The 55946-nt window shown below is 59.8% G+C and carries 53 protein-coding genes, 1 tRNA gene and 3 pseudogenes (2 of these 57 cut by a window edge); 31 read left to right on the top strand and 26 right to left on the bottom strand.

Annotated features, from left to right (window positions below):
- The 3 genes from AC0V6U_RS13730 to wecC all read left to right on the top strand — a co-directional run.
- On the top strand, window positions 1-421 hold the 3' end of the coding sequence (locus tag AC0V6U_RS13730) for a hypothetical protein (RefSeq protein ID WP_486169497.1). It extends 653 nt beyond the left edge of the window; the window shows 421 of its 1074 coding nt (coding positions 654-1074); its start codon lies beyond the left edge, outside the window; its stop codon occupies window positions 419-421.
- A gap of 316 nt (window positions 422-737) precedes the next feature.
- Window positions 738-1874, top strand: a complete 1137-nt coding sequence (gene wecB / locus AC0V6U_RS13725; RefSeq protein WP_472643694.1) for a non-hydrolyzing UDP-N-acetylglucosamine 2-epimerase — start codon at window positions 738-740, stop codon at window positions 1872-1874.
- A gap of 96 nt (window positions 1875-1970) precedes the next feature.
- Window positions 1971-3236 (top strand): UDP-N-acetyl-D-mannosamine dehydrogenase, encoded by a 1266-nt coding sequence (gene wecC, locus AC0V6U_RS13720; RefSeq protein WP_472645773.1) that lies wholly within the window; start codon window positions 1971-1973, stop codon window positions 3234-3236.
- Between the two features lie 24 nt (window positions 3237-3260).
- Here wecC and fabI read toward each other — a convergent pair.
- From fabI to AC0V6U_RS13705, 3 genes and pseudogenes are all read right to left on the bottom strand, one after another.
- Window positions 3261-4074, bottom strand: a pseudogene (gene fabI / locus AC0V6U_RS13715) (enoyl-ACP reductase FabI).
- Between the two features lie 37 nt (window positions 4075-4111).
- Window positions 4112-5152, bottom strand: coding sequence for a YihY/virulence factor BrkB family protein (locus tag AC0V6U_RS13710; protein WP_472643693.1), 1041 nt, complete (start codon window positions 5150-5152; stop codon window positions 4112-4114).
- A 20-nt stretch (window positions 5153-5172) separates the two neighbouring features.
- Window positions 5173-6150, bottom strand: coding sequence for a DnaJ C-terminal domain-containing protein (locus tag AC0V6U_RS13705; protein ID WP_472643692.1), 978 nt, complete (start codon window positions 6148-6150; stop codon window positions 5173-5175).
- Window positions 6151-6401: 251 nt separating this feature from the next.
- On the opposite strand from AC0V6U_RS13705, the gene AC0V6U_RS13700 reads away from it, so the two are divergent.
- The 3 genes from AC0V6U_RS13700 (at window position 6402) to AC0V6U_RS13690 (ending at window position 8382) form a co-directional block, all read left to right on the top strand.
- Window positions 6402-6611, top strand: coding sequence for a hypothetical protein (locus AC0V6U_RS13700; protein WP_472643691.1), 210 nt, complete (start codon window positions 6402-6404; stop codon window positions 6609-6611).
- A 275-nt stretch (window positions 6612-6886) separates the two neighbouring features.
- Entirely contained in the window at window positions 6887-7549 is a 663-nt protein-coding gene (pdxH, locus tag AC0V6U_RS13695) for a pyridoxamine 5'-phosphate oxidase (protein WP_472643690.1), read from the top strand.
- An 11-nt stretch (window positions 7550-7560) separates the two neighbouring features.
- On the top strand, window positions 7561-8382 hold the full coding sequence (locus AC0V6U_RS13690; protein WP_472643689.1) for a PhzF family phenazine biosynthesis protein: 822 nt from the start codon (window positions 7561-7563) through the stop codon (window positions 8380-8382).
- Between the two features lie 81 nt (window positions 8383-8463).
- Here AC0V6U_RS13690 and AC0V6U_RS13685 read toward each other — a convergent pair whose 3' ends face one another.
- Entirely contained in the window at window positions 8464-9561 is a 1098-nt protein-coding gene (locus AC0V6U_RS13685) for a serine hydrolase domain-containing protein (protein ID WP_472643688.1), read from the bottom strand.
- 92 nt (window positions 9562-9653) lie between these two features.
- Between AC0V6U_RS13685 and AC0V6U_RS13680 the strand changes: the two genes are divergently transcribed.
- Window positions 9654-10004: a hypothetical protein gene (locus AC0V6U_RS13680; protein ID WP_472643687.1), complete on the top strand. Its 351-nt coding sequence runs from the start codon at window positions 9654-9656 to the stop codon at window positions 10002-10004.
- A gap of 16 nt (window positions 10005-10020) precedes the next feature.
- Here the strand turns inward: AC0V6U_RS13680 and mnmA are convergent, their stop codons facing one another.
- The gene (gene mnmA / locus AC0V6U_RS13675) at window positions 10021-11187 is read right to left on the bottom strand and encodes a tRNA 2-thiouridine(34) synthase MnmA (protein WP_472643686.1); all 1167 of its coding nucleotides are present in this window, start codon (window positions 11185-11187) and stop codon (window positions 10021-10023) included.
- A 194-nt stretch (window positions 11188-11381) separates the two neighbouring features.
- Between mnmA and AC0V6U_RS13670 the strand changes: the two genes are divergently transcribed.
- The 7 genes from AC0V6U_RS13670 (at window position 11382) to AC0V6U_RS13640 (ending at window position 19366) form a co-directional block, all read left to right on the top strand.
- Complete coding sequence (locus tag AC0V6U_RS13670; RefSeq protein WP_472643685.1) at window positions 11382-11513, top strand: hypothetical protein; 132 nt, start codon at window positions 11382-11384, stop codon at window positions 11511-11513.
- 263 nt (window positions 11514-11776) lie between these two features.
- A complete protein-coding gene (gene sciP, locus AC0V6U_RS13665; protein WP_218316081.1) occupies window positions 11777-12076 on the top strand; it encodes a CtrA inhibitor SciP in 300 nt (99 codons plus the stop codon).
- A 166-nt stretch (window positions 12077-12242) separates the two neighbouring features.
- The gene (locus AC0V6U_RS13660; RefSeq protein ID WP_472643684.1) at window positions 12243-12509 is read left to right on the top strand and encodes a GlsB/YeaQ/YmgE family stress response membrane protein; all 267 of its coding nucleotides are present in this window, start codon (window positions 12243-12245) and stop codon (window positions 12507-12509) included.
- Between the two features lie 216 nt (window positions 12510-12725).
- Window positions 12726-13916, top strand: a complete 1191-nt coding sequence (locus AC0V6U_RS13655) for an efflux RND transporter periplasmic adaptor subunit (protein ID WP_472643683.1) — start codon at window positions 12726-12728, stop codon at window positions 13914-13916.
- 5 nt (window positions 13917-13921) lie between these two features.
- Window positions 13922-17455, top strand: a complete 3534-nt coding sequence (locus AC0V6U_RS13650) for an efflux RND transporter permease subunit (RefSeq protein WP_472643682.1) — start codon at window positions 13922-13924, stop codon at window positions 17453-17455.
- Window positions 17456-17587: 132 nt separating this feature from the next.
- Window positions 17588-18811 (top strand): DUF445 domain-containing protein, encoded by a 1224-nt coding sequence (locus AC0V6U_RS13645; RefSeq protein ID WP_472645772.1) that lies wholly within the window; start codon window positions 17588-17590, stop codon window positions 18809-18811.
- A gap of 78 nt (window positions 18812-18889) precedes the next feature.
- Window positions 18890-19366: a flagellar biosynthesis repressor FlbT gene (locus AC0V6U_RS13640; protein ID WP_472643681.1), complete on the top strand. Its 477-nt coding sequence runs from the start codon at window positions 18890-18892 to the stop codon at window positions 19364-19366.
- Here AC0V6U_RS13640 and AC0V6U_RS13635 read toward each other — a convergent pair.
- The 5 genes from AC0V6U_RS13635 to sucC form a co-directional block, all read right to left on the bottom strand.
- Entirely contained in the window at window positions 19363-20235 is an 873-nt protein-coding gene (locus AC0V6U_RS13635) for an energy transducer TonB (protein ID WP_486169496.1), read from the bottom strand. The genes AC0V6U_RS13640 and AC0V6U_RS13635 overlap by 4 nt on opposite strands.
- Before the next feature lie 86 nt (window positions 20236-20321).
- Window positions 20322-21257, bottom strand: a complete 936-nt coding sequence (locus AC0V6U_RS13630; RefSeq protein ID WP_472643679.1) for an electron transfer flavoprotein subunit alpha/FixB family protein — start codon at window positions 21255-21257, stop codon at window positions 20322-20324.
- 32 nt (window positions 21258-21289) lie between these two features.
- On the bottom strand, window positions 21290-22036 hold the full coding sequence (locus tag AC0V6U_RS13625) for an electron transfer flavoprotein subunit beta/FixA family protein (RefSeq protein ID WP_472643678.1): 747 nt from the start codon (window positions 22034-22036) through the stop codon (window positions 21290-21292).
- 355 nt (window positions 22037-22391) lie between these two features.
- Entirely contained in the window at window positions 22392-22658 is a 267-nt protein-coding gene (locus AC0V6U_RS13620; RefSeq protein ID WP_472643677.1) for a DUF6713 family protein, read from the bottom strand.
- Window positions 22659-22797: 139 nt separating this feature from the next.
- A complete protein-coding gene (gene sucC, locus AC0V6U_RS13615) occupies window positions 22798-24012 on the bottom strand; it encodes an ADP-forming succinate--CoA ligase subunit beta (RefSeq protein WP_472643676.1) in 1215 nt (404 codons plus the stop codon).
- A gap of 110 nt (window positions 24013-24122) precedes the next feature.
- Here sucC and AC0V6U_RS13610 point away from each other — a divergent pair, with 110 nt between their 5' ends.
- Entirely contained in the window at window positions 24123-24902 is a 780-nt protein-coding gene (locus AC0V6U_RS13610; protein WP_472643675.1) for a 3'(2'),5'-bisphosphate nucleotidase CysQ, read from the top strand.
- Window positions 24903-25013: 111 nt separating this feature from the next.
- Here AC0V6U_RS13610 and AC0V6U_RS13605 read toward each other — a convergent pair whose 3' ends face one another.
- The gene (locus AC0V6U_RS13605) at window positions 25014-25712 is read right to left on the bottom strand and encodes a YiaD family glycine zipper/OmpA-like lipoprotein (RefSeq protein ID WP_472643674.1); all 699 of its coding nucleotides are present in this window, start codon (window positions 25710-25712) and stop codon (window positions 25014-25016) included.
- A 223-nt stretch (window positions 25713-25935) separates the two neighbouring features.
- Here AC0V6U_RS13605 and AC0V6U_RS13600 point away from each other — a divergent pair, with 223 nt between their 5' ends.
- Window positions 25936-27246 (top strand): hemolysin family protein, encoded by a 1311-nt coding sequence (locus tag AC0V6U_RS13600; RefSeq protein ID WP_472643673.1) that lies wholly within the window; start codon window positions 25936-25938, stop codon window positions 27244-27246.
- 122 nt (window positions 27247-27368) lie between these two features.
- On the opposite strand, the gene AC0V6U_RS13595 is transcribed toward AC0V6U_RS13600, so the two are convergent.
- The 10 genes from AC0V6U_RS13595 to AC0V6U_RS13550 all read right to left on the bottom strand — a co-directional run bounded on the left by AC0V6U_RS13595 (window position 27369) and on the right by AC0V6U_RS13550 (window position 35568).
- Complete coding sequence (locus AC0V6U_RS13595) at window positions 27369-27779, bottom strand: DUF3035 domain-containing protein (protein WP_472643672.1); 411 nt, start codon at window positions 27777-27779, stop codon at window positions 27369-27371.
- Window positions 27780-27794: 15 nt separating this feature from the next.
- Window positions 27795-28346, bottom strand: a complete 552-nt coding sequence (gene lspA / locus AC0V6U_RS13590; protein WP_472643671.1) for a signal peptidase II — start codon at window positions 28344-28346, stop codon at window positions 27795-27797.
- 111 nt (window positions 28347-28457) lie between these two features.
- Complete coding sequence (locus AC0V6U_RS13585; protein WP_472643670.1) at window positions 28458-29456, bottom strand: class I tRNA ligase family protein; 999 nt, start codon at window positions 29454-29456, stop codon at window positions 28458-28460.
- Between the two features lie 28 nt (window positions 29457-29484).
- Window positions 29485-31512: an isoleucine--tRNA ligase gene (locus AC0V6U_RS13580; RefSeq protein WP_472643669.1), complete on the bottom strand. Its 2028-nt coding sequence runs from the start codon at window positions 31510-31512 to the stop codon at window positions 29485-29487.
- Between the two features lie 12 nt (window positions 31513-31524).
- Window positions 31525-32463, bottom strand: coding sequence for a bifunctional riboflavin kinase/FAD synthetase (locus tag AC0V6U_RS13575; protein WP_472643668.1), 939 nt, complete (start codon window positions 32461-32463; stop codon window positions 31525-31527).
- Complete coding sequence (locus AC0V6U_RS13570) at window positions 32463-32987, bottom strand: dihydrofolate reductase (RefSeq protein ID WP_472643667.1); 525 nt, start codon at window positions 32985-32987, stop codon at window positions 32463-32465. Before AC0V6U_RS13570 ends, AC0V6U_RS13575 begins: the two co-directional genes overlap by 1 nt.
- Entirely contained in the window at window positions 32984-34069 is a 1086-nt protein-coding gene (locus AC0V6U_RS13565; protein WP_472643666.1) for a 5-(carboxyamino)imidazole ribonucleotide synthase, read from the bottom strand. Before AC0V6U_RS13565 ends, AC0V6U_RS13570 begins: the two co-directional genes overlap by 4 nt.
- A 9-nt stretch (window positions 34070-34078) precedes the next feature.
- Window positions 34079-34573 carry a 5-(carboxyamino)imidazole ribonucleotide mutase gene (gene purE, locus AC0V6U_RS13560; RefSeq protein WP_472643665.1) on the bottom strand — a complete coding sequence of 165 codons (495 nt, stop codon included), beginning with the start codon at window positions 34571-34573 and terminating at the stop codon, window positions 34079-34081.
- A gap of 7 nt (window positions 34574-34580) precedes the next feature.
- Window positions 34581-35267 (bottom strand): 2,3-diphosphoglycerate-dependent phosphoglycerate mutase, encoded by a 687-nt coding sequence (gpmA, locus tag AC0V6U_RS13555; protein ID WP_472645771.1) that lies wholly within the window; start codon window positions 35265-35267, stop codon window positions 34581-34583.
- A 142-nt stretch (window positions 35268-35409) separates the two neighbouring features.
- Window positions 35410-35568 carry a hypothetical protein gene (locus tag AC0V6U_RS13550; RefSeq protein ID WP_472643664.1) on the bottom strand — a complete coding sequence of 53 codons (159 nt, stop codon included), beginning with the start codon at window positions 35566-35568 and terminating at the stop codon, window positions 35410-35412.
- 90 nt (window positions 35569-35658) lie between these two features.
- Here AC0V6U_RS13550 and AC0V6U_RS13545 point away from each other — a divergent pair.
- Window positions 35659-35733: transfer RNA gene (locus tag AC0V6U_RS13545), tRNA-Thr, on the top strand.
- A 234-nt stretch (window positions 35734-35967) separates the two neighbouring features.
- Here AC0V6U_RS13545 and AC0V6U_RS13540 read toward each other — a convergent pair.
- Window positions 35968-36720: an SDR family NAD(P)-dependent oxidoreductase gene (locus tag AC0V6U_RS13540; RefSeq protein ID WP_472643663.1), complete on the bottom strand. Its 753-nt coding sequence runs from the start codon at window positions 36718-36720 to the stop codon at window positions 35968-35970.
- Window positions 36721-36862: 142 nt separating this feature from the next.
- On the opposite strand from AC0V6U_RS13540, the gene AC0V6U_RS13535 reads away from it, so the two are divergent.
- From AC0V6U_RS13535 to AC0V6U_RS13520, 4 genes are all read left to right on the top strand, one after another.
- The gene (locus AC0V6U_RS13535) at window positions 36863-38032 is read left to right on the top strand and encodes an acyl-CoA dehydrogenase family protein (RefSeq protein WP_472643662.1); all 1170 of its coding nucleotides are present in this window, start codon (window positions 36863-36865) and stop codon (window positions 38030-38032) included.
- Window positions 38033-38075: 43 nt separating this feature from the next.
- Window positions 38076-38630 carry a PH domain-containing protein gene (locus AC0V6U_RS13530; RefSeq protein ID WP_472643661.1) on the top strand — a complete coding sequence of 185 codons (555 nt, stop codon included), beginning with the start codon at window positions 38076-38078 and terminating at the stop codon, window positions 38628-38630.
- A complete protein-coding gene (locus tag AC0V6U_RS13525) occupies window positions 38627-38824 on the top strand; it encodes a hypothetical protein (protein ID WP_472643660.1) in 198 nt (65 codons plus the stop codon). Before AC0V6U_RS13530 ends, AC0V6U_RS13525 begins: the two co-directional genes overlap by 4 nt.
- 136 nt (window positions 38825-38960) lie before the next feature.
- On the top strand, window positions 38961-40223 hold the full coding sequence (locus AC0V6U_RS13520) for a PH domain-containing protein (protein WP_472643659.1): 1263 nt from the start codon (window positions 38961-38963) through the stop codon (window positions 40221-40223).
- Between the two features lie 129 nt (window positions 40224-40352).
- Here AC0V6U_RS13520 and AC0V6U_RS13515 read toward each other — a convergent pair whose 3' ends face one another.
- Complete coding sequence (locus AC0V6U_RS13515; protein WP_472643658.1) at window positions 40353-40658, bottom strand: GNAT family N-acetyltransferase; 306 nt, start codon at window positions 40656-40658, stop codon at window positions 40353-40355.
- A 52-nt stretch (window positions 40659-40710) separates the two neighbouring features.
- Here AC0V6U_RS13515 and AC0V6U_RS13510 point away from each other — a divergent pair, with 52 nt between their 5' ends.
- Window positions 40711-41730: a threonine aldolase family protein gene (locus tag AC0V6U_RS13510; protein WP_472643657.1), complete on the top strand. Its 1020-nt coding sequence runs from the start codon at window positions 40711-40713 to the stop codon at window positions 41728-41730.
- Window positions 41727-42659, top strand: coding sequence for a DMT family transporter (locus AC0V6U_RS13505; protein ID WP_472643656.1), 933 nt, complete (start codon window positions 41727-41729; stop codon window positions 42657-42659). The genes AC0V6U_RS13510 and AC0V6U_RS13505 overlap by 4 nt, the downstream gene beginning before the upstream one ends.
- Here AC0V6U_RS13505 and AC0V6U_RS13500 read toward each other — a convergent pair.
- The gene (locus tag AC0V6U_RS13500; protein WP_472643655.1) at window positions 42643-43437 is read right to left on the bottom strand and encodes a Rossmann-fold NAD(P)-binding domain-containing protein; all 795 of its coding nucleotides are present in this window, start codon (window positions 43435-43437) and stop codon (window positions 42643-42645) included. The two genes, AC0V6U_RS13505 and AC0V6U_RS13500, sit on opposite strands and share 17 nt — an antisense overlap.
- Window positions 43438-43529: 92 nt before the next feature.
- Between AC0V6U_RS13500 and pepN the strand changes: the two genes are divergently transcribed.
- From pepN to AC0V6U_RS13460, 8 genes and pseudogenes are all read left to right on the top strand, one after another.
- Window positions 43530-46178 carry an aminopeptidase N gene (gene pepN, locus AC0V6U_RS13495; RefSeq protein ID WP_472643654.1) on the top strand — a complete coding sequence of 883 codons (2649 nt, stop codon included), beginning with the start codon at window positions 43530-43532 and terminating at the stop codon, window positions 46176-46178.
- Window positions 46179-46180: 2 nt separating this feature from the next.
- Window positions 46181-46921, top strand: coding sequence for a peptidoglycan editing factor PgeF (gene pgeF / locus AC0V6U_RS13490; protein WP_472643653.1), 741 nt, complete (start codon window positions 46181-46183; stop codon window positions 46919-46921).
- A 234-nt stretch (window positions 46922-47155) separates the two neighbouring features.
- Window positions 47156-47703, top strand: a pseudogene (gene petA / locus AC0V6U_RS13485) (ubiquinol-cytochrome c reductase iron-sulfur subunit).
- A 45-nt stretch (window positions 47704-47748) separates the two neighbouring features.
- Window positions 47749-49146 carry a cytochrome b gene (locus AC0V6U_RS13480; protein WP_472643652.1) on the top strand — a complete coding sequence of 466 codons (1398 nt, stop codon included), beginning with the start codon at window positions 47749-47751 and terminating at the stop codon, window positions 49144-49146.
- A gap of 22 nt (window positions 49147-49168) precedes the next feature.
- Window positions 49169-50020 carry a cytochrome c1 gene (locus AC0V6U_RS13475; RefSeq protein ID WP_472643651.1) on the top strand — a complete coding sequence of 284 codons (852 nt, stop codon included), beginning with the start codon at window positions 49169-49171 and terminating at the stop codon, window positions 50018-50020.
- Between the two features lie 119 nt (window positions 50021-50139).
- Window positions 50140-50676, top strand: coding sequence for an adenine phosphoribosyltransferase (locus tag AC0V6U_RS13470; protein ID WP_472643650.1), 537 nt, complete (start codon window positions 50140-50142; stop codon window positions 50674-50676).
- A gap of 85 nt (window positions 50677-50761) precedes the next feature.
- On the top strand, window positions 50762-52672 hold the full coding sequence (locus AC0V6U_RS13465) for a cation:proton antiporter (RefSeq protein WP_472643649.1): 1911 nt from the start codon (window positions 50762-50764) through the stop codon (window positions 52670-52672).
- A gap of 30 nt (window positions 52673-52702) precedes the next feature.
- Window positions 52703-53299, top strand: a complete 597-nt coding sequence (locus tag AC0V6U_RS13460; protein WP_472643648.1) for an OmpA family protein — start codon at window positions 52703-52705, stop codon at window positions 53297-53299.
- Here the strand turns inward: AC0V6U_RS13460 and AC0V6U_RS13455 are convergent, their stop codons facing one another.
- Window positions 53300-54037 (bottom strand): 3'(2'),5'-bisphosphate nucleotidase CysQ, encoded by a 738-nt coding sequence (locus AC0V6U_RS13455; RefSeq protein WP_472645770.1) that lies wholly within the window; start codon window positions 54035-54037, stop codon window positions 53300-53302.
- A gap of 32 nt (window positions 54038-54069) precedes the next feature.
- Window positions 54070-55946, bottom strand: a pseudogene (gene cysN, locus AC0V6U_RS13450) (sulfate adenylyltransferase subunit CysN) (it continues 47 nt past the right edge of the window).

Here is a 55946-nt window from a genome sequence, read left to right as displayed (position 1 = left end):
ATTGATCGAAAGTCTGTTTAAAGAGGGTGAGTTTCAAGAAGCCTACGATGTACATCAAGAGTTTTTCATTACCGACACCTCTTCCGACAATAACCTCGGTGATTGGCAAGCGGGGCATCCTCCATTCAGCTGGTCTTTGGCAGATCAGGCCGGTTTCAGGGCACAGATAAAGCGTAATGGTAGGGGTCTTGATATTTCCGCGGACTCCGGAAGAAACGGATTCTTGGCCCAGAAGGTCGTGCGTGTGGCAAACGAAGCGCCATTCCAAATAACCGTAGCGCACTCTCTTTCGCCTGCAGATCAAATTCCGAGCACGAAACTCCAATTGCGCTGTGGTAACGAAAAGGAGGCCTTCTTCGAAGCGCCTCTCAAAGCGGGAACAGCTGTCTTTCGTATTGCACAACGGCTAAGCAGACTGTGAATTCATGGAAGTCGGTTTGTACTTGAGGGTCTTTTCGGGAGAACGAGCCGTTGCGGGTGCCATCGAGTCTATCGAATTCTCAGAGACGTGACCGATGCGCTGGAGTTTCACTATGACAGCGCCCACCTAAAGCTCGGCGGGATGTTTAGGCGCATGGATCGTTTTGAGACTCGCAGCTCTTTCAGACGGATTTCTGCTCCAAGTCGCTGCAATACCGCGCTTTCAATTGGCTTGTCTGAAGTCGCTTAGCGCTCCAGAATAGAAGCGCAACACCGACCTCCACCTCCTCAGACACGGCAAAACAAAGAGCACTGATTTGGCCCAAGAAACTGCCCCTAAGGTTCTCGTCATTTTCGGCACGCGTCCCGAGGCCATTAAGCTGTTTCCGGTAGTGCAGGCTTTGTCAGCGACCGATGGTTTGGAGCCGATTGTATGCGTGACAGCGCAGCATCGCGCTATCCTCGATCAAGTGCTGGAGATCGGGCAGATTACGCCCGACTTTGATCTCGATATCATGCAACCTGACCAGACCCTTGATGCGCTAACATCGCGGCTCTTGCTGAAAATCGGCGCCGTGATGGATGAGGTCAAACCTGACCGCGTGCTTGTCCAGGGAGACACTGCCACCGCTATGGTGGGGGCGCTGGCCGCGTATTACCGGAAAATCCCCGTTGGCCATGTCGAGGCCGGTCTGCGCAGCTACAACATCTATCACCCTTGGCCCGAAGAAGTGAACCGCAAGATGATCGGTACCATCGCCGATTTGCATTTTGCGCCAACGCAGACCTCGGCTGAGGCATTAATGCGAGAGGCCGTCCCCGAGGAGCAGGTCCACATTACCGGCAACACTGTGATCGACGCCTTGCACTGGGTGACGCAGCGCATTGCTGATAATCCGGGCCTCGCCAGCGGTTTGGATGAGCTGAAGCAGCGATTTGCTGGCAAGCGTATCATTGGCGTGACAAGTCACCGGCGCGAGAACTTTGGCGGAGGTTTGGAAAATATCGCCGGGGCCATTGCTGACCTGGCTACGCGTGATGATACCGCGCTCATCTTTCCGGTCCATCCGAACCCCAATGTGCGCGCGGTGATGGATCAGGAGCTCAAGGGGCTGAGCAATGTCGCGATGATCGAACCGCTCGATTACCCCCACTTCGTGCATCTGCTTGAGCTGGCAGACATCATGCTGACCGATAGCGGCGGGGTCCAGGAAGAGGCCCCTGCGCTGGGCAAGCCGGTGCTGGTAATGCGGGAGACCACTGAACGTCCAGAAGGCGTTGCCGCGGGGACCGCAAAGCTGGTGGGAACTGATCGTAAGACCATTGTCGAGGCCGCCACGGCCTTGTTGGATGATCCGGGCGCTTATTCCGCGATGGCTCAGGCGCATAACCCCTTTGGTGACGGACACAGCAGCGCGCTGATCGCAAAACTGCTGGTTGATCAGCACGCGTAAGCCAACGGCGCGGCGCGCTCAGAGTATCGTTACCGCTAAATTTACCTGTTTGCTCCAATGACCTCAGACTGTTTTGGTTTTGAGGCAAACTCTTTCATGCGCGGCGATGATCAACCCACTGTCTGTGTTATTGGCCTAGGATATATCGGGCTGCCCACTGCGGCCGTGATCGCCCGCACGGGCATGCGCGTGCAAGGGGTCGATGTGTCCTCGGAAGTGGTCGACACGATCAACCGCGGCGAAATTCATATCGAAGAAGTCGATCTCGATGGACTGGTTCAAGGCGTGGTACAGCGCGGATTTCTGAAGGCATCGACCGAGGTCGCTAGTTCGGACGTATTCGTGATAGCGGTGCCAACGCCATTTGAGAAAGATGGATCGCACACGCCCGACATTTCTTATGTCCTTGCGGCTGCAGAAGAAGTGGCGAAGGTGCTCAAGAGCGGCGACACGATCATTCTTGAATCCACCTCACCAGTGAAGACAACTGAGAAAATCCGCGATTCGATCGCCGCGAAACGTCCTGATTTGGCGATGCCGGGCCTAAGCGACGGCACGCCGGACGTCGCGATTGCCTATTGTCCAGAACGTGTCTTGCCCGGGCGCATTCTGGAAGAATTGATCAACAATGATCGCTCAATCGGCGGAGTTACGCCGCGCTGTGCGCGCAAGGCGCTTGCCTTCTACAAACGCTTCGTGCGGGGGGCATGTGTCACGACCGATGCACGCTCCGCTGAAATGACGAAGCTTGTCGAAAACGCCTACCGCGATGTGAACATTGCCTTCGCCAATGAGCTGTCGATGATTTCTGACGCGATGCAATTGGATGTTTGGGAGGTTATCAAGCTCGCCAATCGCCATCCGCGCGTCAATATCCTGCAACCTGGGCCTGGTGTAGGCGGGCATTGCATTGCGGTTGATCCATGGTTCATCGTGAACGGCGCGCCCGATGAAAGCCCGCTCATCCGAACCGCGCGGCAGGTCAATGATGGCAAGATCCATCACGTGATCGCTCGGGCGCAGGCTCTGGTGAAATCCAATCCTGACGCAAAAATTGCCTGTCTAGGCTTGGCGTTCAAGGCCAATATCGATGATCTAAGAGAGAGTCCCGCTCGGCTGGTGACGTCGACTTTAGCGCGCGAGTACCGGGAGCGCATTCACATTGTCGAGCCCTACATTGCCGATCTGCCGCCTGAGCTTAAGGGCACAGGCGCGCGGCTTTGTGACATCGATACTGCGATTGAAGAATGCGATGTAATGATCGTGCTCGTCGACCACGACCTCTTCAAATCCGTGCCTCTGGCGGAACGCGCTAACAAACAGGTCTACGACACGCGCGGAATCTGGCCCGACCAGCCTTAGCGGGCATCGATTGTCGCCGGCCCCCTACGACACAGTAATATCAGGCGCGTCTTCTTGTTTCATGCCGACCACGTGATATCCGGCGTCCACATGTTGGACCTCGCCGGTTACGCCGCTGGACATATCGGAGAGGAAGTAGAGCGCTGATCCGCCGACCTCGTCGATGGTCACATTGCGGCGCATGGGCGAATTGTATTCATTCCATTTGAGGATGTAGCGGAAATCGCCGATCCCGCTTGCCGCCAATGTCTTGATCGGTCCTGCGCTAATCGCGTTCACTCGGATGCCGAGCTGGCCCCAGATCATTGGCGAGATATTGCACGCTGGTCTCGAGCGCCGCCTTGGCGACGCCCATTACATTGTAATGCGGGATGACTTTTTCCGCGCCATAATAGGTCAGCGTCAGGATGCTGCCGCCGCCTGAGCCGTCTTCCTGCAATGGCGGCATCATTTCCGCTGCGCGCTTGGTCACCGCGACCAGCGAATAGGCCGAGATGTTCATCGTCATCAGGAAATTATCGAGGCTGGTGTCGACATACTTGCCGCGCAGCTCCGATTTGTCGGAAAAACCAATCGCGTGGACCACAAAGTCCAGCGTGTCCCAGCGTGATTTGAGCGTATCAAATGCGCTGTCGAGCGACGCCATATCCGACACATCGCATTCAAACACAAAGTCGCTGCCGAGCTGATCTGCGAGTGGTTTCACCCGCTTGGCCAGCGCATCACCCTGATAGGAAAACGCCAGCTCAGCGCCTTGCTCGGCCAGCTGCTTGGCGATGCCCCAGGCGATCGACTTGTCATTCGCGAGGCCCATAATCAGCCCGCGTTTGCCCTGCATTAGACCCTGACCAGCCGTACCCATCGCATCCTCCTCGTCATTCATTACCTGCGTCTTGCGCGTCGCCGCCTTCGCTCGCTTGCCTGCTATCACTGTCAGGCTCTGCAAGCGCAGCGTTCAATTCCGCGCCGATCACCAGCCCTAGCCCCACCAGCCAGAAAAAGAAAAGCGCGATCATGATCCCTGCAAAACTGCCGTAGGTGAGATTGTAGGTAAAAAAGCTGCGCAGGATCGGTGGCAGCGCGCTTGAAACCCCGAGCCACCAAGCAGCCGTGAACAAAGCGCCGGGCCATTTGGGATAGGCCTTTGTCCGGTATGCCGCCGGGGTGAGCGTATAGAACAGCAGGTAAAGCGAGCCGAACAGGCCAAAGGCCGGGATGATGCGCGACAGACGCAAGGTGCCGACCGCTTCGGTCAATTGCGGGAAGCGCGCATCAATCAGCTGTTGCGCGGCGCCAATCGCAACCTGCGCAAACAGCGATCCCATCAGCAGCACGACCGCGCCCAGGATCAGCCCTGCGGAAAGCAAGCGGTATTTCCAAAACGCGTGGCTGGCGACCGTGCCATAGGCACGGCGCAGAATATCGCGAATGGTCTCAACCAGGCTGGAGACCGTCCACAAGGCGACGCCCGCGCCAAACCACAGCAGCCAGCCGCTGCGCGCGCCCATCGTATTGTTGGCCACCGGTGCGATAGTATCCGCGACGATCGGCGGCATTGCAGTGAGCACTGTCGCGATCAGCCCGGCGCTGTTCTCTTTGCCGCCAACCAGCTCAAACAAAGCCGCGCCCAGGATGAAGAATGGGAAGATCGCCAACATCGATAGATAGGCCAGATTGCCAGCGTGGATGAAGCCATCATTGTAGGTGCCAATCGCGGCCCGCTTCACCACTGTAAAAGCGCGCGAGCCCGGACCCAGCGTGCTCAGCATTTTGCCGCGCACAGAGAGCGGCGCTTCGCCAGTGCTCATTAGCCCCTGCGGGCTGGCCTGCGCGTTCAGCCGGGCGCGGCGCGCCTCTGGCGAGTGCGAGCGCACCTCGCGGAGATTGTCATTGGGGAGTCCGGTCGGCGCGCCCATGGGTTAGAAAGCCCTAATGATCACAGGCCAAATTTCTCGCGCGGTTTATCAGGATCGCTCCAATCGCTGAGCTTTTCCGACAAGGCTTCAAGATCTTCTGGCAATTGGATCTCCAGCGTCACCAATTGATCACCGCGTTTGCCGCCCTTTTTGGTCCAGCCTTTGCCGCCGAGACGCATCACAGTGCCGCCATTGGTGCCGGGTTTAATCGTGAGCATGACCGGGCCATCAACGGTCGGGCATTTAACCTTCGCGCCGCGGATCGCCTCGTCCAAGGTCAGCGGCAAATCCATGCGGATATGATCGCCGTCGCGGCGGAAGAACGGATGGCTGCCAACCTCGACAATTACCAGGCCGTCACCTTTGCCCCCCGGCCCATCATGGCCCTTGCCCCTCAGGCGCATTTGCGTGCCGTCCTCGACGCCAGCGGGCAGTTTCAGATCGATCGTCTTGCCATCGGCCAGAGTGATGCGTTGGTCGACGCCAGCTGCTGCATCAATGAAAGGAACCGCTAGGCGGTATTGAATGTCCGCGCCCTTTTTGGGCGGAGGTGAGGGGCGCGCGCCAAATCCGCCGCGTCTTTGCCCGCCGCCCATTCCGCCTCTCGCGCCGCCGCGCGGTTTACCGCCGCCAAACAGACCTTCGAACAAATCGCCAAGGTCCATATCGTCCGGGCTGAAGCCGCCAAGGTCATCCGCGCTGTAGCTGCGCTGACCGCCACCACCACCGAATCCGCCCCCTGGGCCTCCGCTGAACCCGCCAAACGGGTTGGTGGGATTGCCCTCCATATCAATTTCACCGCGATCAAACTGAGCGCGCTTGGCGCTGTCAGACAGCAGATCATAGGCTTTGGTGGCGTCGGAAAAGCGCTCTGAGGCTTTGGGATTGTCCTTGTTTTTGTCCGGGTGCAGCTCTTTGGCGAGCTTGCGATACGCGCTCTTGATCTCCTTTTCAGAAGCGGTGCGGGCAATGCCAAGGGTGCTATACGGGTCAGCCATAGCGTATTAGCTAAGTGTAACAGTCCATAGGTGCAAGCGTGGACATGCGCTTGTCCTGCGTGGCGGGTCGCCAAACCGATGATGCCCGCTGAAATCGGAGAAATAGCCCGCTTCAGCAATGAACCGTGTATTAGCTGCGATAAGTTGCTTAAAAAAATTCGTTGCTTCAATAATTCTTAACCACTATTCACGATGGGGTAACGTAAGCTGCGCGAATGCAGGCTCGATATTTTTAAATGAGGGATACTCAAATGATTAAGAAGAATGTTTTTGCAGCTTTGGCCGTTCTCGGCCTCGCAAGCGCGCCAGTCATGGCGCAGGTTGCTGCACCTGTTGAAGCTGAAAGCGAACTGGGCGGCGGCAGCGCTGGCATCATCGCTGCTGGCTTTATCGCTGGTATCTTGGCAATCGGCGTTTTCGCTTTTGCTGATGGCGATGACGACGCACCAGTTAGCCCATAATACGCTCTAGCGTTTTAAGCTGATTTGCGGCCCGGCCTCCATTGCGGAAGCCGGGCCGCTTTCGTTTGGGCGTTAGCAACGATCCCGCGCCGTGTGCTTTCCTACTTGCGAGCGGGGCGGTAATTCTCGTTGCATGATGGCTCAAACCTCCCACATGTCTGGCATGAGAAACGGCGCTGCGCTCCGGATTTGCGAAGCTGAGAAGTTTTGCCTCTGGACAGTGTTCCAAGTGTTCCAAGCGTCGCTGACGCGCGGTGAGGCGAGAGGGAGATGACATGAGTGATACGGGTCTGAACGCAGCGCAATTGGCGGATAGCGCGATCCCCTCTGGCGCGGATCCCTACGCTCTGTTCGATGAGTGGTTCGCGCTTGCCAAGGAGAACGAGCCCAACGACCCCAATGCGGTGGCGATTGCGACTGCGACCGCAGATGCTGCGCCATCGGTCCGGATGGTCTTACTCAAAGAGCATGGGCCGCAGGACGCGCCCGCTGAGATCGGCGGCGGGGGTTTCACCTTCTACACCAATGCCCAAAGCAGAAAGGGCGGCGAGATCCTGGCCAATGCTCAGGCGAGCATGCTGTTTCATTGGAAGAGCCTGCGCCGCCAAATTCGGATCGAAGGGCGCCTATACGAGGTGACGCCGGAGCGCGCCGATGCCTACTTCCACTCGCGCCCGTTCAAGAGCCAGGTTGGCTCGGCGGCAAGCGAGCAATCGCGCCCGCTCCCCAATCGGCAGGCCTATGTCGACCGCGTCGAGCAAGTGCGGGCGGAGCACGAGGCGGCTGGCAGAGTGCCGCGCCCGGCGCATTGGACCGGCTTTACGCTGGTGCCCAGCCGTATCGAGTTTTGGCTCGACCGCGACAACCGCCTTCACGACCGCCGCCTGTTTGAGCGCACGCCTGCGGGCGGCTGGTCCGATACACTCCTCTATCCATAAGGGAGCACGCAATGACGCAGACAATACCCTATTGGCATGTTGATGCCTTCGCCGCTGAAGCCTTCGGCGGGAATCAAGCAGCGGTTATGGTGCTTGATGAATGGCTGCCCGATGATGTGCTCGTCAAAATCGGCGGTGAGAACATGTTCGCTGAGACAGCCTTCGTGGTCCGCGATGAGACGGGTGCGGCCGATTGGGAGCTGCGCTGGTGCACGCCAACCTATGAGATCGCGCTATGCGGACACGCGACCTTGGCAGCTGGTCACGTGCTGCTGTCTCATCACGAATGGGGCAGCGAGAACGGCGGGCGCGATGCGGTCACCTTCCGCACGCGCAAATCAGGCATTCTTGAGGTGAAGCGGTTGGACGAGGGCTATGAAGTCGGTCTGCCAGCAACAGTAACCGCCCCGGGCGAAAGCGACGCGACCGCTCTGATGGGCGGCAATCCGATTGAGATATATCGACCCTCTGGCAAGGACATTCGCTATCACATCTTCCTCTATGAGACCGAGGCTGAGGTGCGTGCGTTGGCGCCGGATATCCGCGCCTTGGGTAAAATGGGAAATGACCAGTTCATCGCCACTGCGCCCGGCGAAAGGCATGACTGTGTTAGCCGCGTCTTTGTGCCTGGCGGCGGGGTGGACGAAGACAGCGTGACAGGTTCCGCGCACTCACTGCTGACCCCGTTCTGGGTCTCGCGTTTGGGGCGGAACAATCTGCGCGCCTTTCAAGCGAGTGAGCGGGGAGGCCAACTGACGTTGCGACTCGATGGAGAGCGTGTTTGGCTCGGCGGGCCATGCGTGACCGTGGTTGAGGGGGTCTTCTACGTTTGAGCTCCTGGCGCGTCCCCGCGTAGGCGGGGACCTCGTTCGGTATGAGGGAGTCTCCCGCTTTCGCGGGAGCTCGCGGCAGCTTCAGCGAACCGGATAAAGCGCCAGCACATCGGCGGCCTCTTCAAGCATTGGCGGGCGTTCCTCTGAAGTTGAATGGCCCAAGCGCACAAGGGTCACGCGCTGCTCTGGTGAGACGAGCACATATTGGCCCATATGTCCGATCAGCGAGAACAGGCTGGCCGGAGCGCGATCTGGGAACAGCGGATGGGGAAAGCCGCTGCTGGCATCGCCCATCGGCCGGTTGAGCCAGGTTTGCAGGCCGTAATGCGGGCTCGCGGGGCTAGGCGTGACCATCGCCTCGACATAGCGGCGCGGGACCAAGCGCTCGCCATTGGGCGCGCGGCCCTTGGCGCGCAGGAACTCGCCGAACTTGGCCCAATCGCGCGCGGTGGCATGCATCAAACTGCCGCCGATCATCGTGCCTGAGGCGTCAAACTCCAGCACCATGGAGTCCATGCCGAGCGGATCGAACAAGCGCTCGCTCAAATACTCGCTCACCGCTGTGCGCCGCCGATCGGGATCATCGCTCTCGGTCAGCGCGCGGGTCGCAATATCGGCGAGGATCACGGTGGTGTTGGAGGAATATTCGAAGGTCTCGCCCGGCTCCGCCTCAAGCGGTTGCTCCTTCGCCCAGCGCGCCATGTCATCGCGCCCGTCGAGGAACAGCATGCGCACCTCTGAGGATTCGTACGGCGGGTCGCCAGCCTCGGTATGGCGCAGTCCGCTGCGCATCTGCAGCAATTGCCGCAAGGTGATCTCTGCGCGGGGATCGCCGGGGCGCTGCCACATTGGAACCGGAGCAGCCTCATCGAGGCGCAGACGTCCATCGGCAACCAGCATGCCGACCATCACCGCTGTCACCGTCTTGGCCATGGACCAGCTGATATGCCGGGTATCCGCGTCATAGCCTTCGCTATAGCGCTCAGCGGCGAGCTCTCCGTCTGCCATCACCACGACAGCGCGCGTCTCACCGATCCCCTCAGCATTGAACAATTCATCGACCTCGCGGGCCAGCTCTTCACGCGGTGCGCCGGCCTTCTCAGTGACGGCGGCCAGCGCCTCTTCGCTGAGCGGTGCCGGGCCAGCGGGCGGGGCTTCGCCGCATGCGGAAAGCAGCATCAAAGGGGCTGACAGAAGCGCAAGAGCAGCGTTAGAGGAGATGTGACGCACAGACATTTGACACTCAATTCCCCAAGGATCACGGTTTAGCAATGGCAAATTCAACGCGGCCGCGCGCATCGCGATCATCGCGAGTGGGACTGTGGCTTTTCCTCCTCATCCTGATCGCTTTGGCGGTAACGGCATGGGTCTACCGCGAGCCGGTGCGCGGCTATGCGAATGCTGGTACGACCTATTCTGCGCGTGTCGCTTGCTCGTGCCGGTTTGTCGCCGGGCGCAGCTTGGAAGACTGCAAGAAAGACAAGCTTGCCGGGATGGAGCTGATCACCTTGGTCGATAACGTGAAGGCGAAAAGCGTAACTGCGCGCTTCCCATTGATCACCGATGCAACAGCGACCTACCGCGAGGGCTATGGCTGCGTGATGGAGAAGTGGGAGGGCTGAGCGCAGCCTCTACTGCCTAGGCCGCTGCGGTCGTCCCATCGATCCAGCCGCCGCCAACCACCCGCTCTCCGCAATAGATCACGGCTGCCTGTCCGGGCGCTACGCCAAATTCTGGCTCAGCAAAGCGGATCGAGCAGGTGGCGCCATCGCCCAGCTCACCGACCAGTTCAATCGGCACAGGCTTGGCTAGGCTGCGCACTTTCGCGGTCAGCGGAGCGTCTGGCAGCGGACCAATGCGGTTGGTCTCGATGACTTTCGCCTCGCTCACCGCGAGCATGACCTTCGGGCCGACGCGAACCTCGCGGTTGTTAGCGTCGAGGCCTACGACGTAGAGCGGCTCTGGCTGCCCGCCGATATCCAAGCCCTTGCGCTGACCGACGGTGAAATGGACGATGCCCTTGTGTGTGCCCAGTGTCTCGCCGGTTTGCGCGTGCACGATATCGCCCGGAACGCCGCCTTCTGGTCGCAAGGATTTCACGATCTTGGCGTAATTGCCGTCGGGCACAAAGCAGATGTCTTGGCTGTCAGGCTTCGCCGCATTGCGCAGCGCCGCCGCTTCAGCGAGCTCGCGAACCTGCGTCTTAGGCAGGCCGCCCAGCGGGAAGCGGATATAGTCCAGCTGTTCCTGCGTGGTCGCATAAAGGAAATAGGATTGATCGCGTGAGGGATCGACCGCGCGGTAAAGCTCTGGCCCGCTGCTCTCCATCACCCGCCGGACATAATGGCCGGTGGCCAGGCAGTCTGCGCCCAGCTCGCGCGCCATGCGGAACAGATCGGTGAACTTGGGCCCCATATTGCAGCGGATGCAGGGCACCGGTGTGCGGCCTGCGAGATATTCATCGGCGAATTGCTCAACGACATCTTCGCGAAACGCGCTCTCATGGTCGAACACATAATGCGCAATGCCCAGGCGGTCGCACACCGCACGGGCATCCTGAATGTCATCGCCTGCGCAACATGCGCCTTTGCGGCCTGTCGCAGCGCCGTAATCATAGAGCTGCAGCGTGATTCCGATCACTTCCGCGCCCGTATCCGCCGCCAAAGCCGCCACCACAGAGGAATCGACCCCGCCGCTCATCGCGACAACAATGCGCGATTCGCTCGCCGGTTTGGGCAAGTCGAACAGGGCGGCGCTATCGAGCCCAAAGGTTGGGCTGGCATCAAGAAGTGTATTGTCAGTCATTGCAGAGGGCGCCTTTACACCCGCTTTGCCGCCGGTTCCAGTGCTTTGCGAGACGCGCGTTAAGGCCCGTCTTTGAGTGGCCATATGCGGCGTGAGAACTTGCGAATACTTGAACGCGCGGCCGCCAATAGTCCTAAGAGCAGGTAAATGTGAGTTTTACCTCATGTTGACATGCTTGCCTTAGAGACGAGCGAATGTTCGAAAACGTTTCACCGATTCACAGCACTCAGATGCAGGCCGAACTGGCCGCAGCTGGCATCGCTGTGCCGACATCGCTGACCCAGATCGACGCCAGTGCCAATGGCATGGACGATGATCGGGCCTAGCAATGCTCTGCGCGCAATCGGATGGAGTGAACTGACCGCACGGATCAACGCAGCGCACGACCTTCGCGCCGTATTGCGTCGTGATGCGGTCCAAGGATCTGTTAGCGTCGCAAGCTTTGGAGATGCGGCAGCAAGTTATTTTGCTGCGGCTGGAGAAAGCGAACGGCCTGTTAACCCTATTGATTTAGAGGGTCGCAAAGCCTCAGCCACTATAAGGCTTCAACACGAAGAGAACGCGGTAAGAGGCGATCGAGAGACGATAAATGATTGAAAATCAGGACATCCGCCCCGCGCAGGTCATTGGCCCACTTGGTGAGCCACTGACGATTGACGACTTGCCGTCGCCCAAGACGAAACGTTGGGTTGTGCGCCGCAAGGCTGAAGTCGTGGCTGCGGTTAATGGCGGTCTCTTGACCATTGACGAAGTGCTTGAGCGCTATGGGCTGACCCTTGAGGAGTTCGCATCATGGCAGCGCGCGGTCGATCGCTCAGGCATGCAAGGCCTGCGTGTGACCCGCATTCAGCACTACCGTGATCTCTATGAGCGCCAGCTTAAGTACTGACGTTTTAGGTGAGTGAATCCGGGCCTTATTTCAGGGCCAGATTCGCACAATCTCGTAAAACCCCCTAGCATCCTGTGGTTCTAGCGCTCTAAAGGGCGCGGGACGCAGTGGATTCGCACCTCGACGCGGTCTGCTGCTGATAAAGAAAACCTCAGGAGGGATCATTATGGGTTGGATTATTGCTCTTATCGTCGGCGGCGTGGCCGGTTGGCTCGCTAGCTTGGTTATGAACCGCGATGCTTCAATGGGCATTTTTTGGAACATTGTCGTGGGCTGTATTGGCTCAATCGTCGGCAATGCGATCGTTGGCCCACTGCTCGGCATCAGCGGCAGCGTGCAAGAGTTCTCATTGATCGGTTTGGGCGTTGCTGTTGTCGGCGCCGTGGTGCTTCTCGGCATCGTTAACCTGATCAAACGTGGCAGCGTGCGCTAAAACCCTGCGATCAATACGCATTAGAGGGCGAGGCAGCGGTGGGCTGCCTCGCCCTTTTTCGTGCGCGCTTAGGAACTTATGCGCCATGCCGCTCGTCTATGCTCAAAGTCATCAGTCGAACCGCGCATTGCCCGATGGCTTACGGCGGCGTATGAGGGATTGCACAAGGTGACTTATGAGTATAACACACCTGTGCGATACACCTGAGGTTTAGCCATGAATTACGAAAGTTCCATCACTGCAGAGGCCGCCGATAGCGTGCCGACAGATTTGTCGGGCACCGCCGCGGATAAGCCGCGCGTCTCGCGCCCTGTGGTGCTGATCGGTATCGGCGTCATTGGCTTGCTGCTGGCGATTGCTGCCTATGTGGTGCTGACCTCAGACGACGGTGTCGCGGCGGGCGATGACAATGCTCAGGCGCCGGTCGTAACCGTGGTTGCGCCCGGCAAAACGACTGTCGAAGGCGTGATCACTGCGCCCGGCACTTTGGCCGCACGGCGCGAAATGCCGGTTGGCGTGGTTGGCGAAGGCGGACGGGTTGTCTCTGTGCCGGTGGATGCGGGCGATTGGGTGCGCCAGGGCCAAGTGCTGGCAGTGATCGACCGCTCGGTTCAGTCGCAGCAGGCTCAGGCGCAAGCGGCCCAGATCGGCGTTGCCAAGGCGGACGCGCAATTGGCGCAGGCTAATCTCGACCGCGCGCTACAATTGGTTGAGCGTGGATTCGTCTCCAAGGCCGACGTAGATCGCCTCACTGCGACGCGCGATTCTGCAAATGCACGGGTCCAAGTGGCTGAGGCGCAATTGCGCGAGCTGCGCGCACGCGCGGCTCGGCTTAATATAGTCGCTCCGGCGGCTGGTCTGCTGCTTGAGCGCAATGTTGAGCCGGGACAAACGGTCTCTGGCGGCACACCAAGCCTGTTCCGGATTGCGCGCGGCGGCGAGATGGAAATGCTGGCGCAGCTAAGCCAAGAACAAATTGCAGTCTTGGGTCAGGGCGTGGCGGCCACTGTGGTGCCGACCGGATCCAACAAGAGCTTTAGCGGCCAAGTGTGGCAGGTTTCCCCTGTTATTGATCCGCAAAACCGCCAAGGCATTGCGCGTGTGGCGCTTGCCTACGCTCCGGAATTGCGCCCAGGCGGCTTTGCCACGGCAGAAATCAAAAGCGGCACCGTTGTGGCGACGATCCTGCCAGAAAGCTCTGTCTTGGCCGATAGCGAAGGCAGCTACGTCTACATCGTCAGTGACGAGAAGAAGGCAGAGCGGCGCGCTATCAAGACCGGCATGGTCACGCCAGACGGTATCGTCGTGACCGAGGGCCTCGACGGCAGCGAGCAAATTGTGCTGCGCGCCGACGGCTTCCTGACCGAAGGCGAAGCGATCTCGCCAAAGATGCTCGAGGATAGCTAATCGCCATGGGTTTTCGGAACATCTCTGCTTGGTCAATCCGCAATCCAGTGATCCCGCTGGTTGCGTTCACCGCAATGTTCTTGGCGGGCCTGCTCAGCTTCAACAAAATGGATGTGGTGAACAACCCGGATATTGAGTTTCCGGGTGTGAACGTCACCATTTCTCAGCCCGGTGCGGCCCCGACTGAGATCGAAAACCAAATCACCCAGCAGGTCGAATCGGCGGTGCGTTCGCTCAATGGCGTGCGCAACATCTCCTCGACCGCGCGTGAGGGCAGCTCGACCACGTTTGTAGACTTTGAGCTTGGTATTGATCCCAATGTGGCCGTTGCTGAGGTCAAGAATGCGGTCGACAGCACGCGTGGCAACTTGCCAGACGGGATTTTGGAACCGCGGGTTAGCAAGGTCGATATTGCGGGCGGTTTCCTCGGCATTTACGCCGTTGAAGCGGACGATATGACGATTGAACAGCTCAGCTGGTTCATCGATGACACCGTTTCAAAACAATTGCTATCCGTCGAAGGCATGGCTGAGGCTGGCCGCTGGGGCGGGGTGAACCGCGAGATTGAGGTGATTCTTGATCCGGCGCGGCTGTCCGCGCTCGGCGTCACAGCCAGCCAGATCAACCAAGTCCTGCGCCTCGACAATGTTGATGCCGCTGGCGGCATGGCCGAGATCGGCGGCGCGCGGCAATCGGTACGCGTCCTGGGCAATACCGAAAGCGCGTTCGAATTGTCGCAGCGTCAGATCCGCCTCAACAATGGCACGTCGATCAAGCTGGCCGACGTGGCCCGCGTGCGCGATGGCTATTCTGAGCGGACTACGATCAGCAAAGTGCGCGATAAAGAGGTGGTGAACTTCTTCATGTCGCGCGCGAAAGGCGCATCGGACGTAACGGTTTACGAAGAAGCGCTGACCATCATCGATCAGATTGAGGCGGAGAACCCCGGGGTGAAATTCATCCCGCTGTTCAACACCGTCAAATACACAAAGGACCAATACACCAGCTCGATCTCTGCCATGGTGGAGGGCGCGGTTCTGGCCGTTGTGGTGGTGTTCTTCTTCCTGCGCGATTGGCGCGCGACGATGATCTCATCGATTGCAATCCCGCTGTCGGCGATCCCGACCTTCTGGTTCATGGATCTGATCGGCTTCAACCTCAACCAAATGTCTTTGCTGGCGCTCGGCCTGGTCGCGGGGGTCTTGGTTGATGATGCCATTGTTGAAATTGAAAACATCGTCAGACACATGCGAATGGGCAAATCCGCCTATGAAGCATCGATTGACGCGGCGGATGAAATTGGCCTGCCGGTTGTCGCGACCAGCTTTTGCATCATCGCGGTGTTCTTCCCCGTTGGCTTGATGCCTGGCATTACGGGTCAGTTCTTCAAAAACTTCGGCCTGACAGTCGTGATCGCGGTTTTGATGAGCTTGGCCGTGGCGCGGATGATCACGCCGATGCTGGCTGCATATTTCCTGCGCGCAGAAGGGCACGCCGCGCATGGCGAGGGCAAGTGGATGGATCGCTACATGCGTGTCCTCAACTGGTCGCTTGATAAGACGAAGATGCTGGAGCGCCGCGAAGGCGTGGACGCCCCGCGCTATCGCTGGCTCTATGTTCTGTCCTTGCTGCTCACGGTCTTTGCATTGCTTGCAGCGTCTGCGGCCGGATTGTTCATGAGCTTTGGCGTCGTCTCGGGCCTCGACATTCCTGCCAAGGTTGGTGCGCTCGTTTCCAGCGATCCAAACTCCTTCGCATTCGGCCTGGTCTCGAAGGTCTTCGAACTGCTGTTCCTGACTTTGGGTCTTGCCGTCGGCTTCCTTGCCGGTTGGGTGGTCTTTAAACTGATCCAATTGCTCAGCCGTTTCAGCAGCGGACAGTTTTCACACAGCGTGAAATACATGACCGCGCGTTTCTTCGACCACAGGGTTTGGATGCTGGGCGTAGGATATTTCGCGCTGCTGCTGACGATTTTGTTGATGCAGCAAACGCCGTTCCAGGCGTTTCCAGACATTGATGATGAGAATGTTCGGGTTGAGATCGAGATGGTCCCCGGCACCACGCTGGCAGATACCGAACGCGTAACCGATCAGGTTTCGGCCTTGATGTATGCGCAAGATGATGTGGAGCTGGCGCTGGAGCGCGTGCGCGAAGGCCAGGCGACCATGTTCGTCACCCTGAAGGAAGATCGCTCAAAAACCTCGGTCGAGTTTACCCGCGATCTGGCGCCAGAGCTGGCCCGCATTGCGGATGCGCGCGTCCGCTTCCAAAATGACAATGGACCGGGCGGCGGCGGCAGTGGGCGTGACTTTACGATCATGTTGGCGGGTTCTGACCCAGCCTTGCTCAATGCCACGGCGGCGAAGGTCGTTGAGGACATGCAAAAGCTCGACTCGGTGGTTGCGCCGCGTGTCAGCGCCGATATCCCGCGCCCGGAAATCATCATCCGTCCGCGCCAAGAACTGCTAGCGGATTTGGGTGTTTCAACCGTCGCGCTCAGCCAAACGATCCGCATCGCGACGATGGGCGAGATTGAGCAAAACTCGGCGAAATTCTCTCTCTCTGATCGCCAAGTGCCGATTTCGGTCAGGCTGCCGACTTCTTCCCGCGAAGATATGACGACGCTGGAAAATCTGCCTGTTCCAACAGCGGGCGGCGGATCTGTGCCACTTGGCACGATTGCTGATATCTCGTTCGGCTCAGGGCCAACCTCGATTCAGCGTTACAATCAGAACCGCCGCGTCTTCATCGGCGCGGACTTGGCCTCCGGCTTCCTGCGCGGTGATGTGAATGCGCAGATTGAGCAGTTGCCGACCCTGCAGGACCTGCCAACCGGCGTTATCCGCGATTCCATTGGCGCAGCGGATGTTGAAAACGAGCTCGCTGCAAACTTCAGCACGGCCATTCTCGCTGGCGTTCTGCTCGTCTTTGCGGTGCTGGTGCTGCTTTACAAGCGCTTGATGAGCCCGCTGGTGAATATGACCTCGCTTGCGCTGGCGCCATTGGGCGGGATTTTCCTCGTCTGGATCGTGGGTCAGCCGCTCTCTATGCCGGTGATGATCGGGATCCTGCTCTTGCTTGGGATTGTGTCTAAAAACTCGATCCTCTTGATAGACTTTGCGATTGAGGAAATGGCCGACGGCACGGATCAATTCAAAGCGATCATGGAAGCGGGGCATAAGCGTGCTCAGCCGATTGTGATGACCACAGTCGCGATGACCGCAGGCATGGTGCCAACGGCGCTGTCGCTGTCGGGTGACGGCGCATGGCGCCAACCCATGGGCGTTGTGGTGATTGGCGGTCTGATCCTGTCGACCGTGCTCACCCTGCTCATCGTTCCGGCTGGTTTCAGCCTGGCTGACAGTTTTGAGCGCCGCGCTGGGCCGTGGATGCGTCAACGCTTCCTCACCTATCGTCCCGGCGATGAAAACAGCAGCAACACCCCAGGGACATCTGACGCGCCTGAGGTGGGCGGCGAGCCTAAGCCTTCGGCGACTCCGGCAACGCGTTTGCCGCCCGGGGCCGAGCCTGCCGAGTGAGTGATCTCGCGCTAATGCCAGCCACAGTGTTGCAAATCCCAGCGGCATGCTAGGCGCGCGGCCATGTCTGATGCTCAGCCAATCCCACTAAAGTTCGGCGGCGAAGCGCTGACGGCGGACCGTGCGCGGCGTATGCGCTGGACGGCGACAGGGTTGCTGGGCGCGATGGCGCTGCTGTTCTTTACGACGCATCCCTATGTCGAGCTGCATCCGGCATGGGGCTATGTGAACGCCTTTGCTGAGGCGGCGATGGTTGGCGGCCTGGCCGATTGGTTTGCGGTCACCGCGCTGTTTCGTCATCCGCTGGGCCTGCCGATCCCGCACACGGCGATCATCCCTGAAAACAAAGACCGCATCGCCGACACTATGGCGCAGTTTCTGCAGGAAAACTTCCTGACCCCTGCGGTCGTGGCGCGGCGTATGGCGAGCATGAATGTCGCGCGCGCGGTCGGCGATTTCCTGGTGGCTCCGGCGCGCAGCGAGGATGGCCCTGACCCACGCTCCCGCATTACGGGAGGGGCCGCAGAATTGCTGGCTGAGGTGCTCGAATCGCTCGATCCTGACCGGCTGGGTAACCAAGTGCGCAGCGGGCTCGGCAATCAATTTGCGAAAATTGATATCTCGCCGCTGGTCGGCCGAATGCTCGAGAGCGCGATTGCCGATGGGCGTCATATGCCTTTGATGGATGGCTTCATCCGCTGGGCGGGCCTGACGCTGGAAGACAATGAAGAGACGGTTCGCGAAGTGATCCACGCGCGCGCCAATGCGGTGCTGCGCTGGACTGGCCTTGATGAGCGGATCTCCGGCTCTGTGCTGGACGGTCTCTACAAACTGCTGGCGGAGGTGCTGGTCGACCCCGAACACCCGCTTCGCAGCAAGATTGAGGAAGGGCTGGCGAAGCTCTCACAAGATTTGCAGCACGACCCCGACACACGCGAGCGCGTCGAGAGCATGAAGCGCGACCTTATCGAAAATCCCGCGGTGGCCGAATGGTGGATGGGCGTGTGGGAACGCATCCGTAGGTCACTAATCCGGCGCGCGCGCGAGGCTGACAGCGAGCTTGGCAATGAAATGCGCAAAGGCCTGTCCGAGCTTGGCAGCGCGCTTAAACAGGACGAACGCTTGCAGCTGCAGATCAACCGGTTTGCGCGGCGCACTCTCGTGGGCGTTGCGACCCGCTATGGCGGCGAGATTGTGACCTTGGTCTCGGATACAGTGAAGCGCTGGGATGCGACCACCATCACGGGCCGGATCGAAAGCGCGGTCGGGCGTGACCTCCAGTTCATCCGCATCAACGGCACTCTGGTGGGCGGGCTCGTCGGCATGACAATCCATTTCATCATCGGCTTTATGTAGCCAAAACTGCTGTGCCTGCGGGGAAGTACGCAGGCCCTTGGCAGCCCTCAGTTTGGCAATAGCCGTTAGCAACAGGGCATGCCCGTCAAACAGCCCGCTCCCGTTCCGAAGACGATCTCCCTTGCCGCTGGGGCGCAGGCGGTGATCAATGGCGCCTTGGTAACCGCGCTGGAGCCATGCCAGTTTGAGGTTGGCTCTGGCGCCTATGTGCTTACCGGCCGAGCCCTGTGGCGCAGCCAGCGTGACCGCTCCAGCAGCGCCGATGCGCTGTATTTTGCGATGATGGAAGCATGCTCTGCGCCCGAAGCCTTCGAGCCTGCTCGCTTCCGCTTGTTCGCCGCCCTCAGCGAGGTTGTGGCGCAAGACCGGACCCATGATGCGCAAAAGGAATGCGCTGCCTGTGCTGCGGCTCTGGTCGCCGGTGACCCAGAGGCCGCGCTAGCAAGTGCGCGCCGACTAGCTGAGGCGAATGCTGCGAAATCAAAGCGCACGCCGAGCTCTCGCGGAGCGCCCGCTCAGCGGAGGGCGCAGATTGTCTCAACCGGGACGGTCTAATTGCTAACTTTGTAAGTGATCGAGGTCAGATAGTACGATGCCATCGGCGCGCCATTGGCATCCAATGCCGACTCAAACTTAGCTTTAGTCATCTCTCTGCATGCGGGAGACTTAAGTGACTTGTTGATCGTTGTCTGATTAATCACGCAGTCGGTCATTTTGCCGGTTTCGTCGATTTTCAACCGCATTCGCATAATGCCCTGCTCGCCTTTGCGCAGCGCCGCACTTGGATACGTTTCTACGAGTCGCTGACCGATTGCCTGCTCATTTGTCCATTTCACAGCCTTCGTGGCGCTTTTGTGCTTTTCAACGTCAACGCCCCAGTCGCTGATCAGGCTCTGCGTACACTGATTGAGGACTTGGAACGCTTCGCCGAGTTCGCCCGTTTTGAACGTCACGCTGCGGTCGCGCTGCTTGAACTCGACAAATTCTGCGAGGCTCGCTCTTTCTGTGTTCAATTGATAAAGGATGCCAAGTTTCTCACCTTGGCTTGGTTTCTCGAGTGTCAGTCGGCTGTAAATGATAGCCTCGCCAATGCTCGCGATATTGCCCATGAATGGCTGTGTTTCCATTGGCTCTTGTGCCTCGAAAAACCTCACGTTGACTGGTTTGTTGGCGCGGAAACGATCAAAGCCTGGCCCAGATGCGGTGAAACTAAAGCTCGCGCTCGGCCCCCATTGCTCAAAGAAAAGGACATGGCGATTTTCTCCCTCGCCAAAGACGCGAGCAAGGCGGCATTTCTCTTCGTCAAAATCGACATTCCACTTGGAGCTAGGCTCAAGCACGACCGGCTCGGCCTTCGCATACGCTGGGCTCGCAGCACCCATCCCCAAAATGGCCGCCGCCAACATTCCCAATCCAAACCGCATCTTTGACCCCAAAAAGCAAAACCCTCGCCTCATAATAACGAGGCGAGGGTCTGCTTCAACCTTAAGTCTTTATGCAGAGCAGCGGCTTAGCCGAGCTTTTGCGTCAGTTCTGGCACTGCATTGAACAGATCAGCCACTAGGCCGATGTCTGCCACTTGGAAGATCGGTGCATCTTCATCCTTGTTGATCGCGATGATCACTTTGGAATCTTTCATGCCCGCAAGGTGCTGGATCGCGCCGGAAATACCGATTGCGATATAAACCTCTGGAGCGACGATCTTGCCGGTTTGACCGACTTGATAATCGTTCGGGACATAGCCTGCGTCCACTGCCGCGCGCGATGCGCCGATAGCTGCGCCAAGCTTGTCAGCCAGCGGGGTGATGACGCTTTCGAAGGTTTCGCTGTCTTTCAGCGCGCGTCCGCCGGACACGATCACGCCAGCGCTGGCGAGCTCTGGACGGTCGCCGCCATCAGCGATTTCGCTGCTGACGAAGCTGGAGATGCCAGCATCGCCTGGGCCGCTTGCGTCTTCAACCGAGGCTGATCCGCCAGTGGTCTCTGCTTTGTCAAAGGCCGTGCCGCGAACGGTGATCACCAGCTTGGGATCGGCGCTTTCGACGGTGGCGATGGCATTGCCGGCATAGATCGGACGGGTGAAAGTCTTGCCGCCTTCGACCGAGAGAATGTCGGAGATCTGCATCACATCAAGGTGCGCGGCAACGCGCGGCGCGATGTTTTTGCCGCTTGTAGTCGCCGGGGCGAGGAAGGCGTCATAGCCTTCCATTAGGCCAGCAACCAATGGTGCGACGTTTTCAGCAAGGCCATTTGCGTAAGCGGCATCGTCCGCCTTCAGCACTTTTGAAACGCCGGCAATTTGCGCGGCGCCATCGGCGACAGCGCCGCAATTGTGGCCAGCGACCAGCGCGGTCACTTCGCCCAGCTTGCCCGCTGCGGTAACGACAGCCAGTGTGGCGTCATTGACGGATGAATTGTCGTGTTCGACGAGAACCAGAGTGTTCATGCTCTTTATTCCTTATCCTGCTCAGGCGCGCCTCAGGCGATGCCCAGAGCCTTGATCTTCTCAACCAGCGCATCGACATCGGCGACCTTTTCGCCGGCCTGACGGACGGGCGGCTCAGCAACATTGGTGGTCGTGAGGCGCGGGGCCACATCGACACCGAAGTCGGCCGGGGTCTTGCTGTCGAGCGGCTTCTTCTTTGCCTTCATGATGTTTGGCAGCGAAGCGTAGCGCGGCTCATTCAAACGCAGGTCAGTGGTGACAATCGCGGGCAGCGTCAGCTTGACGGTTTCAAGGCCGCCATCAACTTCGCGCTTCACTTCGACGCTGTCGCCGTCAACCGCGACGGTGTTCGCAAACGTACCCTGCGGGCGGCCCATCAGAGCGGCGAGCATTTGGCCGGTTTGGTTCGAATCGTCAGAGATCGATTGCTTGCCGAGCAGCACGAGACCGGGCTGTTCTTCGTCCGCGATCGCTTTGAGGATCTTCGCAACGGCGAGCGGCTCAACTTCTTCATCGGTTTCGACCAGGATCGCGCGATCTGCGCCCATGGCGAGCGCGGTGCGCAGCGTTTCTTGAGCCTTTGCAGGGCCGATCGATACAGCGACGATTTCTTCGGCTTTGCCAGCCTCTTTGATGCGAATCGCCTCTTCGACAGCGATTTCATCAAATGGGTTCATGCTCATTTTGACGTTGGCCAGATCAACGCCTGTGCCGTCGGCCTTAACGCGCGGTTTCACGTTATAATCAATCACCCGTTTGACGGGGACGAGGATTTTCATCGCAGTTCCTTCCTTATGGCGCCTAGGCGCAAATCTACTGAAAACCGCCCTAGCTTGCGTTTACGTAAACGTCAAGCAGCGCCGGAGTCCCAAGTGCATGTTTCGCGGGCAGTCCTCGCGCGCTGATCGCTCAAGGTCAAGCCTGCCTTTTTGAGAGCTTTGCAGGTAAGGTTGCACGCAATGAAACAGGGAAAGCCGGAGAGTGGGCATGAATGACATGCTCACGTCCCCTCTGTTAGCAGTCGAGCACTGCGTGGTGTATGATGCTGAGGTGCGCTGATCCAAGCACGCTTGTTGAAGGGCTTGTCGAAGCGGTGCGAATGCAATCGGGAGATGAGCTAACTGCTGCTCCGTCTTAGGTCGATGACCTAGAGCGGCGATGCGCAGATTGCGCGACCAGATAGATCAATCCGAAACCTCCCGCTCCCCCGATCAACAGGTTCGAATCCCAAGAATCAAAAGTGTAGTCTGGATGCTCTGAAAAGAGCCAATGCAACCCAACATGCACCGCGCAAAAGGCAGCGAACGCCAACCTGGATATGCGCGCCAATGCGGGCGGCGCCTCCCAGAAAAGGTACGCCAAAGCTGCAAAGATTGGCACATGCAAGAGCGTAAATACCATTCGGCCTGACGTATCATCGAGCGATGAAAGTGCCTAGGCAAAATCCGCCATTCGGCATGAAATACGGCGTCCATTTCATGAACGAATAGGCAAGCGAAGGCCAAGAGGAAGGCTATCCTCTCGGCTTTCGCGATAGCCATTAAGCCGCCTGCTTAACCTCTGCGACGATCTTCTTCGCAGCGTCGCCCAGATCGTCCGCGGCCACAATCGGCAGTCCGGAGTTAGCGAGGATGTCCTTGCCCTGTTGGACGTTCGTGCCTTCTAGGCGGACCACCAGCGGGACTGAAAGATTCACATCTTTCGCCGCTTGCACGATGCCGTCAGCGATAATGTCGCATTTCATGATCCCGCCGAAGATATTGACGAGAATGCCCTCGACCGCTGGATCTTTCAGGATGATCTTGAACGCGGCAGTCACTTTCTCAGTGGTTGCGCCGCCGCCTACGTCGAGGAAGTTGGCTGGGAACGCGCCGTTTAGCTTGATGATATCCATCGTTGCCATGGCAAGGCCTGCGCCATTGACCATGCAGCCAATGTTTCCGTCGAGCTTGATGTAGGCGAGGTCATACTCTGACGCTTCAACCTCGGCTGGATCTTCCTCGGTCTCGTCGCGCATCGCCTCGATGTCTTTGTGGCGATAGAGCGCATTGCCATCAAAGCTCATCTTGGTGTCGAGCACCAGCAGATCGGCCTTGCCCTCGGCATTCGGCTTGGTCTCAACCAGCGGGTTGATCTCCAGCATTTCGCAATCGCTCGCCGTGAAGGCGGCATAGAGCTTGGCGGCGAGTTTTTGACACTGCTTGTTGAGATCGCCTGAGAGTTTCAGAGCGAATGCGACCGCGCGGCCGTGATGCGGCATGAAGCCTTGCGCTGGGTCGATGGTGATCGTCGTGATCAGCTCAGGCGTGTTGTGCGCCACGTCTTCGATATCCATGCCGCCTTCGGTGGAGGCGACCATGGCGACCTGACCGCTGGCCCGGTCAACCAGCATGGCGAGGTAATACTCGCTTTCGATATCAACGCCGTCGGTCACATACAGGCGGTTGACCTGCTTGCCCTCTGCCCCGGTCTGAATGGTGACGAGCGTGTTGCCGAGCATTTCCTTCGCGTGGCTCTCCACTTCATCGAGCGAGAATGCGAGGCGCACGCCGCCTTTTGCGTCTTCTGGCAGTTCCTTGAACTTGCCCTTGCCGCGTCCGCCAGCGTGAATTTGCGCCTTTACGACATAGAGCGGCCCGGGCAGCTGCTTGGCACCGGCGAGGGCTTCTTCCACGCTCATCGCGGCATGGCCTGCTGGCACGGCGATCCCGTGTTCTTTTAGCAATTCCTTGGCCTGATACTCGTGAATGTTCATCGCTGGCTGTCCTTAATTCGTAAATGCGGGGAGATAATGTTGGTGCGTGCCTAAGCATGGATTCACCGGCTTGAAAAGTGTGGTTTGTACGGCCACGACTAAACGCTCACATGATTGATCGAATTCGCCTTCAAGAAATCGTCCGAGAAGCGGGCCGGATAGCGCATTCGCGCTGGCCAGGTGATGGCCATGCGCTAAGCACTTGGGAGAAGACGCCGGGTGATCCGGTGAGCGAGGCCGACCTCGAGGTTGATGCCTTTTTGAAGCGAGAGCTGGGCGCGCTGCTGCCTTCGGCGGGCTGGCTGTCCGAAGAGACCGTGGACGATCCGGGGCGGCTGGATAATGACTTGATTTGGCTGGTGGACCCGATTGATGGCACGCGCGATTTCATTCGTGGGCGGCCGGGCTGGGCGGTGTCGGTGGCTTTGATCAGCGCGGGACGGCCCTTGATCGGTATGCTGGCCGCGCCTTCACGCGGGGAGGAATGGATCGCCGAGGCAGGCAAAGGCGCGACGCTGAATGACCAAGCGATCACGGCTTCACGGCGGACCGAGTTTTCCGGCGCGCGCATTCCAATTGATCAATTGCCTAGTCCTGATTCTGATCTGGTGATTGTTGAGAAGCCCAATTCGATTGCGCTGCGCATTGCGATGGTGGCGGCGGATATGGCGGATTTGGTCGCAACCTTGCGCTGGGGCTATGAGTGGGACGTGGGCGCTGCGACCTTGATTGCGCGGGAGGCTGGCGCGCAGGTTTCCGATGCGTTTGGCGCGCCGCTTGGCTATAATAAGCGGGATCCGCGCGCCTTTGGGGTGCTCGTGAGCTCGCCAGAGATTCATGGTGCGGCGGTGGAGCGGATTGCCGAGCGGGCCAGGGATTTGTCCAAGTAGGTCGCAAGCAAAAGGCTTAGCCAAGCGAGCGGATGCGAGCGCCGGTGCTTGAAGCTAAAAAAGAAGGGCCAGGTTTCCCCGGCCCTTCTCGTTGGTCATAGAGGCAAGCGCTTATTGCCCAGCGCGCGCTGCGTTCACATCGTCTTGGCTGATCGGTACGATCTTGATCTCGACCCGCCGGTTAAGCGGCTCGTTGACGTTGTCGCCGGTCTTCACGCGCAGATAATCATAGCTTTCGCCAAAGCCTTGGGTGGCCATCCGGCTGCGCGCGACGCCGCGCGATCCGAGGTAATCGGCAACCACTTGAGCGCGCTGTTCTGACAGGCGTTGGTTCAGTGCATCAGAGCCGGTGGTGTCGGTAAAGCCGTACACATCGACGAGGCTGTTGGGGTATTTGATCAGGCTGTCGGCCACGGTGTTGAGCGTGTCGTAGAACCCGGGATTGATGTCGGCTGATCCGCTGGCAAAGGTCACGCCGTCGGGCAGGCGCACCAGAATCGCGTCTTGATCGCCGATTTCCTCGACATCCACGCCGCTGCCTGCGGTCTGCTCGTCGAGTTCCTTGATTTGGTCGTCAAATTGCTTGCCGATCACAGCGCCGGCAGAGCCGCCGATGCCTGCGCCAATGATGCGGGCCGTATCGCCGCCGACCACGCCGCCGAGCAAATAGCCCAGAGTGCCGCCCAAAACCGCGCCGATACCGGTGCGTGAGACCTTCTGCTGTCCGGTGTTAGGGTCCGTGACGCAGGCGCTGGTGCCGAGCAGCGCGATGGCTGCCGTGCTCGATAGGAAAATTCTTGCTGTTTTCATTGTCGTTGTCCTCCTCGACGGCTCGAAGCTCGCACAGATGGGGCTTCGCGCGCAAGTGTCAGCGCCCAAAGCTGCGCTGATCTGGCGTGCATGTGCCTTGGCCTGCTTTTCGGCAAGCTGAATAGGGTTAATTCTTGTAAACCATAACTCGGAGTGGTGGTTTTTAAGCGCACGCACACGAGACCGGCTGGCAAGGCTGAACAATTGTGCTAGCGGATAGGGCGTGACCCCCTTTCCTTGGCCAGACCTGTTCATCATTTTCGGATTGATCGTGCTCAATGGCGTGTTCGCCATGTCAGAGCTTGCGATTGTTTCGGCGAAAACCGCACGCCTTAAGGCAAAAGCAGAGGATGGCTCCGCTGCGGCGAAGACCGCGCTGGAGCTGGCCGCTGATCCGGGCAAATTCCTCTCTACCGTTCAGATCGGCATCACCTTGGTGGCGATCATCACCGGCGCTTATTCGGGTGCCAGCCTGGAGGAGCCGCTGGGCGAGCGCCTGGTGCCGCTGGGCGTGCCAGCGGATATGGCAAGCGATGTTGGCTTCGGTATCGCGATTGCGGTGACCACCTATCTCAGCCTGGTGATTGGCGAGTTGGTGCCAAAGCAGCTCGCGCTGCGTTCCTCGGTGCCAATCGCGTTGGTCATGGCGCGGCCGATGGCTTTTATCGCCCAGATTGCTGCCCCGCTGGTGTGGTTGCTTGATAAATCTTCCGCCGGGATCATCCGCCTGTTCGGCATTCGCAAAGGCAGCTCCAATTCGGTGACCGCCGAGGAATTGCAGATGATTTTCGCTGATGCGACCCGGTCCGGCGTGATCGAGGCGGAGCAGCATCAGATCCTGACCGGTGTTGTGCGTCTCGCCGAGCGGCCTGTGCGCGAGATGATGACGCCGCGCACAGAGCTCGACTGGATTGATATCGGCGCGGATGAAAAGGCGATTAAAGCCGCGATTGAAGACAGCCCGCACTCGCTGCTGCCGGTGGCCGATGGCTCGCCCGATAATGTGCTGGGCGTGGTCAAAGTGCGCGAAGTGCTGGCCAATATGGTGGCGGGTGAAGAGGTCTCGCTGAAAGATATGATGCGCAAGGCCGAGGTCGTCCCGGATCAGCTTGACGCGATGGATGCGCTGCGGGTGCTGCAGCAGGCCGATATCGCGCTCGCCATGGTCCATGACGAATATGGCCATCTTGATGGGATCGTCACGCCGGTTGACCTGCTCACTGCGATGGCAGGCAATTTTGTGAGCGATAAGGACGAGGGCGATGAGCCTGATCTGATCGAGCGGCCTGATGGCTCTCTGATCATTTCTGGTGCGATCTCAGCGGATGCTTTGGCGGACCGGCTTGGCCTCGATTACGACGATAGCCGAGAATTTGGCACGGCCGCTGGCTATGTCCTGTCCGTGCTTAAACGCCTACCGGTCGCAGGCGACACGTTCAGCGACCAGGGCTGGCGTTTCGAGGTTGTGACAATGCACCGCCGCCGGATCAGCAAGATCCTGGTGCGGAAGTCGCCGGAGCCAACCGAAGGGTGAATTTCTTGGAAGGGCGGCTCGACGACGCCGAAGGCGCCGCAAGGGCGCACGCACGCCCGCAGCGGCGCGACCTTCAGGTCGCGTGAGCGAGGATATCGCAAGCGCGGATGCGCTTGCGCAAATTAACCAGGTACGACCGTCTGAGCCGATGCGCCGTCGCCCTCTGGCGCAGCGATGATGTCCCGCGTTACGCGGCCCTTAGCGACTGTGTTGGTGCCTTCATCGCCCACTTGTGATCGGATGCCCGGCGCGGCGGCGCCGGCACGGTCAAGCGCGCTGGTTTCCACTTGGCTGCGCTCAGCAGGACCGCCAAAGATAGCGTCCAATGCTTGCTCAGAGGCGGTGCCATCGGCTGGACGCGGTGCGCCCGGCGCAGGAGGCGCGAGGTTGAAATCTGGCGGAACCACGAGAGGTGCCTGGCGCTGAACGGCGAATTCATCAGGCCGCTCGCGGTTGAAAATGCCCGAGCCTCCGCACGCGCCCAGCATGGCGCTGGTCGAAATCAGAAGGATGGCAGTTTTGTAGGCACGCATTGCAAATTCTCCGAGTCAATTCTCAGCTGGCCGCTCAGCGTTAAGCTCGCTGGCTGGCTCTTCAGCGGTTTCTGTATCACTCTTATCGCTCGCAAAAAAGCTGCGAATAAGGATTACGACCACGCCGATGGTGATAGCGGCATCGGCGACGTTGAAAACAAGGAACGGGCGAAACGTGCCGATATGCAAATCGGCATAGTCGATCACATAGCCAAATTCATAGCGGTCACGGATGTTTCCGATCGCTCCGCCCAGGATCATGGCGAGGCCAATGATGTCACCCATCAACCGCTCTCGCATGATCCAGACCAGCACGACCAGCGCGATCAGCGCGGTCATCCCGACCAGCGCCCAGCGCATTTCCATGGTTTGCGCGGTCAGCATCCCGAGCGAAACGCCGCGGTTCTCGACATAGGTGAGGTCGAAAAACGGCAGCAGCTCGATATTGCGCACCTCGCGCAAGGCCAGCGGGCCGATTACATACCATTTGATCAGCTGATCCACGCCCGCGATGATGATCGCCAGCACCAGGCCGATTATCCGGTTGCGGGTGAACAGGCCGCTCATGATTTTTTCTCGTCATGCTGAACTTGTTTCAGCATCCATCGCCGACTCCACCTGAGTGAAATAGCGCTGGGGATGGACCCTGAAACAGGTTCAGGGTGACGGGTCTGTTCGTTATTCACCGAGCACCTCCGCACAGCGTCCGCACAGCGCACCTTCCTCAGGCACGTCAGGCAGCAAGCGCCAGCAGCGCCCGCATTTCGCGTGGGATGTTTTGACGACGGTCACCTCGTCCCCTTGGCCGCGACTGACTGTCGCAGTGATGAACAATTCGGCGAGCTGTTCGTCGCTCACGCCTTCCGGCACCGCGCTGGCGGGCACAGTTACCTCGGCCTCCAGGCTGGAGCGGATGGTCTTTTCGCGCCGCAAGGGCTCAATTGCTTCGGTCACGCGCTCGCGCAGAGACCGCAAGGCTTCCCATTTACTAGTGTCGGCGGGCACTGTCGGAATGCTCGGCCATTCGAGCAAATGCACGCTGCCGCCTTGCTCGCCATCCTCGGGATAGCGGCTCTGCCACACTTCTTCCGCGGTGTAGACCAGCACCGGAGCGGCGTAGCGCACCAGCGCATGGAACAGCAGGTCGAGCACGGTGCGATAGGCGGTCCGGCTAACCGAGTTTTCGCCGTCGCAATAGAGCGTGTCTTTGCGGATATCGAAGAAGAAGGCCGAGAGGTCTTCGTTGCAGAAATCGACCAGCAGGCGCGTGTAGCTGTTAAAGTCGTATTCTTCGGCGGCCTTGCGCAGCTTGGCGTCGAGATCACCCAGCAACGAGAGAACATAGATCTCCAGCTCAGGGATTTCGCCGCCGTCCGACATATCGCCGACAAAGCCATCGAGCGCGCCGAGCATATAGCGGAAGGTGTTGCGCAGGCGGCGGTATTGATCGCCCACGCCTTTGAGGATTTCATCGCCGATCCGGTGGTCTTCGGTGAAGTCCACGCTGAGCGCCCACAGCCGGATGATATCCGCGCCATATTGCTCCATGACCTTTAGCGGATCGATGGTGTTGCCGAGCGATTTCGACATTTTCTTGCCGGCCTTGTCCATGGTGAAACCATGGGTCAGCACTTCGTCGTATGGCGCGCGGCCGCGCGTGGCGCAGCTTTCCAGCAAGGAGGATTGGAACCACCCGCGGTGCTGGTCAGACCCCTCGAGATAGAGGTTGGTCGAGCCAGGTCAGATCCGGCCAGCGGTCCGATCCCAGCACGAATGCGTGGGTGCAGCCGCTGTCGAACCATACGTCCAGAATATCGGTGACCATTTCATAGTCATCCGGGTTGTGATTGGCCCCGAGGAATTCGGCTTTGCGGGCCTCTTCCCAGGCATCGACGCCCTCTGCGGTGACGGCGGCGACGATGCGCGCGTTCACCTCTGGGTCTTGCAGATAGGTGCCATCGGGTCGCACAAAGAGCGTGATCGGCACGCCCCAGGCGCGCTGGCGGCTGAGCACCCAATCGGGGCGCCCCTCGACCATGGAGCCGATGCGGTTCTGGCCCTTGGGCGGGACGAAGTTCACCCGCTCAATTTCCGACATGGCCCTTTCTCTCAACGTCATGCCAGCGGAAGCTGGCATCTCGGGTGTCTGAGAGTTGTCGCCAGAGACCCCAGCTTTCGCTGGGGTGACGGACAAGGCTGCATTGTCCTTTGCCGCCGCCTCTATCTCTTCGATGCTCGCAGAATGTAGCGCCGAAGGTCCTGCGTCATCCAAAACCTTGTCCATCGGCACAAACCATTGCGGCGTGCAGCGATAAATCACCTTGGCTTTGGAGCGCCAGGAATGCGGATAGGAGTGCGCGTAATCGGCAGAGGCGCTGAGCAAGGCGCCCGCTTCGCGCAGATCGTTGCAGATCGGGCCATCGGGTGCGTTAAACGGCTTGTTGATGACAGCGCGGCGGCGCGCCTTGCCGTCCGCATCCAGGTCATCCGCCCCTAGCCACGGCCAATCATCGCGATAACGCCCATCATCCATCACCGCGAAAACGGGGTTGATGCCGTTGGCCTTGCACAGCTCAAAATCATCCTCGCCGTGATCGGGCGACATATGGACCAGGCCGGTGCCGCTGTCGGTGGTGACGAAATCGCCCTCAAGGAAGGGGCGCGGCTTGGTGTAAAATTCGCTGTCCGGGAATCGATCCGCCATCGGGTGTTTGGCGATGGTTCCGGCTAGGTCGGAGCCAAGATGACGCGACACGCCAGACAGCATAACAGCTGCACCAACTGCGGCATCCAATCTCTTCTGAAATGCCGGCAGCAAGTCGCTGGCGATAAGGAATCGCTTTCCGAGAACGCCAGACGCGCGCTGCCATGCATCGTCCAACGCTTGTTCGCGATCGCCTCCACGACCCGTTCGGCTTATTCCTGTTGGCTCCAACACCACGTAACGCACATCTGCCCCGTAAGCCAAAGCCTGGTTCACCGGGATCGTCCAAGGCGTCGTTGTCCAGATCACCGCATGCGCGCCGACCAGTTCGGGCACGTTCGGGCATTCCGTGATCTCAAACGCCACATCAATCTGCGGGCTGTCGGTCAGGTCTTCATATTCGACCTCCGCCTCGGCCAGAGCGGTCTTTTCAACCGGGCTCCACATGATCGGTTTCGATCCGCGATAGAGGTTGCCCGCCTCTACAAACTTCATCAGCTCGGCAACAATCGTTCCCTCTGCCTGAGGGTCCATGGTGAGGTACGGATTGTCCCAATCGCCCATGATGCCAAGGCGTTTCAGCTGCTCACGCTGGGCATCGACCCATTTCTGCGCATAGGCGCGGCATTCGGCGCGGAATTCCTTTGGAGGAACCTCGTCCTTGTTCTTCTTTTTCTTGCGGTACAGCTCCTCAACCTTCCACTCGATCGGAAGGCCGTGGCAATCCCAGCCCGGCACATAGGGCGCATCCTTGCCCATCAGGTTCTGCGTGCGGCACACCATGTCTTTGAGGATGTGGTTCAGCGCATGGCCGATGTGCATGTCGCCATTGGCATAGGGCGGGCCATCATGCAGGATGAACTTCTCGCGACCGGCGCGGGTGTCGCGCATGGTGCGGTACAGGTTTGCCTCCTGCCAGCGCGCGAGAATACCCGGCTCCTTCTGCGGCAGGCCGGCTTTCATCGGAAACGCGGTCTTCGGCAGGAAGACGGTGTCCTTGTAATCTCGCTTTTGGGTTTCTTCGGTCATTGTTGGCCTAATCTACGCTTTCGGCGCGCTTAGAAGCCTTCGCGCTTCCTCGCAATCCTTGTCCATCTGAGCGATGAGATCATCGAGCGTATCGAACTTCGCCTCGCCGCGCAGGAAGTGGTGGAAGGCGATTTCGATTTCCTGACCATACAGGTCGCCGGAGAAATCGAAGAAATGCGGCTCCAGCAATTCCTTTGGCGGTTCAAACTGAGGACGGATGCCCATGTTCGCCGCGCCTTTGAGCTCTTCGCCGGTGGCCAGCACTTTGCCGGTCACGGCGTAGACACCGTATTTGGGCCGCAAGTAGCTTTCGACATGGAGATTGGCGGTGGGATAGCCGAGCTCGCGCCCGTTTTTGTCCCCGTGCTCTACAATGCCGCGGATCGCGAAGGGGCGGGTGAGCAGCTCTGCGGCGAGTTCCGGCTGGCCCTCGCGCAAGGCCTCGCGAATGCGGCTGGAGGAGACAATCGCGCCTTCTCCCTCGACCGGGGAGACGATCCGGCTTTCCAGACCGTGCTCGCCGCCAAAGCCGCGCAGCAGATCGACATTGCCCTTCGCGCCTTTGCCAAAGGTAAAGTCGCCGCCGGTCACCACGCCATGCGCGCCAAAGCGCTTGATCAGGATCTCAGTGATGAAATCCTCTGCGCTGGTGCCGGACAGCTCCGCATCGAAATGAAACACCAGCATCGCAGTTGCGCCTGCGCCCAGGTACAGCTCTTGGCGCTGCTCCAGTGTGGTCAAGCGAAACGGCGGGGCATCGGGGCGGAAAAAGCGCACCGGATGCGGGTCGAATGTGGCGATGATCGAAGGGCGACCTTCGGCGTGCGCCCAGTCTATCGCCTCACCCGCCACCGCCTGATGCCCGCGGTGGAAGCCATCGAAATTGCCCAGCGCGATGATCGCACCGCGCAGCGCCTCGGACACAGGTTCACGGTGATCGAGCCAGCGCATTATGCGTCCGCGCCTTGCGTATCCGTGCGGCCATGCCGGTGATAGGTGAGGAAGGAGTAGGCCGGGTGATCACCCTCGGCTGGAAAGTCTTCGCGGGCGGTGACTCCCCATTCATCGCCAATCGGCTTCATAAAGGTGTCGCCGGCATATTCTGCGTGGATTTCGGTAACTTCGATCCGGTCGGCATGCGGGCGAAAGACGTCGTAAATCGCCGCGCCGCCAACCACGGCGATCTCGCCGGTTTCATTGCCTTCGCGGGCCAGCTCCAGCGCTTCGTCGATGGAATGCACCACCTCTGCGCCGCTGCTGTCCCAGCGATCGCGCCGGGTCAGAACAATGTGGCGGCGGCCGGGCAGCAGGCCGGGCAGACTTTCAAAGGTCTTGCGCCCCATGATCATCGGGCGGTTCATGGTCAGCGCCTTGAACCGCTTAAGGTCCGCGGGCAGGTGCCAGGGCAGCTTGCCGTCCTTGCCAATCGTGCCGTTTTCGGCGCGGGCATAAATCAGGAATATCTCTTCGCTCACGCGCTGGTCGGTCCCGCTTCATGGCTGACCCGGGTGACATGGCCCATCTTGCGGCCCTCGCGGGCCTCGGCCTTGCCATAGAGGTGCAGATGCGGCTCGCCGTCCTCGGCCAGCAGAGTGTGCGCCTCCAGCGCGTCTTTGCCGATAATGTTGCGCATTTCGATGCTGGCAAAGCGGGTTTCGGTGCCGCCCAGCGGCAGGCCGCAAATCGCGCGAATGTGGTTCTCAAACTGGCTGGTGGCCGCGCCCTCGATGCTCCAATGGCCGGAATTGTGCACGCGCGGGGCCATCTCATTGAACACCGGGCCAGCCTTCGTCGCGAAGAATTCGAGGGTTAGGACACCGACGTAATTCAGCGCATCGGCGACCTGCCCGGCGATGCCGCGTGCGGTCTCAACCTGCGCCTCGACCAGCGGGCCAGCGGGCAGGACGGAACTGCTCAGCATGCCGCTGTCATGGGTGTTGGTGGTGGAATCCCAGAACCGGATCTCGCCATCATATCCGCGCACGAGGATCACCGAAAATTCGGTTTCAAAATCGACCATGCCTTCATAGACGCAGGCGACACCGGGGAAGCGGATGCCGTCGGCGTCATGCGCGGAGGCGACGCGCCATTGGCCCTTGCCATCATAACCATCGCGCGCGGTCTTAAGGATACCGGGCGCGCCGACCATCTCGAGCGCTCGGGCAAAATCCGCATCATCTTCAACGCGCTTGTACGGGGCGGGCTGCGCGCCGAACCCTTCGACGAAGCTCTTTTCATTGAGGCGGTCTTGCGCGACCTCCAGCGCCTTCGGTCCGGGGGCCAGCATTGTTTCTGGCAAAGCGTGCACCGTGGAGAGCGGGACGTTCTCAAACTCCCACGTCACCACATCGCACTTGGCGGCAAAGGCGGCGAGCGCGGCGGTATCGCTCCAGTCATTCTCGAAGAAATCCGTGCAGACGTCGCGCGCTATATTGTCGCCTTTGGGCGCATAGCCGACGCAGCGATAGCCAAGTTGGAGCGCGGCAACCGCCAGCATTCGGCCCAGCTGACCGCCGCCCAAAATGCCAATGGTCGAGCCGGGAGGAAGCGTTCTCATGGCGCCCCTTTAGTCCTGCGGCGTTTCAGTGACGGCGGCGCTGCGCGCGGCGCGCCAATCTTGCAGCCGCTGAGAGAGGCCTTCGTCCGACAGCGCCAAAATGCTGGCGGCGAGCAGGCCGGAATTGGTCGCGCCCGCCTCGCCAATCGCCAGCGTTCCGGTGGGCACACCAGCGGGCATTTGCACGATTGAGAGAAGGCTGTCCCAACCCGATAGAGCCTTGGACTGAACCGGCACGCCGAGAACGGGCAGATGCGTCATCGCCGCGATCATGCCGGGCAAATGAGCCGCCCCGCCAGCGCCTGCGATAATCACGTCGAACCCTTCGCCTTCAGCGCCTTTGGCAAAGGCGGCCATCCGGTCAGGTGTGCGGTGGGCCGAGACGATCCGCGCCTCATGCTCCACTTCCAGCTCTTCGAGAACGTCAGCCGCGCGCTTCATTGTGGGCCAATCCGATTGGCTGCCCATGACGATGGCGACTTTGCCGGTATTATCCTTGGCCATATGCGCCTCAGCTGTCCTTCAAATAGTACCGCTCGCCCGGAACCATGGCATCATCGAAATCATAGATGATTGGCTGGCCGGTGGGAATCTCGAGCCCGGTGATGTCCTCATCTGAAATGTTCGACAGGTGTTTCACCAGCGCGCGCAGCGAATTGCCATGCGCGGAAATGATCACGGTCTCGCCGCTGGCCAGCACCGGCAGGATCGCGCTTTCCCAATAGGGCAGCACGCGCTCAATCGTGAGTTTCAGGCTCTCGGTCTGAGGCACATCGATACCGTCATAACGCGGGTCTGCGCCGGGATCATATTCGCTGCCCGGCTCAATCGGCGGGGGCGGCGTGTCAAAGCTGCGGCGCCAGATATGCACTTGCTCATCGCCGTGCTTGTCGCGCGTTTCTTGTTTGTTGAGGCCGGTCAGCCCGCCATAATGCCGCTCGTTCAGCTGCCAATTCTTGGTCACCGGCAGCCACAACAGACCGGCTTCTTCCAGCGCAAGGTTGAGCGTTTTGATCGCGCGCGTTTGCAGCGAGGTGAAGCAGGTGGTCGACACCACGCCTTTTTCGCGCATCAGCGCGCCTGCGGCTTTGGCCTCGGCAACGCCTTGCTCTGTCAGGTCAACGTCCCACCATCCGGTGAAACGGTTCTCCAGGTTCCACTGGCTCTGGCCGTGGCGCACGAGAATAAGCTTAGGGATGGTGTTTCTCCGGATTTCCGCTTTGCTGTTCCGAGCCACCCGCTCCCTCCGCCCTTCCGCCCGGACACTTTCGGATACGATCCGGGTGGAAGGGCGGAGGGAGTGGGTGGCTCCGGTTGCCCATAAATTTACGTCAAACCCACTAGCCCCCGGCGTCGTCCTTGGAAACCCTGCTTTCGCCCGATTCGCTCGCGGGGCTGGCAAGATCGCGTCCTTGCGCTTTGCGGCGGCGCAGATTCTCTCGCAATTTCGCGGCCAAACGCTCCTCGCGCGACAGATTGTTGCTTTTGGTGTCACTCATGCGAAACGCCTTGCCGATATCGGGCCTCAGGTTCAAGCGCCGCTTGACATTGGCGCCGCACCCAACGATAGGCGCGCGTCTTGAACAGGCGCCGCGGTAGCTCAGTGGTAGAGCGCGTCATTGGTAATGACGAGGCCGAGAGTTCAATTCTCTCTCGTGGCACCATTTTCTTTTATTTGTGTTCCGCATCCCATCCGGGATGCGATGTCCTCGGGCCCCAACGGGTCTGTGGGCGCGCAGTCGCGCTTGCGACGCCTGCGGCGTCGAACAGTTCAAGATAAGTGGCGTGGTCGCGGAGCTCGGGCGCATGGCGATCGCAAGGCCGCCTGGCCGCCCGCAGCGATGCGATCTATGATCGCAATGAGCGAGGATGTCGCGGCGCGGATGCGCTGCGCTAAACTACAACGCCTGCCCGTCATCCAGGACGAAATCCGCGCCGGTGATAAACTGCGCCGCGTCTGAGCAGAGCATCAGGATTACCGGGTCCAAGCCCTCTTCGCCCATCAGACGCTGCTTTGGGAAACGTTTTACCTGACGTTTGCCAGCATCGGTTTCGAACCAATCGTTGTTGATGTCTGTGCGGATGTAGTCGGGCGAGATAGTGTTTACGCAAATGCCGGTGCGCGCCCATTCCTTTGCCATGCTGCGTGCGGCCTGAACCACGCCCGCTTTACTAGCGGAGTAAGCGACGAGTCCCGGCGAGGCTTCAAATGCGGTGATGGAGGCGATCATAACGATCCGGCCATTGGGCACGCCCGCCTCAATCATCCGCTTTGCCCCTTCGCGCGCGGTCAGGATTGCGCCTTTCAGGTTAATTGAAAGCGTGCGTTCTATTTCATCTTCGGCCTGCTCGGTCGCCATGCCCTGACCATCAATTCCGGCGTTGGCGATGACAGTGTCGACAGTGCCAAAGGCGGCCTCTGCCGCGTCATAACCGGCGATGATATCCGCCTCGCGCTCGACATCCATCGTGATAGGCGTAGCCTGATCGCCGATTTCGCTGGCCAAGGCCTCGAGCCGGTCCTTGCGCCGCGCGCCAAGCGCAACATTCGCGCCGCTGGCCGCCAATATCCGGCCAAAGCGCATGCCCAAACCCGACGATGCCCCAGTGATCAGCGCATTGCGCTCGCTCAAATCTGCAGAAATGCTCATGCGGCGGACTATGGCGATGGAGGCGGATGGCCGTCTACCGATTTCTTTTAAGTGGCCGCGTCTTTGTGAGGCTTCCCTTGCGCAAGACCCGCTCTCATGCGCTAGGAAGCGGCGAATGCGAACACCGCCTTTGAGGACAGCCATGGACTTTAATCTGACCGATCAGCAGCGCGAGCTGCAGGACACTGCGCGCAAATTTGCCCGTGCAGAGCTGCCAGAGCTGGCCCGCGACATGGAGACCAATGACTATCCCGTGCCGCCGGAAATGCTGCGGACATTTGGCGAGATGGGGTTCCTGGGCGTCAATCTGCCGGAGGAATATGGCGGGCTGGGCCTTGGCCATATTGAGGCGCTGATCGTGCTGGAGGAATTTGCGCAAGTTTCCAACGCGGTCGCCTTTCCAGTGTTTGAGGCGCTGACCGGGCCAGTGCGCACGATTGACCGGTTTGGCTCGCCAGAGATGAAGGCGCGCATTCTGCCAGAGGTGATCAAGGGCGAGAAAATTGTCGCGGTTTCGATGTCAGAACCGGATGCCGGAACGGCGTTGACGGACCTCACAACCAAGGCCGTCCCGGACGGAAACGGTTATGTCGTCAATGGCTACAAACGCTGGACCAGCGGCGGCGGGCATTCTGACTATTACGTCACCTATTGCCGCTTCACCGATGATCCGGGCGCAAAAGGGATCGGCGCGATCCTGCTCGAAAAAGACATGCCGGGCCTGCAATTTGGCAAGCGCGAGGAGCTGATGGGTTTTCGCGGCATCCCAACCGCTGACTATGCGATTGAAGATGTGAAAGTGCCCGGCGAGAACGTGATTATCGGCGCGGGCGGCTTCGGCAAATTGATGAGCGCATTTGGGCTGGAGCGCTGCGGCAATGCGACCCAGAGCCTAGGCGTTGCGGCGGCGGCGCTGGAGCAAGCACTCGCATACACGCAGGAGCGCGAGGCGTTCGGCAAACCAATCGTCGATTTTCAAGCCGTACAGATGAAGCTGGCTGAAATGGCGATGAAGGTCGATGCGGCGCGTCTGCTCATCCACCGCGCGGCAGTAAACGCCTCCAGCAATCCCGATGGCCTGCCCAGCGTTTATGAGAGCAGTCTAGCCAAATGCTACGCCAATGAGATCGTGCGCGATGTCGCCGCGCTCGGGATGCAGGTGATGGGCGGATATGGCTATCACAAGGATTACGGAATGGAGCAGCGGCTGCGCGATGCCTATGCTTGGGGGATCGCAGGCGGCGCAATCGATGTGCAAAAGACCAATATCGCCAGCGCCATGGTGGGCCGCCGATTCAATCAAAGGGCGTAATTGGGACTTGTGCGGCGCGGCTGTACTGCGCATCTAAGGCACTATGGACACACCCGATACAATTCCGACCCCTGCTACATCTGTACCGGCCGCTAATCCTGCCGCGCAAGAGGTCGCTCCGCATGATGACGCGGCGCTGACGCAGCTGCACCCGAATTACGTCCATGCCCTGCGTTTGACCGCCATGCTCACGGCCATTCCCGTTCTGATCGGCGGGCTGGTGTTTGAGGCGGCGATTGTCGAGGAAACGCCAATTCCGGCTGGCGTTGTGATGAGCGTTTTGCTGGTCCTCTCGCTCATCTTCATCATTCGCGTGCCGATGCGCCGCTTTCAGGCGCGCGGATATAATATGAGCGCCGACCGGCTGCGCGTGGTGCGCGGGATCTTGTGGAATTCTGACACGGTCGTGCCGTTTGGCCGGGTTCAGCACATTGATGTGGATCAGGGCCCGATTGAACGGTTCTTCGATCTGGCGACCCTCACCGTACACACGGCGGGCAGCCACAATGCATCAGTGCATTTGCCGGGGCTCAACAAGGCGCTGGCCGACGACATGCGCGAGGATATTCGCGCGCATATCAAGCGGGATACAATGTGAGCGGCGAGGTGACGGGCGAGGTGAGCACCGATGGCAGTGGCACTTCTGCCAGTGCGCCAAGCGCCGCGCCTGCAGATACGCAAGCTGCTGGAATCGTGCCTCAGCGCACCGCCCCGCTCAGCGTCGCCTTGGGCGTAGTAAGCGGGCTCAAGAACGCGGTTCTGCCGCGCGGCCTTTGTCGCTTTCAGCAGTAGCAGCAATTACGCCATTCTTATCGCGCTCGGGCTCGCCGCGCTGATCTTCGCGGTCAGTTTTGCGCTTGGCTATATCAGCTGGCGCAAGCTGACCTACACCGTTGGCGTTGAAGACATTCGGGTCGAAAGCGGACTGGTGTCGCGCACGGCGCGCTCGGTCCCGTTTGAGCGCATTCAAGACGTCAGCCTTGAGCAGAAATTGCTGCCCCGCCTGTTCGGCCTTGTATCGGTCAAGTTTGAAACCGGCGCGGGCGGCGGTGAGGATTTGTCGCTTTCCTTCCTGACTGAAGACGAAGGCGAAAGGTTGCGCCAAGTGGTGCGCGAACGCCGGGCCGCTGAAACCGCCCCGGTGGCGGCGGAAGGTGCGAACGAGGCAGTGACCGCCCAAGTGGCCCCGCAGGATGAGACCGCTGAAGCGCTCTTCACCATGGGGCCGCGCCGAATTTTCATCTTTGGCTTGTTCAGTTTCTCGCTCGCTGTGGTTGCCGTCCTGTTCGGTTTGACCCAGCAATTTGAATTCCTCCTGCCGTTCGATCTGTGGGATTTTGAGGCCTGGGAAGAACGGCTCATCGGGCAAAGCGATGCGCTCTCAAGCCTTGGGCGTAGTGCGCAGATCGTTGGCGGGATCATCGCTGCGTTCTCGCTGATCGTCTTGGGGATCGCGACGGGCCTGATTCGAACGGCTTTGCGCGAATGGGATTTCCTGCTGGAGAAGACGCCGCGCGGGTTTCGGCGTCGCCGGGGCCTGCTGACCAAAACGGACGTCGTGATGCCGGTTCACCGGGTGCAGGGCATCAAGATCGGTACGCGCTTCATCCGCTACCGGTTCGGCTGGCATGGCCTCAAATTCATCAGCCTAGCTCAGGATGCGGGCGCATCGAACCACGATGTTGCCCCGTTCGCGCAGCTGGATGAGATCGCGCCAATCGTTGAGGCCTCCGGGTTTCATCTGCCGAGCGAGGATGCGGAATGGCACCGGGCCGCGAAGAAATACCGCTTTGACGGCGCGCTGATCGATGGCGGTGTGTTTCTGCTTATTGCTATACCGGTGGCGATCTTTGCGCCGCCGTTTTTTGTGCTGATCCCGCTGGTTCTCTCAGTGTTGTTTGTCTTTGCGGAGTTTTATTCCTGGCAGTATAAGCGTCATGCGCTCGATGATAGCCAGATCATGTCGGTCAGCGGGCTGTTTTCACCCAGCAGCACGATCGCCAACCGCGTGAAACTGCATTCGGTGGAGATCAGCCAAGGCCCGATTGCTCGCAAACGCGGCTATGCCAGCTTGGATTTCGGCTTGGCTGAGCGGCAGTTTTTCGATCTCTGGCGTCCCGCTGGAGCGAGCCCGCGAGGTCCGCGCCGCCGTGCTCGAAACGATTGTGAGCAAGGACTTCTCTCAGCTTGAGAATGGTTAGTTATCTGGTCCTAGCCACCCGCGCCCTCCACCCTTCCACCCGGATTGTGTCCCGGTAGGCTCCGGGTGGAAGGGTGGAGGGCGCGGGTGGCTACGGCAGGCTTTGCTAAAGCTCCAAAACTAAGCGAGTAAGTCGCTCCAATCGGGGTTCTTCTCAAACTTCGCGGCTACATAGGAACATTGCGGCACGATCTTAAAGCCCTGTTCCCGTGCATCCGCGATCAAGCGCTTCACCAATTCGCCCGCCACGCCGCGCCCGCCAATTGCGCGCGGAACGACCGTGTGGGCGGCGACGCGCACATTTTCTCCGCGCGGCTCCCACTCAAGATATCCGGTCGCGGACTCGACTTTTAGCTCAGCGACATACTTCCCGCCGGTGTCTGTATCGTGGTGATCAATGGTGAGATCATCTGTGATGTCAGTCATTCGCCATGCTCCTTCTTGCCAAGTCCGCTGCTCGCACTAAAGCCGCTTTGTAATGACGAGCCTCAAGCCTTTCCTGTCCGACAATGCCGCGCCGGTCCACCCCAATGTGTGGGAGGCGATGCGCGCGGCGGATCATGCCGACAACCCCTATGATGGCGACGCGCTGTCGGCGCAGCTGGACGAGCGCTTTAGCGATCTGTTTGGGCGCGAATGCGCGGCGGAATGGATCGCCACGGGCACGGCGGCCAATTGTCTGGCGCTGGCCACCATGTGCGCACCACATGGCGGCGTCGTGTGCCATGAAGAGGCGCATATCGAAGTCGACGAAGGCGGTGCGCCGGGATTTTACCTGCACGGTGCGAAGCTGATGCTGGCGGGCGGCGAAGGCGCGAAGCTCACGCCGGAAGGCATCGCCGCTCTGATCGATCCGATCCGCGATGATGTGCATCAGGTACAAGCCCACGCCATCGCGATCACACAGGCGAGCGAATATGGGTGCGTCTATTCCGGCGAAGAACTCGCCGCGCTCAAAGACTTCGCGGCCGCGCGCAAGCTCGGCCTGCATATGGACGGCGCGCGTTTTGCCAATGCTGCGGCGAATGCAGGTGGCTCGGCTCAGGACGCCGCGCGTGCGGCATGCGGCCCGGTCGACAGCCTTGCTTTCGGCTTCATCAAAAACGGCGGCATGGGCGCAGAGGCCGTGGTGCTGTTCGACAAGAGCCAAGCCGACCTGGTTCGCTATCGCCGCAAACGCGCAGGGCATTTGCAGTGCAAGGGTCGCTATCTTGCGGCACAAATCCTCGCGATGCTCGATGGCGATTTGTGGCTGGCGAATGCGAGCCACGCGAACGCGGCGGCGGCTGAGATCGCCGGGGCCTGCGGCGATCGCTTGATGCACGCTGTCGAGGCCAATGAGCTGTTCGTGCGTCTGACCGAGGCTGAGCGAGACGCGCTGCGCGCGCAGGGCTTTGCCTTCTACGATTGGGGCGCAGACGCGGCCCGCTTTGTGACCGCGTGGAACACCCGCGATGATGATGCGCTAGAATTGGCCAAAATGATCTCCACTCTATGAGTGAATTGCCCCCACATGCGATGTTGCGCCCACGCATTGCTCTGCCTTTTCTTCTGGTCGCCTTTATCTGGGGGTCGACCTGGGTTGTCATTGTCGGGCAGGTTACCGATGTTTCGCCGCATTGGTCGGTCGCATTTCGATTTGCCTTGGCGACCCCGGCGATGTTTGCGCTGGCCCTGTTTATGGGTGGCGGTTTGCGCATGCCGAAGCGCGCGCACCGGCTCGCCTTGGCCATGGGTTTGTTCCAATTCTGCGGCAATTACACTTTCGTCTATCTTGCCGAGCTTCACCTCACCTCGGGTATTGTCGCCTTGCTGATTGGGATGATGTTGGTGCCCAATGCGATCCTTGGCTGGTTGTTGTTGAAACAGCCGATAACCGCGCGCTTCGTCGCAGGGAGCGGCATTGCGCTGGTGGGGATTGGGTTGCTGTTGTGGAATGAAGCGCTGGAAGGCAGCGCGGTGGAGCATCTGGGCGGAGACGTTGTGCTCGGGACTGTGCTTGCCCTGATCGCAATGCTGTCGGCATCCATTGCGAACGTCATTCAGGCTGGACCGGCTGGAAATGGTGTGAAGCTGGTGACGCTGCTCGCATGGGCGATGCTGTATGGCACAGTCATGGATGGCGCGCTTGCGTTTGCTATCAGCGGGCCGCCGACCTTTCCCAGTTCGGCGAGTTACTGGCTGGGAACGGTATGGCTTGCACTGGCCGGTTCGGTTGTGACCTTCCCGATCTATTACGGGCTTGTTCGCGAGTTGGGCGCGGGTCGGGCCGCTTATAACGGGGTGCTGGTGGTTGTTGTCGCGATGATTATCTCGACCGTGTTCGAAGGCTACATATGGACGGCGATGGCGGCTGGCGGGGCTGCCCTTGCCATGCTGGGATTGGTCGTCGCGCTGCGCGCCCGGCAGCTCAAAGAAGCGAGTTGAGCCCCTCAACAAAGGTCGGATACTCCGGCTGCCATCCCAGCACGCGCTTGGCTTTGCCATTCGCGACCCGGCGGTTCTCGGCGTAAAATCCGCGCGCCATTTCTGACAGGTTGGCTTCCTCAAGCGTCTCCAAAGGGGGCGGGTCAATCCCGAGCAATTGGCAGGCATGCTCGGTCACCGCATTGCCGCTCGCGGGGAGATCATCGGCAAGGTTGTAAGCCCCCGCTGGCGCATCACTGGTGAGCGCGGCAACCACGCCGCTGACGATGTCATCGACATGCACCCGGCTGAAGACCTGGTTCGGCATATCAATCCGGCGCGCGCGGCCATCGCGCACGCGCTCCAGCGCGCTGCGACCCGGCCCATAAATGCCGGGCAAGCGGAACACCCGCGCGCCCAGCTTCATCCATAAAGCATCGGCTTCGGCGCGGGCATTGCGGCGGCCTGCGCCGGTTTCGGCAATCGGGGGCGTGCTTTCATCGACCCACGCGCCCTGCTGATCGCCGTAAACGCCGGTGGAGGAGAGGTAGCCGTACCATGCTTCGCCAAAATCGCGGCCATAGCTGTCCAGGACAGGGTCCAGCCCGGCTTTGCGATCCGGCGGGACGGAAGAAAGCACATGGTTTGCGCGGTTCAGCGCTGCCGTCACAGCATCGCGGTCCGCAAAATCTACATTGCCCGCGCTGCCCGTGGCGTTCACTTGCCAACCGCGCGTTCGCATTTCCTCCGCTATGCGTTTCGCGGTGTAGCCAAGGCCGAAAATGAACAGATCTGACATCACACCTTACTGCCGTTCGCCTCGAACGAAGTCGAGAGGCTGATGTGGATTGTGTCTCGACTTCGCTCGACACGAACGGGTAACAGGCAAGTATGGATATCGCACACAACCCCATCGCCCCCGAAGACGCTCCCGCTACGCCTGCCGAACCGCCGGTGATCCTGCGCGCAGATTATAAGCCGTTCCCTTGGCTGCTTCCTGAAACCAAGCTCGTGTTTAATCTCGGCCTCGAAAAGACACGGGTGCTGGCCAGCTTTAAGGTGGAACGCAATCCTGCTGCTGAGGCCTCCAACGAGTTGCGCCTCAACGGTGACAGCCTGACACCAGCGCGCGTTACCGTCGACGATGTGACGGTGGAAGATTACGTGATGGACGGGCCGGATCTGATCCTGACGGTGCCCGGTGACAGCCACACAATCATGATCGAGACCGAAATCGATCCAAGCGCGAACACGACGTTGATGGGGCTGTACGCCTCGAACGGCATGCTGTGCACTCAATGCGAGGCAGAGGGTTTTCGCCGGATCACTTTCTTCCCAGATCGGCCCGACGTGCTGTCAACCTATTGGGTGCATATGAGCGGGCCGAAGGAGCTGTTCCCGGTTCTGCTGTGCAATGGCAACAAAGTGGCCGAGGGCGAAAGCGAGAATGGCCAGCATTTTGCAGAATGGCACGACCCCTGGCCCAAACCGAGCTATCTCTTCGCGCTCGTTGCGGGCGATCTGGTCGCCAATTCCGCGCCGTTCACGACGATGTCTGGCCGCGAAGTTGAGTGCAACATCTGGGTCCGCGCGGAAGACCTTAGCCGCACAGACCATGCGCTCGCATCGCTCCACCACTCGATGAAATGGGATGAGGAGACCTTTGGCCGCGAGTATGATCTCGACCTCTACAACATCGTCGCCGTGTCAGATTTCAACATGGGCGCGATGGAGAACAAAGGTCTCAACGTCTTCAACACCAAATATGTGCTGGCCGATCCCGACACCGCCACTGATGCCGATTATGACGGCGTTGAGGGCGTGATCGCGCATGAGTATTTCCACAATTGGTCGGGTAACCGGATCACCTGCCGCGATTGGTTTCAGCTGTCCTTGAAAGAGGGTTTTACCGTGCTGCGCGATCAGCTGTTTAGCCAGGATATGCGAGGCGAAGCGGTGAAGCGGATCGAAGATGTCCGCATCCTGCGCGCCGCCCAATTCCCTGAGGATGCAGGGCCGCTTGCGCACCCAATTCGCCCGGACAGCTACCGCGAAATCAGCAATTTCTACACCGCCACCGTCTACAACAAAGGCGCCGAGGTTATCCGCATGATGCGGAGCATGGCGGGCCTGGAGCGGTTCCGGGCCGGGACTGACCTCTATTTCAATCGTCACGACGGCGAGGCGGCGACCTGTGAGGATTTCATCAAATCCATCGAGGACGGGGCTGGGCTCGATCTGGAGCAGTTCCGCCTGTGGTACCGCCAAGCTGGCACGCCGCGCGTGAAAGTTCGCCAAGAGACGGCGCGCGATGGCCTTACTCTGACGCTCTCACAAACCGTGCCGCCGACCCCGGGCCAGCCGGATAAGCAGGCCATGCCCATCCCGCTGCGGGTCGCGGTGCACAGCCGCGCTACAGGCCAGATTGGTGAAGAGCAGTTGATCGTCCTTACCGAGAGTGAGCAGAGCTTTACCCTGCCAATGGCCGGGCCAGACCCGGTGGTCTCGATCAATCGCGGCTACACCGCGCCTGTGGTGATTGAGCATGACGTGCCGCTCGAAGACCTCGGGTTTCTGGCCGCGCATGATGATGATCCCTTTGCGCGCTACGAGGCGATGCAACAGCTCAGCGTCGGCCATCTCGTCGCGGCGGCCTCTGGCGAGCTTGACGAGACGCAGCGGGCAGCGGGCAAGACCGCAATCGGCGATGCGCTGGCCGCAATCCTGACCGACGAGGCGCTGGACGATAATATGCGCGGCGAGCTGATGCTGCTGCCGAGCGAGACCTATCTGTTTGAGCAAATGGCAAGCGGCGCGCGTCTAGCTGATCCGGGCGCGATCCATGCCGAGCGAGAGGCGCTGAAGACTGCGCTCGGCACAATGCTGAAACGCGAGCTTGAAGGGCTCTATGCGCGCACGGCGTCGGTTGGCTTTGACGATCCTACCGGGCGCGGCGCGCGCAAGGTTAAGACTCAGGTACTCGCGCTGCTTGCGGCGAGCGATCCAGAGCAAGCGGCTGGTATGGCGGCGCAGCAATTCGATGCAGCGGACAATATGACCGACCGTCAAGGCGCGCTGATGGTGCTGTGCGGTATCGAAAGCCCGCAGCGAGCCGATGCGCTTAAGGCCTTTTTTGATCGCTACACCGGCAATGATCTGGTGATCGACAAATGGTTTACGCTGCAAGCGCTGGCGCCGCATGCGGATGTTATCGATCATGTGAAGGCGCTGGCCGAACATGACGACTTCACGATCAAGAACCCCAACCGTGTGCGCTCGCTCTACATGGCCTTTGCCGACAATCCGGCGGGTTTCCATGATCCAAGCGGTGATGGATACCGCTTGATCGCTGACCTCATTCTGGCGCTTGATCCGATCAACCCGCAAACAGCGGCTCGGTTTGTTTCGCCGCTGGGCAAATGGCGCCGGATCGAGCCCAAACGCGCCGCCATGATGAAGGCTGAGCTCGAACGCATTGCCGCCGCATCCGGCCTGTCACGCGACACATCTGAGCAGGTCACGCGCAGTCTGGAGGGCTGAGCATGGGCGCGTTCGACATAACGCGCGCCGATGCGCTCGGGCGTATTCCGCACGGCTTTTTCGGACATGCAAATGGCGCGCATCAATTCGGCTATGGCGGGGATGGTGACAGCGTCTTGATAGCGCGGGACCGGCTGGACGGGGCACAGGCTCTGGTCGAGGGCGCCGCGCTCGCCGCCCCGCATCAGATCCATTCACCCGATGTCATCGCTGTGGATCAGGCCTGGGCAGATGATCCCACTGGACGCCCGGAGGGTGACGCTGTCGTGACGTCAACGCCTGGCATTGTGCTGGGCATTGTGACGGCGGATTGCGCGCCAGTACTGTTTGCGGACCAGCAGGCTGGTGTGGTTGGTGCAGCCCATGCGGGGTGGCGCGGCGCGGTCGGCGGCGTGCTGGAAAATACGCTCACCGCGATGGAAGCACTAGGAGCCTCGCGTCAGAACATCGCAGCCGCTATCGGCCCGACTATTGCTCAGGCGAGTTATGAGGTGGATGCGCCTTTCAAAACCAATTTCGCGCATGAGGATGAGCGGCATTTTTCCGCTGGCCGTGATGGACACTGGCAGTTTGATTTGCCCGGTTTTGTCGCCGCGCGGCTTGCCAAATCTGGGCTCAAAACCGTCCAATTGCTCGATTTGGACACTTTTTCGCTATCTGAGCGTTACTATTCCTATCGCCGTGCGTCTCAGCGCGGCGAGGCGAATTATGGGCGTCAAATCAGTATGATCGCTGCGCCCTGAGGTGGTTTGGTCATAGGCTTGCAGGAAAGCGAACAAGCAATGCTGAAAACAGTGTTGGAATCCCCGGCCATTGGGGCTAGGAGCGCGCACGAGTTGTAATCCGGCACGGGGTGAATGCAGGTTTGGGCTTTCGCTACCTGCGTAAATCCCCGCTGGACTGGCTAGACAATTAATCAACGTTACCGCCGCAAGGGCACCTATCCAATGCGGCAAAGAAGACAGGGTTTTTGAACGATGGCTGATGCAAACGAAGCAAATGAGGGCGTACGGCGGCGTGATTTTATTCACGTAGCAGCGCTTTCAACCGCTGCGGCGTTGGTGCTGCGGCTAGCGCGCTGCCGCTGGTTTCCCAAATGGCTCCATCGGCTGACGTGCTTGCTGAAAGCACCACCGATGTCGATGTCTCCGCAATCGAAGCGGGTCAGAGCATTAAGACGATCTTTCGCAAACAGCCATTGTTTGTGAAGCGCCTGACGCCTGAGGAAATTGCCGAGGCGAACGAAGTCGATGTTGCTGACCTGCGCGATCAGGAAAGCCTGACTGACCGCCTGGGCGAGGGCAATGAAGACATCCTCGTCACCATGGGCGTTTGCACCCACCTCGGCTGTGTGCCGCTGGGCGCGGCTGAAGGCGAAAACAAAGGTGAATATGGCGGCTATTTCTGCCCTTGCCATGGTTCCCACTACGATTCCGCTGGCCGCATCCGCAAAGGCCCTGCGCCAACCAATCTGGTCGTCCCGGATTTCGCATTTACCTCTGAATCGGTCATCCGCGTCGGGTAATCCTGCGTAACTGATCTATCTGCTGAACACTCACGAGAGAACGCCATGAGCTTCGCCTGGGCAAAACAATACGAACCGAAGAACGACTTCACCAAGTGGATTGATGAAAAGCTGCCATTGCCGCGGCTGGTCTACAATGCGGTTGGTGCGGGCTATCCGGTGCCGCGCAACCTCAATTACATGTGGAATTTCGGTGTTCTTGCCGGGTTCTGTCTGATGATCCAGATCATCACCGGCGTAATCTTGGCGATGCACTATGCCGCCAACACCGAAGTTGCCTTTGCGACGACTGAGCACATCATGCGCAATGTCAATTCTGGCTGGCTGATGCGTTATGCGCACGCCAACGGCGCGAGCTTCTTCTTCATCGTGATCTACCTACACATCTTCCGCGGCCTCTATTATTCTTCCTATAAAGCGCCGCGCGAGATGATCTGGCTGCTGGGCGTGGTTATCTTCCTGCTGATGATGGCAACGGCCTTCATGGGTTACGTGCTGCCTTGGGGCCAAATGAGCTTCTGGGGCGCGAAGGTGATTACTGGCCTGTTCGGGGCGATCCCGCTGGTTGGCGAATCGCTTCAAACTTGGCTTTTGGGCGGGTTTGCGCCGGATAACGCTGCGCTCAACCGCTTCTTCTCGCTGCACTTCCTGCTGCCATTCGTGATCGCCGGTGTTGTTATTCTGCACATCTGGGCGCTGCACATTCCTGGCTCTTCGAACCCCACGGGGATCGAAGTGAAGAAGGAAAGCGATACTGTCCCGTTCCACCCGTATTACACGGCGAAGGACGGCTTTGGCCTCGGCATCTTCCTGCTGGCGTTCACCTTCATGGTGTTCTTCCTGCCGAACATGCTGGGTCACCCGGATAACTATATCGAAGCAAACCCGCTTTCGACGCCGGCTTTGATCGTTCCGGAATGGTACTTCCTGCCGTTCTACGCGATCCTGCGTGCCTTTACCGACGATCTGACGATCCCGTTCACCGGTATCGTTCTGATCCAGGCGAAGCTGCTGGGTGTGATCGCGATGTTCGGTTCTATCTTGGTCTGGTTCATCCTGCCGTGGCTCGATAAGAGCCCGGTTCGCTCCGGCCACTATCGTCCGATGTTCAAGAAGTTCTTCTGGTTCGGTCTTATCCCCTGCATGGCGTTGCTGACCTATTGCGGCGGTGCCCCGGCAGAGCAGCCATATGTGCTGCTAAGCCAGATCGCGACGGCCTATTACTTCCTGCACTTCCTGGTGATCCTGCCGATCGTCAGTCAGATCGAAGTGCCAAAGCCGCTGCCTTATTCGATCACAGAATCGGTTCTTGGGTCGGATGATGCGGCTCCTGGAAACTCCGCAAGTTCGGGTGCAAAGGGCTCTGGCGAAGCCGGTTCCTTGCAGCTCGGCCGAATAGTCCGCCATTGGCAACGCCGCCCGTTTGGCCCAAGTGAACTCTAGTTTAAGTTGAAAGTCTAAGCGTATGAGCATTCGTCTCGGAGCGATCATTGCAGGTTTAGGGATCGTGGGGATCCTGTTTTTCTGGTCCCTACTGCCAGGTGCGATCAATTATGCGCCGCCTGAAAAGCCTGACTATTATGCCTTCAAGGAAAAGCCCATCGCGCCTGAGGGCGGGTTCTCGTTCGAGGGTCCGTTCGGCAAGTGGGACAATGCTCAGCTGCAGCGCGGCTATCAGGTCTATAAAGAGGTCTGTGCGGCCTGCCACGGTCTGAAGTTTGTCGCATTCCGCAACTTGAGCGAGCTTGGCTATTCCGAAGCGGAAGTTCAGGCGGAAGCGGCCAATTGGACGGTTCCAGGCATCGATCCGAACACGGGTGAAACCACAACGCGTCCGGGCAAGCCGACCGATCAATTCCCATCACCGTTCGCCAACGATGTGGCTGCGGCTGCTGCCAACAACAATGCGATCCCGCCTGATCTCTCTTTGATGACCAAGGCGCGCAAAGACGGCACCAACTATGTCTATTCGCTGCTCGCAGGTTACGGTGAAGCGGATCCAGAGATTGCGGCAACAGTGCCAGAGTTTGAGACGCCAGCGGGCCTGTACTTCAACAAGTACTTTTCCAATGTGAACATCGCGATGGCGCCGCCCATCGTGATCGACGGCCAAGTAACCTATGCCGACGGAACCGAGGCGACCGTTAATCAGATGTCAGCCGATGTTGCGGCCTTCCTGACCTGGACCGCTGAGCCAACACTCGTGAAGCGCAAGCAGACCGGTTGGCCAGTGCTTGGCTTCCTGCTGTTCGCAACGATCCTTGCCTATCTCTCGAAGAAGCAGATCTGGGCCGGGCTTAAGCCGAAGAAGAAATAAGCAGACGGGCACAATCGCCCCATGTTTGAAACAGCGCCTCTCCATCCACAAGCGATGGCGGGGCGCTTTTCATTTGAGGCCTGTGCCGAACAGGCGCGGCGCATGATGAGGAATTGGATATGACCCCTGATGAGTTGCGCGCGCTGATCCGAACGGTCCCGGATTTTCCCAAGCCAGGCATCCAATTTCGCGACATCACCACGCTGATCGGCCACCCTCAGGGATTGGCGGCCAGCGTACGGCACTTGGCGGAAATGGCGCGGGCCTGCGGTGCTCAGAAAATCGCGGGGATGGAGGCGCGCGGCTTTATCTTTGGCGCAGCGGTGGCGGTCGAGCTCGGCATTGGCTTTGCCCCGGTGCGCAAGCCGGGCAAGCTGCCGATTGAGACGATCGGCGTCGACTATGCTCTCGAATATGGCACCGACCGGTTGGAGATGGACCCCGCCGCCGTCAGTGATGGCGAGCATGTGGTGATCGTCGACGATCTGATCGCGACCGGCGGTACCGCCATCGCCGCAGCCAAGCTGTTGCGTATGGCGGGCGCACGGATTGATCATGCGCTGTTCGTGATTGATTTGCCGGACCTTGGCGGGGCGACAAAGCTTGCCTCGGCGGGCCTGGAAGTGCGCACTTTGCTGGATTTCGAGGGCAATTGACGCTGCGCCGCGCAGGCTTGCGGCGCTGTAAACGATTGTCATAAGGCTTGATTTCGCCCCCGTAAGCGCGCACCCGAAAGCGGGTATGGACTCGCAAGCTCTTGTAATCGCCACGGTCGGCGTGCTGGGTATCGGCGCGCAATGGGTCGCTTGGCGAACCGGCTGGCCCGCGATTGTCCTGATGCTGGCGGCGGGCTTTATCGCTGGCCCGATAACCGGACTGATCGATCCAGAGGCGGCCTTTGGCGACTTGCTTGACCCGATGGTCAGCATAGGCGTTGCGTTGATCCTTTTCGAAGGGGGGCTCAGCCTCGACTACCGAGAGCTTAGGCATTCCGGCCAAGCGGTGATCCGTCTGGCGACGATTGGCGTGTTTATCGGGTGGGCGCTGGGCGCAGCGGCAGGATACTACATTGCTGGCCTGGTGTGGCCGGTCGCGGTGCTGTTTGGCGGCATCTTGATCGTTACCGGGCCGACGGTGGTGATACCGCTGCTGAGGCAATCCAACATTCAGACCCGGCCCGCCTCGATCCTCAAATGGGAGGGGATCGTCAACGATCCCACCGGGGCGCTGTGCGCGGTGATCGCCTATGAATATTTCCGCAAGGTCGCCGACAGTCCGGGCGCATCGCTGATCGAAGTGGTGCCGCCGCTGATCATTGCAGCGATCATGGCGGGCCTGATCGGTTATGCGGCTGCGCGCTTGATCGCCTTCTTGTTCCCGCGCGGCGCAATCCCGGAATATCTCAAAGTGCCGGTGCTGTTCAGCGCGGTGATTGGCGTGTTCGTCTTGTCGAACAAGATTGAGCATGAAGCGGGCCTCGTCGCGGTGACGGTGATGGGCATTACGCTTGCCAACCTCGGCGTCTCCAGCCTGCGCTCGATCCACCCGTTCAAAGAGAACATTGCGGTGCTCCTCGTCTCGGGCATCTTCATCCTGCTCTCTGCCTCGCTGAAATGGGAGGAGCTGACCTATCTGCAGACGAGCTGGCGGCCGCTCGCCTTCCTGCTCGCTCTGCTGTTCCTTGTGCGTCCGGCCACTGTCCTACTCAGCCTGCTTGGCACCGCCGTGCCTTGGAACGAGCGATTGTTCATCGCCTGGATTGCGCCGCGCGGCATTGTGCTGGTGGCGATCTCTGGCCTGTTTGCGCTGCGTCTGGATGAGCTTGGGATTGAAGGCGGGCAATTGCTCACCGGGCTTAGTTTTGCGGTGGTCGTCATCACCGTTATCGCCCACGGCTTTACCGTCGAATGGGCGGCGAAATTGCTGGGTGTAAAAGGCGAATCGCGGCCCGGATTGTTGATCGTGGGGGCGACCCCGTGGACGATTGCGCTCGCGCGCGAGATGCAGGCGCTCAAGACCCCGGTTATGATCGTTGATCCCAGCTGGCAGAGGCTTGGCGCGGCGCGTCGCGAGGGTCTGCCGTTCTACCACGGCGAGATCCTGAACGAGGCGACTGAGCACAATCTCGACCTTGCGCCGTTCCAAGTGCTGGTCGCGGCGACGGATAACGAGGCGTATAATGCGCTCGTCTGCAATGAATTTGCGCATGAGGTGGGGCGCGATTCCGTCTATCAGCTGGGTGAAAGCGCGGATGAGGACGATAAGCACGCGCTGCCAGAGAGCATTCGCGGGCGCGCTTTGTTCGAATCCGGCTTTGGTGTGTCGGATACCAATGAGCGTCAGGAGCAAGGCTGGGTCTTCCGCAAGACCAAGCTGTCTGACGAGTTCAATTTTGAAGACGCGCAGGAGGTGCTCCCGGACAGTGCCAACATGCTGATGCTGGTGCGTAAGAGCGGCAGGCTGAGGTTCTTCACCCACGCCGCCCGGCCAGAACCGCGCGCAGGCGATACGATCATCTCCTTCACTCCGCCTTCATTGAAGAGCGCGGAAGAACACGCGGCGAAGCGCGCCAATAAAGAGAGCGGAAAAGAGCGGGCGAAAGAGAACTCCAAGCCCAGCGGCGAGGACGATGCAGGTCCGCAAACGGCCTGATCCGGACGGGCAAAGGTACACGAGGAAGTGATGAGAACGACGACAGTCTTGATCGCAGCGTCATTGATGATGGGCCTATCCGCCTGCGCTTCTGAGCGTGGCGACACAGATGTGGACGCGGACGTCAGCACTGCCGATGGCTCCGGTGGTGAGAATGCCGAAGACGGCGCAAGCGAAGAAGAACCCGTCTCAATCCTGCGCAGCGATATTGAGCAGCCTGAAGTGGAGGCTCCGCTGGAGCCGCTTAACGCCACAATTGGCTTTCCCGATGGCGGATCGGACCTCAGCGGAGATGCTCTGGCTGCGCTCAAAGAAGTGCTTGCCTCTGAGCAAGTGGCGCGCGGTCTGCCGATTGTCCTGCGCGCGCACAGCGATGCGGGCGGCAGCGATGCGGTGAACGAGCGTGCTTCGCAGGCGCGCGGTCTGGCGGTCGCCGCTTGGCTGATCGAAAACGGCATTGCCGATGACCGCATTCGTGTGATCGTCTTTGGCGAGCAAAACCCGATAGAGCCCAACGCTCTGCCCAATGGCGCGCCGAATGAAGCGGGCCGGGCGGCCAATCGCCGGGTGGAAGTGCTGGTTGGTTCAGCGCGCCGAGCGCCGCCGCCAGAAGCCGTGACAGACTGATCAGCCGAGGCTAGCGACTAGTCCCAGCGCGGCCTGCGCATATTCCGGGCGGCAAATCAGCAGATCGGGCAGGTACGTGTCCGCTTGGTTATAGACCATGGGTGAGCCATCGATCCGGCTGCAATGCAGACCGTGCGCCGCCGCGACCGCAATCGGTGCGCAGCTGTCCCATTCATATTGCCCGCCGGAATGCAGGTAAATCTCTGCCTCACCGCGCACGATTGCCATGGCCTTTGCGCCCGCGCTGCCCATGGGCAGCAACTCGCCGCCAATCGCCTCGGCCAATGCAACGGCTTCTTTGGCAGGCCGAGTGCGGCTGACGACGAGACGCGGCTTGGCCGCTGTATCGGGCAGGGCAGCTGGTTGATCAGAACGCAACACTAAGCCGCCGTCCAGTCCGGGTAGAGCAACCGCGCCGACGCTGGCTGTACCGTCGACTGAAAGGCCGACATGCACCGCCCAATCGCTGCGCTCCTCGCCATATTCGCGCGTGCCATCCACTGGGTCGACGATCCACACGCGGCTCATGGAGCAGCGGGCGGTGTCGTCCTTTTCCTCTTCGGACAGAAGGCCATCGTCAGGCCGTGCGGCGCGGATCGCATGGCATAGGAATTGGTTGGCCGTGGCATCGCCTGCCGCGCCCAGCGCCTTGCCGGTGAACATGCCGCTGCTGCGGACATCCAGCAGGATGCGGCCAGCCACCTCGGCGAGGTGCGCGGCCAATTCCGCATCGGACATTGCGGCCGGATCAGCGCTAAATGCTTCGCCTGTCATTTCAGCGGCAGGATCACGGCAATGATGTGGTCGGCGGCTTCTTCAATCGTCATCTCCACCGTGTTCACGCGGATTTCCGGGTTCTCTGGCGCTTCATAGGGGCTGTCGATCCCGGTGAAGTTCTTAAGCTCCCCATCGCGCGCCTTTTTGTAAAGGCCTTTGACGTCGCGCTGTTCGGCGACTTCCAATGGCGTGTCCACGAAGATCTCGATGAACTCACCCTCCGGCATCATTTCGCGCACCATCTGGCGCTCGGCCCGGAACGGCGAGATAAACGCGGTCATCACGATTAGCCCGGCATCCGTCATCAGCTTCGCCACCTCGCCAATGCGGCGAATGTTTTCAATCCGGTCCGCCTCGGTAAAGCCCAGATCCTTGTTTAGCCCGTGGCGCACATTGTCCCCGTCGAGCAGGAAGGTGTGGCGATTCATCAGCGCCAGGCGCTTCTCCACCTCGTTGGCGATGGTCGATTTGCCTGAGCCGGAAAGCCCGGTGAACCACAGCACGCGCGGGCGCTGGTTCTTCAGGCCAGAGTGATCATCGCGGGTGATCGTGGTTGGCTGCCAATGCACGTTTTGCGCGCGGCGCAGGCTGAAATGCAGCATGCTTGGCGCCCACGGTCGCATTGGTGAATTTGTCGATCAGGATGAACCCGCCCAGCGCGCGGCTCGTCTCATACGGTTCAAACGTGATCGGCCGATCCGTGCGCAGCTCCGCCACGCCAATACTGTTGAGCTCCAGCGTCTTCGCCGCCAGATGCTCAAATCGGTTGATGCAGATCTCATATTTCGGCTCAGCGATGGTTGCGCTGACCATTTGGCTGCCGATTTTGAGCCAATAGGCGCGGCCAGGTTTGAGCGCCGCCTCGTCCATCCAAACCAAGGTGGTTTCAAACTGGTCGGAGGCCTCAGGCGGATTGTCCGCCGCCGCGATCACATCGCCGCGGCTGCAATCAACCTCATCCGTGAGAGTGATGGTGACGGATTGCCCGGCAACCGCCTCATCCAGCTCTCCATCAAAGGTCAGGATGGATTTGACTGTGCTGGTCTTGCCGACGGGCACAATGCGCACCTTATCGCCGGGCTTGATCGTGCCGCTTGCGATCAGGCCGGTGAACCCGCGAAAATCCAAATTGGGCCGGTTGACCCATTGCACAGGCATGCGGAAGCTGCGCTCTTGCGCGGCAGTATTGGCGAGCTCAACCGTTTCCAAATGCTGGATCAGTGAGGGTCCATTATACCACGGCGTATTGGCCGAAGGGGCGGCAGTGATGTTGTCGCCCTTAAAGCCGGAGATTGGGATCGCGGTGAAGCCTTCGATGCCGATTTGCTCGGCAAACTGGCTGTAATCGGCGAGGATTTCCTCAAACCGGGCCTGATCATAATCGACCAGATCCATCTTATTCACCGCCAGCACCAAATGCTTGATGCCCAGCAGGTGGACCAGGAAAGAGTGCCGCCGCGTTTGTTCGAGCACGCCTTTGCGCGCATCAATCAGGATCACCGCCAAATCGGCGGTTGAGGCCCCGGTGACCATATTGCGGGTGTATTGCTCGTGCCCCGGCGTATCGGCGACGATGAACTTGCGCTTCTCGGTGGTGAAGAAGCGATAGGCGACATCGATGGTGATGCCCTGTTCTCGCTCTGCCGCAAGGCCGTCGACCAACAGCGCAAAGTCGATCTCATCGCCCTGGGTGCCGACCTTTTTGCTGTCACTTTCCAGCGCGGTCAGCTGATCTTCAAAGATCATTTTGGAATCGTACAGCAACCGCCCGATCAGGGTCGATTTGCCGTCATCCACGCTGCCGCAGGTGATGAAGCGCAGCAGGCTCTTATGCTGATGCTGGTCGAGATAGGCGTCGATATCCTCCGCG

This window comes from Erythrobacter sp. W36, assembly GCF_057364935.1.
The sequence above is the reverse complement of the archived record's forward strand: the minus strand, read 5'-3'. Positions and strand labels throughout refer to the sequence as shown.

Bases quoted from the DNA above. Each gene is read 5' to 3' on its own strand.
- AC0V6U_RS13700 (WP_472643691.1), top strand. From the start codon at position 6,402: ATGATTAAGAAGAATGTTTTTGCAGCTTTGGCCGTTCTCGGCCTCGCA.
- AC0V6U_RS13550 (WP_472643664.1), bottom strand. From the start codon at position 35,568: ATGAGTGACACCAAAAGCAACAATCTGTCGCGCGAGGAGCGTTTGGCC.
- AC0V6U_RS13530 (WP_472643661.1), top strand. From the start codon at position 38,076: ATGGACACACCCGATACAATTCCGACCCCTGCTACATCTGTACCGGCC.
- AC0V6U_RS13565 (WP_472643666.1), bottom strand. From the start codon at position 34,069: ATGAGAACGCTTCCTCCCGGCTCGACCATTGGCATTTTGGGCGGCGGT.
- AC0V6U_RS13465 (WP_472643649.1), top strand. From the start codon at position 50,762: ATGGACTCGCAAGCTCTTGTAATCGCCACGGTCGGCGTGCTGGGTATC.
- AC0V6U_RS13610 (WP_472643675.1), top strand. From the start codon at position 24,123: ATGATTGATCGAATTCGCCTTCAAGAAATCGTCCGAGAAGCGGGCCGG.
- AC0V6U_RS13645 (WP_472645772.1), top strand. From the start codon at position 17,588: ATGCGCTGGACGGCGACAGGGTTGCTGGGCGCGATGGCGCTGCTGTTC.
- AC0V6U_RS13455 (WP_472645770.1), bottom strand. From the start codon at position 54,037: ATGTCCGATGCGGAATTGGCCGCGCACCTCGCCGAGGTGGCTGGCCGC.
- AC0V6U_RS13580 (WP_472643669.1), bottom strand. From the start codon at position 31,512: ATGACCGAAGAAACCCAAAAGCGAGATTACAAGGACACCGTCTTCCTG.
- mnmA (WP_472643686.1), bottom strand. From the start codon at position 11,187: ATGACTGACAATACACTTCTTGATGCCAGCCCAACCTTTGGGCTCGAT.
- AC0V6U_RS13470 (WP_472643650.1), top strand. From the start codon at position 50,140: ATGACCCCTGATGAGTTGCGCGCGCTGATCCGAACGGTCCCGGATTTT.
- AC0V6U_RS13625 (WP_472643678.1), bottom strand. From the start codon at position 22,036: ATGAAAATCCTCGTCCCCGTCAAACGGGTGATTGATTATAACGTGAAA.
- lspA (WP_472643671.1), bottom strand. From the start codon at position 28,346: ATGAGCGGCCTGTTCACCCGCAACCGGATAATCGGCCTGGTGCTGGCG.
- AC0V6U_RS13575 (WP_472643668.1), bottom strand. From the start codon at position 32,463: ATGCGCTGGCTCGATCACCGTGAACCTGTGTCCGAGGCGCTGCGCGGT.
- AC0V6U_RS13505 (WP_472643656.1), top strand. From the start codon at position 41,727: ATGAGTGAATTGCCCCCACATGCGATGTTGCGCCCACGCATTGCTCTG.
- AC0V6U_RS13535 (WP_472643662.1), top strand. From the start codon at position 36,863: ATGGACTTTAATCTGACCGATCAGCAGCGCGAGCTGCAGGACACTGCG.
- AC0V6U_RS13710 (WP_472643693.1), bottom strand. From the start codon at position 5,152: ATGGGCGCGCCGACCGGACTCCCCAATGACAATCTCCGCGAGGTGCGC.
- AC0V6U_RS13460 (WP_472643648.1), top strand. From the start codon at position 52,703: ATGAGAACGACGACAGTCTTGATCGCAGCGTCATTGATGATGGGCCTA.
- AC0V6U_RS13500 (WP_472643655.1), bottom strand. From the start codon at position 43,437: ATGTCAGATCTGTTCATTTTCGGCCTTGGCTACACCGCGAAACGCATA.
- sucC (WP_472643676.1), bottom strand. From the start codon at position 24,012: ATGAACATTCACGAGTATCAGGCCAAGGAATTGCTAAAAGAACACGGG.
- AC0V6U_RS13660 (WP_472643684.1), top strand. From the start codon at position 12,243: ATGGGTTGGATTATTGCTCTTATCGTCGGCGGCGTGGCCGGTTGGCTC.
- AC0V6U_RS13540 (WP_472643663.1), bottom strand. From the start codon at position 36,720: ATGAGCATTTCTGCAGATTTGAGCGAGCGCAATGCGCTGATCACTGGG.
- AC0V6U_RS13510 (WP_472643657.1), top strand. From the start codon at position 40,711: ATGACGAGCCTCAAGCCTTTCCTGTCCGACAATGCCGCGCCGGTCCAC.
- AC0V6U_RS13690 (WP_472643689.1), top strand. From the start codon at position 7,561: ATGACGCAGACAATACCCTATTGGCATGTTGATGCCTTCGCCGCTGAA.
- AC0V6U_RS13630 (WP_472643679.1), bottom strand. From the start codon at position 21,257: ATGAACACTCTGGTTCTCGTCGAACACGACAATTCATCCGTCAATGAC.
- pepN (WP_472643654.1), top strand. From the start codon at position 43,530: ATGGATATCGCACACAACCCCATCGCCCCCGAAGACGCTCCCGCTACG.
- AC0V6U_RS13705 (WP_472643692.1), bottom strand. From the start codon at position 6,150: ATGGCTGACCCGTATAGCACCCTTGGCATTGCCCGCACCGCTTCTGAA.
- AC0V6U_RS13680 (WP_472643687.1), top strand. From the start codon at position 9,654: ATGGCAAATTCAACGCGGCCGCGCGCATCGCGATCATCGCGAGTGGGA.
- pgeF (WP_472643653.1), top strand. From the start codon at position 46,181: ATGGGCGCGTTCGACATAACGCGCGCCGATGCGCTCGGGCGTATTCCG.
- AC0V6U_RS13655 (WP_472643683.1), top strand. From the start codon at position 12,726: ATGAATTACGAAAGTTCCATCACTGCAGAGGCCGCCGATAGCGTGCCG.
- AC0V6U_RS13480 (WP_472643652.1), top strand. From the start codon at position 47,749: ATGAGCTTCGCCTGGGCAAAACAATACGAACCGAAGAACGACTTCACC.
- AC0V6U_RS13685 (WP_472643688.1), bottom strand. From the start codon at position 9,561: ATGCTGCTTTCCGCATGCGGCGAAGCCCCGCCCGCTGGCCCGGCACCG.
- AC0V6U_RS13620 (WP_472643677.1), bottom strand. From the start codon at position 22,658: ATGGTATTTACGCTCTTGCATGTGCCAATCTTTGCAGCTTTGGCGTAC.
- AC0V6U_RS13650 (WP_472643682.1), top strand. From the start codon at position 13,922: ATGGGTTTTCGGAACATCTCTGCTTGGTCAATCCGCAATCCAGTGATC.
- AC0V6U_RS13605 (WP_472643674.1), bottom strand. From the start codon at position 25,712: ATGAAAACAGCAAGAATTTTCCTATCGAGCACGGCAGCCATCGCGCTG.
- pdxH (WP_472643690.1), top strand. From the start codon at position 6,887: ATGAGTGATACGGGTCTGAACGCAGCGCAATTGGCGGATAGCGCGATC.
- AC0V6U_RS13635 (WP_486169496.1), bottom strand. From the start codon at position 20,235: ATGCGGTTTGGATTGGGAATGTTGGCGGCGGCCATTTTGGGGATGGGT.
- AC0V6U_RS13640 (WP_472643681.1), top strand. From the start codon at position 18,890: ATGCCCGTCAAACAGCCCGCTCCCGTTCCGAAGACGATCTCCCTTGCC.
- sciP (WP_218316081.1), top strand. From the start codon at position 11,777: ATGATTGAAAATCAGGACATCCGCCCCGCGCAGGTCATTGGCCCACTT.
- AC0V6U_RS13595 (WP_472643672.1), bottom strand. From the start codon at position 27,779: ATGCGTGCCTACAAAACTGCCATCCTTCTGATTTCGACCAGCGCCATG.
- purE (WP_472643665.1), bottom strand. From the start codon at position 34,573: ATGGCCAAGGATAATACCGGCAAAGTCGCCATCGTCATGGGCAGCCAA.
- AC0V6U_RS13515 (WP_472643658.1), bottom strand. From the start codon at position 40,658: ATGACTGACATCACAGATGATCTCACCATTGATCACCACGATACAGAC.
- AC0V6U_RS13475 (WP_472643651.1), top strand. From the start codon at position 49,169: ATGAGCATTCGTCTCGGAGCGATCATTGCAGGTTTAGGGATCGTGGGG.
- AC0V6U_RS13670 (WP_472643685.1), top strand. From the start codon at position 11,382: ATGTTCGAAAACGTTTCACCGATTCACAGCACTCAGATGCAGGCCGAA.
- wecC (WP_472645773.1), top strand. From the start codon at position 1,971: ATGCGCGGCGATGATCAACCCACTGTCTGTGTTATTGGCCTAGGATAT.